This window comes from Kitasatospora sp. NPDC023120 (genome assembly GCF_055560835.1).
Window position 1 is genome coordinate 1 of sequence record NZ_JBVHHY010000026.1, and the last position, 56,496, is coordinate 56,496.

Here is a 56,496-nt window from a genome sequence, read left to right on the forward strand (position 1 = left end):
TCCGCAAAACAGACACCACGAAGCCGCCGCCGGAGAAGAAGACAAAGAAGTCCAGCACCCCTCGACCTCGCCGCACAGGTTAAAGATCAAGCTAGAAGACCGAGCAGCCGGAGAGGGTGGTCAGGGTGTCCAGGGCGGTGACCGCGGCGACGGAGTTGCCGGCCTGGTCGAGGCGCGGGCCCCAGGCGCAGACGGCGGCGCGGCCGGGGAGTATGGCGAGGATGCCGCCGCCGACGCCGCTCTTGCCGGGGAGGCCGACGCGGAAGGCGAACTCGCCGGCGGCGTCGTAGGTGCCGCAGGTGAGCAGGACGGCGTTGATGCGCTTGGCCTCGCTGCGGGACATCAGGTGGGTGCCGTCGGCCCGCACGCCGTAGCGGGCGAGGAAGGAACCGGCCAGGACGAGGTCGCGGCAGCTGGCGGTGAGGGCGCAGTGGGCGTAGTAGTGCTCCAGGACGGTCTCGACCGGGTTCTCCAGGTTGCCGTGGCTGGCGATGAAGTGGGCCAGCGCGGCGTTGCGGTGCCCGTGCGCGGCCTCGGAGGCGGCGACCACCGGGTCGCTGTCGAGCTCCGGGTTGCCGGACTCGCGGCGCAGGAACTCCCGTACCGCGCCGGAGGCGTCGCCGGTCATGGTCTGCAGGCGGTCGGTGACCACCAGGGCGCCCGCGTTGATGAAGGGGTTGCGCGGGATGCCGTGCTCGGTCTCCAGCTGCACCAGGGAGTTGAACGGGTTGCCGGACGGCTCGCGGCCGACGCCCCGCCAGAGCGAGTCACCGCCGTAGGCGACCGCGAGCGCCAGGGAGAACAGCTTGGACACGCTCTGGACGGAGAACGGCTGCTCCCAGTCCCCGACGCCGTACAGCTCGCCGTCGATGGTGGCGACGGCCATGCCGAAGGCCTCCGGGTCGGCACTGGCGAGGGCCGGGATGTAGTCGGCGACCCGGCCCTGGCCCCGGGTCGCCCGGGCGGCCGTCTCCGCGGCCGCCAGCAGCACGGGCCAGTCCAGGCTCTCCCCGCCGGGCACACCGTTCAACGTTCTTCCTCCACCGACAACACCGAGTACGGACACCGGACACCGGACGCGAGACGCGAGACGCGAGACGCGAGTCGCGACCGGGACCGGGCGCGAGCGGCGTCCCGGTCCGACCAGGATTATGCGTGTTTCGGGCGGGTGGTTCGGTACGGGGGTGGGCGCAGCCGGGTCAGGGGGCGTCGGCGGGAGTGCCGGTGGGGGCCGGGACGGGCGGGCCGGTGAGCAGGGTGCCGGTGTCGGAGTAGGGCCGGCCGTTGGGCACGCAGCCGTGCAGGCCCTTGATCTGCTGCATCATCACCGGCGCCGGGGCGCCCGGCGCGGGGCAGTCGACGTGGCCGTTGCCGAGGATGTGGCCGACCTCGTGGTTGACCGCCAGCGCGTGGTAGAGCTCGGGCTCGCCCCGGTAGAACTCGGACAGCTCGGTCCAGCGCTTGAGGTTGATCACCACCTGGTGGGTGACGCCGCAGTTGACCCAGCCGCCGGTGTCCAGCCCGTACTGGCCGCAGATCCGGTCGGTGGACTGCGGGGTGGCCAGGTAGACGGTGAAGTCCACCGGGTCGGCGGGCACGCGCTGGAAGGAGGCCGTGCCGCCGGCGGCCCAGCCGCCCCGGACGTCGCCGAGGACGGCGTCCACCTCGGCGGCGAACTGCTCCGGGCTCTCGGCGATGCCGTTCTCCACCCGCACCTTGTAGCGGTACAGGTGCTCGCCGGTGCCGAAGCGGGCGGAGCCGCCGGGGGCGGTGGTGAACGCGAGCGGGGCCGGGCCGTCGTCGCGCCACGGCTGCCACCACAGCAGGCCGGCCGTCAGGGCGGCGACCACGGCGAGGGCGAGCGCGCCGTGCCAGGGCTTGCGGGGGAGAAGGCTTCCGGCGCGGAGGTTTCCGGGGCGCAGACGGGTGAGCGCCCTCAACGGGCGGTCCCGGTGGGGAGGCCGGGGGCGGTGGTGTCCGGTCGGGCGGGTATCGGGGCCAGGGTGGGCATGGTGGCACGGCTCCAGGGCGGTATGGACGGGGACGTACCCGGAGGAACGGGCGGGGGCGGGGTCACAGTTCAGGGGGCCCGTCGGATGCGGGGCGCGTCCGGTTCCCGGAACCGCTCGAAGGTGTCACCCGTACGGCGTGTCCCTGGGGTCGGGCGCCGGATTCAGGTGGGGTGGTGCCGGTCGATCCGTTCCCCGCGCACCTTGTTGGAGGCACCGCCATGTCCACTACCGCCGTCTTCACCGTCGACGGGATGAGCTGCGGGCACTGCGAGAGGACGGTCAGCGCCGGCCTCTCCGCCCTGCCGGGCGTCACCGACGTCGTCGCCGACGCGCGGAGCGGGCGCGTCACCGTGGCCTCCGCGCAGCCGCTGGACGAGGACGCGGTGCGCGGTGTGGTCGACGGGGCCGGGTTCACGTTCGTCGGCCTGGTCTGAGGGCCTGACGGAGACGGGCGGCGGGGTCCGTCGCGCCCCGCCGCCCGTCGTCACACGGCTCAGCCCATGCTCTTCGCGCCGTCCAGGGACTCCCGGATGATGTCGGCGTGGCCCGCGTGCTGGGCGGTCTCCGCGACGACGTGCAGCAGCACCCGGCGGGCCGACCACTCGGCGTCCGCCTCGAACCACGGGGCCTTCGGCAGCGGCTGGGTGGCATCCAGGTCGGGCAGGGCGGCCACCAGCTCGTCCGTCCGGCGCGCCACCTCCTCGTACGCGGCCAGGACGCCGGCCAGCGTCTCCCCGGGCAGCATGCGGAACTCGTCCGCGCGGCGGGCGAAGTCCTCCTCGGTCCAGGTGGTGAAGTCGGGCATCGCCGACGGCCCGGCCACGATGAACTCCGCCCAGAGCCGCTCGACCGTGGTCACGTGCTTGATCAGGCCGCCCAGGCACAGCGTGCTCGCGGTGGTCCGCAGGCCGGCCTGCTCGTCGGTGAGGTCGCGGGTGGTGAAGCGCAGGAAGTGCCGCTGCTTCGCCAGCGCCACCAGGAGATCGGCGCGCTCGCCGGTGGGGACGGGGGTGGTGGCGGCGTCGGTCGTGGTGGTGGTCGTGGTCATGGCTCCGGCCTTCCGTTCGGTTCCTGCTCTCTCGGACAAGACCAACACTACGGACCATTGCGGTCACTTCCTGTCCTGAATTCCGAGGAGAATCGGAGGCATGGCGAACACCAGCACCCGGACGCTGCGACTGCTCTCCCTGCTCCAGACCCACCGGTACTGGCCCGGTGACGAACTGGCCGACCGGCTCGGCGTCTCCGTCCGCACCCTGCGCCGCGACATCGACCGGCTGCGCGAACTCGGCTACCCCGTCGAGGCGCAGCGCGGCGTCGACGGCGGGTACCAGCTGGCGGCGGGCGCGGCGCTGCCGCCGCTGGTCATCGACGACGAGGAGGCGGTGGCCCTCGCGGTCGGCCTGCAGGCAGCCGCGGAGAGCCCGGTGGAGGGCGTCGCCGAGGCCTCGGTACGGGTGCTGGCGAAGGTGGTCCAGGTGATGCCGGCCCGGCTGCGCCGCCGGGTGGAGGCGCTGCGGGCGGTGACCGTCCCGGTCGACTGGGGCAGCCGGGCGGGCGCAGGCGTCGACCCGGACATCCTCACCGTGGTGGCCCTCGGCTGCCGCGACGGCGAACGGCTGCGCTTCGCGTACACCGCCGCCGACGGGCGCGGTACGGAACGGCACGTCGAACCGCACCGGCTGGTCTGCCTCCACCGCCGCTGGTACCTCGTCGCCTACGACCTCGACCGCGCCGACTGGCGCAGCTTCCGCCTCGACCGGCTGACCGCCCCGCAGGGCAGCGGCGCCCGCTTCGCCCCGCGTACCCTCCCGGCCGCCGACGCGGCGGAGTTCGTCCGCGCGGGCCTCAACGGGATGCCGCGCCCGCACCGGGTGGAGGCACTGGTCGACGCGCCGGCCGACTTCGTCCACGCCCGGGTCGGCCGCTGGGGCACGGTCGAGCCCGTCGCCCCCGGCCGCTGCCGGCTCCTCATGACCGCCGACTCCCTCGACTGGCCCGCCATGGCCCTGGGGTCGCTGGGCGCCGAGTTCGAGGTGGTCGGCCCGCCCGGGCTGCGCACGCTGCTGGCGGACTGGAGCACCCGCTTCGGGCGGGCGGCCGCAGCGGGGGAGGGGGCGGGGGAGGGGGCGGGAGAGGCGGAGGCGGGGACGGAGTAGGAAGTCGGCCCGGTCGACTTCCTACTCCGGGGCTTCGGGGCTTCGGGGCTGCGGGACGCTGTGGGCTGCCGGCTCCGGGCTACGGGGCGATGGCGTCGAGGGTGGCCCGCAGGCGGGTGAGGGCGGGCCGGAGGTCGGCGAGCGGGGGTGTGGCGAGGGCGAGGCGGATGGCGTTGGGGTGGTGGGGGGTGGTGGCGAAGGCGTCGGCGGTGGAGATCAGGATGCCCTCGGCGGCGAGCGCGTCCGCCACGTAGTCGGGGCGCTGGTGGGGTTCGAGGGCGAGCCAGAGGATGTACGAGGTGGGGTGGGCGGTGGTGGCCAGCCCGGCGAGCGCGGTGCGGGCGATGGACTGGCGGGCGGCGGCGTCCGCGCGGCGCTCCCCCTCCAGGCGGGCGACCGTGCCGTCCGCCAGCCAGCCGGTGGCGAGGGCGGTGATCAGACCGGGCGCGCCCCAGGCCGCCGTGCGCAGGTGGGTGGTCGCGGCCCGCAGCAGGCGGCCGGGCAGGACGGCGAAGCCGAACCGCAGCCCGGGCGCCACATTCTTGGACAGCCCGGCGACGTAGCAGGTGTGCTCGGGCGCGAGGGCGTGCAGCGGCGGGGGCGGCGCGCTCTCCAGGAAGGCGTACGTGCCGTCCTCGATCAGCGTGCAGCCGTGCTCCGTGGCCAGCCCGGCCACGCGGCTCCGCTGCGCCCGGTCGAGCACCCAGCCCAGCGGGTTGTGGACGGTCGGCACGGTGTACACCGCGCGCACCGGACGCGTGCGGCAGAGCCGGTCCAGCGCGTCGAGGTCCGGTCCCGCCGGGGTGACCGAGACGGGCGCCAGGTCGAGCCCGTGCGCGGCGGCGAGCAGCTTGACGCCGGGGTAGCTGAGCGCGTCCACGGCGAGGACGTCCCCGGGCCGGGTGAGGGTGCGCAGGACGCAGTCCAGCGCCTGCTGCGCCCCGTTGGTCAGCAGCACGTTCTCGGGCGCGGTGTCGACGCCGCGGTCCAGGAGGTACGTGGCAACGGCGGCCCGGTCGTGCCGGTGGCCGCCCGGCGGGTGCTGGCGCAGCAGGGCCTCGGCGTCACCGGAGGAGGCGAGGGCGCGCAGGGCCTGCCGCAACAGGTCGCCCTGGTCGGGGGAGAGCGGCTGGTTGAAGGAGAGGTCTGCCACCCGGGGCACCGGGAGCGTGCGGGAGGGTTCGAGACCGTCGTAGCCGGTGCGCACCCGGACGAAGGTGCCCCGGCCCTGTTCGCCCACCACCAGCCCGGCGGCCGCCAGTTCGGCGTACACCCGGGTGGCGGTGGCGAGGGCGACCCGCCGCTCGCGGGCGAGGGCGCGGTGGGTCGGCAGCCGGGTGCCCGCCGGGAGCGCGCCGGAGCGGATCGCGGTCGCGTACTCGTCGACGATGGCCTTGTAGGAGGGCGGTCGCACGGGTCACCTGCCGTTCCTGGGTGTGGCGTGCGCAGGAGTGTATCCAGGACAATAACTGGATTGTCCTGGACGGGTGTTCCTAGTCTCGGAGTGTCCGGCGGCGAGGCCAGGAACGGAGCACACGCCCATGACCATCCGCAGCGAGCGGGACGAGCAGGTCGTCACCGTCACCATCGACCGGGAGAAGAAGCTCAACGCCCTCGACTACCCGACGATCGACGCACTGCTCGCCGAGCTGGACCGCATCGACGCTGACGACACCGTCCGTGCGGTGATCCTCACCGGCGCCGGGCAGCGGGCGTTCAGCGCGGGCGCCGACATCCCGTCCCTGGCCGCCAGTCTCGCCGGCGGCCCCGAGCAGGCGCTGCGCGAGTTCGTCCGGCGCGGCCACACCCTCACCCGGCGGATCGAGGAGTTCCCCAAGCCGATCATCGTCGCGGTCAACGGCCTTGCGTACGGCGGTGGTTGCGAGGTCACCGAGGCCGCGCCGCTGGCCGTCGCCGCCGAGCACGCGACGTTCGCGAAGCCGGAGATCTCGCTCGGCTTCCCGCCGCCCTTCGGTGGCTCGCAGCGGCTGCCGCGCCATGTGGGCCGCAAGCGCGGTCTGGAGATGATCCTGACCGGCGACCCGATCCCGGCCGCCCGCGCCGCCGAGCTCGGCCTGGTCAACTCGGTCGTCCCGGCGAGTGAACTGCTGGACGCCGCCCGGGACTTGGCCGACCGGATCACCCGCTACGCACCCACCGCCGTGGCCGCCTGCCTGCGGGCCGTGACCCGGGGCGTCAACCTCCCGATCGATGAGGGGCTCGCGGTGGAGGCGGCGGCCTTCGCGGCGACCGTACCGACCGTGGGCGTACGGGAGGGCGTGCAGCGCTTCCTGGACCGCACCTCCGCCTCCCGCTGAGGGAGCGACGGTCGGCGGGACCGGCGGTGTCACCCGAGCCGACCCCCGTGGTTCGGGCGCACCGCCGGTCCCGCAGCATCACCTGTGTGCGTCGGACCGCCCCTCGGGCTCGCGGGTGCGACCGGGGGACGGGGCCGGGAGAGTGGCCTCGGCGGCGCAGTGGGCGGCGACGGTGTCGGCGAAGGCGCGGGCGAGCGGGCAGAGGTTGTCCCAGTCGCGGATGGCCCAGCCGGCGGTCAGGGCGGGCAGGTCGGGGAGCGGGAGCAGCCGCAGGCAGGGGTGGCCGGGGCCCTGCCACTGGGGGAGGGCGGGGACGACGGCGTGGCCGAGGCCGAGTTCGGCGAGCAGGATCGCGGTGTCCCAGTCCGCGACGCTGGTGTCGAAGACCGGCCTGATGCCCGACTTGCCCAGCCAGGCGTCGAGTTGGGAGCGGGCGACGGAGTTCTGCGGCAGCCCGATGAGTCGGGCGTCCTGGAGGTCGGCGGGTTCGATGCGGGCCCTGGCGGCGAGCGGGTCGCCCGCCGCGACGGCCAGCACCCACGGCAGCTCGACCGCCGGCCGCTGGTCGATGCCGCGGACCGGGGTGCCCAGGGTGATCCAGGCGAGGTCGACCCGACCGGCGGTGAGCGCCTCGAGGCAGAGGCGGCTGGAGACCTCGGTCTGGAACTCCAGGCTGACCTGCGGGAAGCGCCGCCGGAAGGCCACCACGGCCGCGGACATGAAGTGCCGGATACTGGTGGCGCCGGTGGTGATCCGGACGGATCCGCCCTCGCCGCGGGCGAGTTCGGCGATCCGGTGCAGCGCGTGGTCGATGCTGCCGAGCCCACTGGCCACGCCGGCCTGCAGCAGCCGCCCCGCCTTGGTGGGCACGACCCCGCGCGGGTGCCGCTCGATCAGCGGCAGACCGAGCTCCCGCTCGAGCCGCTTCACGTGCTGGCTGACCGCGGACTGGGTGCAGTGCAGGTCACGGGCGACCGCGCTGAGCGAGCCGGCCCGGCAGACCGCGGCGAAGACGCGGAGATCGTCGATGGTCACGGACACCCAAGGTAGCGGACACCCAAGGTATCGCTTGGAGGTATCCCAGCAAACCGGTGGATTGACTTGGGGGTTCGCCGGGCTCGATCATCGATTCCGGGCCCAGGGCGGCAACCCGCCCGCTGTCTCGCGGCGTTCCGGACGTCGAGGCGGGGCACGGGCGGGTGTCGACCCGCATCGATTCGATTCGCACATGTGCGGCGCAGGAGCAGGGGGAACGGAAATGCGGTACGCCGACGGTCCGGGTACGGTCTGCGAGATCTTCGTCCAGGCACCGGTGGAGCGGGTGTGGGAGCTGGTGACGGACATCCAGCTGCCCACCCGGCTCAGCCCGGAACTCCAGCGCGTCGCCTGGCTGGACGGCGCGGCCGGTGCGGACGGACCGGCCCTGGGTGCCCGCTTCGAGGGCCACAACCACCGCGCCGACATGCCCGATTGGCGGACGGTCTCCGAGGTCGTGGAGCTGACCGGCCCCGGCGAGCCCGCCGACCCGGCAAGCTCCCGCACGTTCGCCTGGGCCGTCATGGACGCGGACGGCCGCTACGGCGATCCCGTGTCCGAGGTGGCCGGCTCGCTGGCGCGCTGGCGCTTCGACCTGACCCCCGAGGAGAACGGCACCCGGCTGCGCCAGTCGGTGGTGATCGGCCCGGGCCGCAGCGGCGTCAGCGCCTTCATCGACGCCAGGCCCGAGGCCGAGGAGAAGATCGTCGACTTCCGCCTGGGCGAGCTGCGCAAGGGCATGACGGCCACCCTCGAAGGCATCAAGTCGCTGGCCGAGCAGGGGGAGTAGGTCCGCAGCACCGCGAAGTCCGCGGCCTGTTCGGCGGTCGCCATCAGCAGGGTGTTGGCGATCGCCAGGCAGGCCGTCACGACCCGCTGCAGCGGCTGAGCCCCAAGGAGCGGGAGGTGCTGGCCCTGATCGCGGAGGGGGCGCTCCAACGCCGCCATCGCGCGGCGGCTGGTGGTCACCGAGGCCACGGTGTCCACGCGGATCGCCGGCATCTTCACCAAGCTCGACCTGCCCCAGGCGCCGGGCGCGCCGGACGACCACCGGCGGGTGCTGGCGGTGCTGACCTACCTGGGTCCTGACGGGGCTCATGTTCGGGGGAAGGCGGCAGGTCTCCTCAGGTGTCGGTCGGGGGGGCGTGGGGGAGGCCCTCCTCGGCGTCGCGGAGAGCCGCGGCGATGGCGTGGAAGCCGCGGCATTCGGCGTGGGCGCGGGCGGTGGTGCCGTCGGCGTCGGGGAGCAGCGGGTCGGCGCCGTGGGCGAGGAGGACGGCGCCGATCTCACGGTGAGCGGGGCCGCCGTCGCCGAGCGGGATGGCTTCCAGGAGCGCGGTCCAGCCGAGGTCGTTGACGTGGTCGACGTCGATCGCGGTCTATCAGCACCAGCGCACCCCGCTCACCGAGCGGGCCCACCGGCTGCTGGCCCACGCCGTGACGCGCGGCACCCGGGCGGTGCGTGCCCATGTGGACGTGGCGCCCGCGTACGGGCTGGCCGGGGTGACCGGGCTCGCCGAGGTGCGGGAGCGACGTGACGGGGTGCTGGACGTCCAGCTGGTGGCCTTCCCGCAGCACGGCGTCCGGCGGATGCCCGGCACGGACGCGCTGCTCGCGGAGGCGGCGGCGAGCGGACTGATCGACGCCATCGGCGGGATCGACCCGGCGGGCTTCGATGCCGGCGCCGACGGCGGGGTCACGGATGGGGGCGCGGACGTCGAGGGGCCCGCGCAGCTGGACGTCCTGTTCGGGCTGGCCCAGCAGCACGGGCTGCCGCTCGACATCCACCTGCACGACCGGGGTGAGCGCGGCCTCGGCTCGGACGGCGTGCGGGACTCCTGGAGCCCGTACGGCAACGCCGACATGCTGCACCGCGCCCATCTGCTCGGCTGGACCACCGACGCCCGCACCGACGAGCAGCTCGCCGACTGCTGCGCCCTGGCGGCTGACGGCGGAGCCGAACTGCTCGGCCTGCCGCCGGTCGCCCCTCCCCGGCTCGCCGGCCGACTTCATGCTGGTGGCGGGCGAGTGCCTGCCGCAGGCGGTGATCGACCTGCCGCAGCGCGAACTGGTGGTCCGAGCCGGCCGGGTGGTCGCCCGCGACGGCCGGCTCACGGGCTGACCGGGTCCGACGCGGTCCGACGCAGGCCGACAACCCGGCCCGCGTCAGCCCTCGTTGACGAGACGGTGTGGATCAGCCCCCGTGGAGGCCCCGCGGAGGCCGCGTGGATCAGCCGTCGTTGACGAGCACCGCCGGGAGGTAGCCGGAGGATATGCCCAGCTTCCAGCCGTGCGCCTGGACGGCGAGTGCGGCGAGCGCGATCGGGACGACCGGGAGCAGGGTGCGGGGCCAGGCCGTCGCGGGTGTGCTGTTGCGGTGTCGGGCGAGGCGGGCGGCGAGGGCCTCCTCGAAGGCGGCTTGGTCGTCCTCCAGAAGGACCCGCAGTAGCTGCTGGTCCGGGCTCAGCCCGTCCGGCCTCGCCTCGGCCGCGGTGTCCAGCGCCTCGGCGGTGGCCGCGCGCTCCTCGGCCGTCGGTTTGCGCAGCGGGACGGGCCCGGGGGCGATCCAGGGCGACCGCTCCGTCGGCACGACGTAGAGGTAGGCGCCGAGCGCCGCCATCTCGGCGAGGGCGGCCGGGTCGGAGACGGAGGTGAGGTCCGAGTGGGGCAGACCGTTGCGGACCGCGGGCGCGTAGTCATCGGCGAGCAGCGGGCCGAGCATCCGCTCGCGGTCCCCGATCAGGCCGCTGATCACGCACATCGCGAAGGCCTCCACCCAGGTCTCCGCGGTGGGCGCGAAGTCGATGGTGGCGCCGAAGCGGATGGACTCGCTGTCCAGCGTCTCGCCGATGTACGGCAAGGGGACGTCGAAGTCGCCCCGGGGGAAGCAGCCGAGCTGGAGCACGCCGACCGCGCATTCGGCGGCCGTCCGCAGGGCCGCGCGGGCGTCGGCGCCGCCGAGCGTGGGGTCCTCCAGGGTGAGGGCGCCGAGGTGGTCGAGCAGGTCCTCGCCCATCGCGCGGACGGACTTGATGGTCAGTTCGTCCTCGATGTCGTACCAGTGGCCGAGGACCCGGCCGCGTACGTCCCCCAACGCGTCCCGGATCCGCTGGTGGACCACGGTGTGGCACGTCACTTCCACCACTTGCCAATGCCTCCCCGTCGGTGGCGCGGGCACCCGTCCCGCGTTCCTGTGCTGACGGAGAGGGACGCTAGCAGCGACCACTGACACTGATAGTGCTAACCGGGTCCCCGGTGCTCAGGGCCACAGGTGGGGCTGTTCGGGCCCGTGGCCGTGGCGTGGACAGGAGGCAGCAGATGGCGGACAGCGAAGGGCGAATAACGGTTGTCGGACAGCGGTGCGATGTCGGGGCGTCAGACGCCTGACGTCGGAACCCGGACGGCCCCCGCCCCGTACGGGGGTACGGGGCGGGGGCCGTCCGGTGTCCAGGTGCCGCGCGGAGCGCCGTCGGTCAGAGCGATTCCGCCCGGTGGGTGGGCTGCCCGTCCAGCACGGTGAGCAGGACGGGGAGGTCCGCCAGCTCGGTGGCCGGGGTGGTGAGCGGGTCGGCGGCAAGTACGGTGAGGTCGGCGCGGTGGCCGATCGTGATCCGGGCGGCCAGCTGCTCCTCGCCGGCCGCGTGGGCGGCGTTGACGGTCATCGCCCGTAGCGCCTCCAGGGCGGTGAGTGCCTGGCCGGGATTGTGCGGGGGCTGCGCGAGGTCGCGGCGGGGGCGGCGGTGACGGGCGCCCGCCATGACGCCGAGCGGCGGGTAGGGGGCGATCGGCCAGTCCGAGCCGAGGACGACGGTGGCACCCGCGTCCCACAGGCTTCCTCGACACCGTCAGCAACGTCCTCCAGCTGACCGTCGTCCTGCTTGGCCCCAGCACCGCGATCTACGCCACCGACATCCTGCTGCGCCGCAACCGCTACGACGGCCGCACGCTGGGCGACGAGACCACCGGCAGCCCCTACTGGTACCGCGCGGGCTTCAACCCCGCCGGTGCCGTCGCCCTCGTCGGCGGGGTGGTGAGCGCGGCCCTCTGCGTCGACACCCTCTACACCGGCCCGGTGGCTGCCCTGGTCGGCGTCGACCTGGCCCTGCCGGTCGGCATGGCCGTGGCGGCGGCCGCGTACGCCCTGCTGACGCGCCGCCGCGTGTGACCCGAGCCGGGGGCCGGCCCGTCGCCGCCCGTCACTGCCCGTCGTGGCTCGCTCGGGCCGGTGCAGGCGGCGGGCGGCCGGTGGTTCCGGATTGCCGGGGGGCGATGGACGGCCGGTGGGGGCGGGGCCGGCCGGTGGGGACGGGGGCGGCCGGAAAAGGAAACGGCAAGGAGATCGGAACTCCCTGCCACTACCAAGCTATAGCGCACCCGGGGGCTTGCGGCAAGGCCCCGGTCGTGCCGCAGAATCGACGGCCTGAAGGCCTTGACCTGCGGAAACGGGAGTCGTGAAATGCGCGTGCTGTTGACGACATGGGGATCGCGCGGAGATGTGGAACCGCTGGCGGGACTGGCGGCGGCACTGCAGGGGCTCGGTGCGGAGGCGCGGGTGTGCGCGCCGCCGGACGAGGAGTTCGTGGAACTGTTGGCACGGGTCGGCGTGCCGCTGGTGCCGCTCGGCCCGACGGTGCACTCGGTGGTCGCCGGCCCGAAGCCGCCGACGGCGCAGGACGCGTTCCGGCTCGCCCCCGAGCTGGTCGCCGCGCGCTTCGACGCGCTCACCGCGGCGGCCGAGGGCTGCGACGTGCTGCTGGCGACCGGCCTGATGCCGGCCGGCGCGCGGGACGTGGCCGAGCACCTCGGCCTCAGCTACGTGTTCGCGTGCTTCCACATCTTCGGGTTGCCGTCGCGGCACTTCCGGCCCGGGTCGCGGCCGGGCACGCCGTCGCCGACGGACGAGACCGACCACCGGGTGCTGTGGCAGCAGGACGCCCAGCGGGTGAACGGGCTGTACGGCGAGGCGCTCAACCGCCACCGGGCGGCGATCGGACTGCCACCGGTGGAGAACGTCCGCGACCACGTTTTCGCCGGTCGGCCGTGGCTGGCGGCGGACCCGACGCTCTGCCCGTCGCAGGGCATGACGGAGCTCGACCCGGTGCAGACCGGGGCGTGGATCCTGCCCGACGACCGCCCGCTGCCCGCCGACCTTGAGGCGTTCCTGGACGCCGGCGAGCCGCCCGTGTACGTGGGCTTCGGCAGCATGGCCGCGCACGCCCCGGAGGGCATCGCCCGGATCGCGACCGAAGCGGGCCGTGCACTCGGCCGCCGGGTCATCCTCGCGCGCGGCTGGGCCGGCCTGGCCGCGGTGGACGACCGGGACGACTGCCTGGTCATCGGCGAGGTCAACCAGCAGGCGCTGTTCCGTCGGGTGTCCGCCGTCGTCCACCACGGCGGGGCGGGCACCACGACGACGGCGGCCCTGGCCGGAGCACCCCAGGTGGTCGTCCCCCGCATCGCGGACCAGCCTTACTGGGCCGCCCGCGTTGCCGAGTTGGGCATCGGCGCAGCCCACCTCGACCCCGCGCCGACCGTCGGCTCCCTGTCCGCCGCGCTCGCCACGGCCCTGGCGCCCGAGACCGGCACCCGCGCGCGGGCCGTGGCCGGCACCATCCGCACCGACGGAGCGACGGTGGCTGCGAAGCTGCTGCTCGACATCGCCATCGGTGGGGAAGGGCAGCGCGGGTCCGTCTGAGCCCGGGCGGCGCCGGTGTCGGAGGAACGCCCTTGCGGGTTGGGTGAGTTCCGCTTCCGGATCACTCTCCGTTCGGTGGGAGGAGGGGTGTGTCAGCCTGCGCCGGGTCGTGGTCCGGCAGCGTTCCGGTGACTGGGCTCCGGGTGTCGGCGGTGTCGGTTAGGGTGCCCACCGGCGCGCCCGGTCACCGCAGACCGGCGCGGGGGGAGGGCGGCATGACCGACGGTGCGCGCGAGGGAGCCGCACGGGACGGCGACGGCATCCAGTGGCTCGCGGAGGTCGGCCGACCGGGCACCGGCCTTCCGGGAAAGGGCCGCTCCGACGCGGACGGTGAGGTCGGCGGCGTGGTCTTCGCCCGGGGGATCCCGCCCGAGGAACTCGCCCGCCGGATGGGCGCCGACCCGACCGCCGGGACGGAACCGATCAGCGGCACCGAGATCCGGGACCTGGACATCGAGGTCTACCGCCCGGGCGACGACGGTGACGGCGTGATCCGGGTCGGCGAGTGCGGCGGCTGGTCGTACGCGATCGAGTACGGCGACTCCACCGGCGGCGAGCTGCTCACCGAGATAGCGCGCGACGGTGTCGAGGTGGTCCACTTCCGCCCGATGCCCGAGCAGCCGCCGGCCCTGCTCGACTACGCCTACGACGGCGCGGTGCTGTGCGGCTTCGGCCTCGGCGAGGAACGCTGGCGCTGGGGCCAGGAGCCCGACCTGCTGGTGCCGGACCTGGTCGCCGCCGACGTCCTGGAGGCGGACGGCATCACCCCCAGCACCACCGCGGCCGACGGCGAGGCCGCCCACCGCCGCACCCTCCGCGCCGTCGAGCGCCGCTTCGGGCTGAGCCTGCCCCGAGCCGCCGTCGACGGTCTGCGCCTGCGGGCGTACGCCGTCCGCGGCACACCGGGGATGGCACCGCGGTGAGGCACGGGCGGCCGCCACGGCGGCGGTGGTGACGACGGTGACGGCCGCGGAGACGGCAAGCGTCGCGAACACCGAGAACACGACGGACATCACGGCCATGACGGGGCTCCCTCCCGAGCCCCACCGGCAGGGCCCTGATGACCGTCATCCTTGCGGGACATCCGCCCCCGCACATGTGCCGATCGGCAGGTTCCCGGGCGGGAATCTCGCTGAGGCCCCTGCCGATCGGCGGGTCGGCATCCTGGCGATCGGCAGGGTGCCGACCGCCGCCGGTTCTGAGCTGCCTGGATCTTGACCACCTGGAGCGGCAGCAACGGCTGCCCGATGAGCGCCCGGTGGTCGGAGAGGTGCCGGTGGACGGCGTCGATCACGGCCCAGTCGTCAGCCCGCAAACCAGCGCCGGAGCTGTCACGGGGGCCGGCGCCGGGCTCGTCTCCGGCTCCGCTGGTGTCGCTGCTCGACTCGCCCTCCGTACCGCAGTCCCGGTGCCCGTCGTTCCTGTGCCGTGGGCCGGCGGCGATAAGGGTGTCACCGGGCGGGGTGGTTGAACCCTCACTCGGGTGGCCGGTGGGAGGGTGGGCGGCGCGCGCCCCCCGTCCGGGGGTTCCGGCAGGCAGTGCGGGGTGTCGGCGCCTAGGGTCTGTGGTGCGTCGACCGGGCTGCGCGCCGGGCGTACGCCGTCCCGCTGTGCGCCGGGGTGACCAGCCGACCCGAGAGGTGGATCCGCCCCATGCACACCGTCGTCCGCGGCGCCGGAGCGCTCGGCCTGACCGCGTTGCTGCTCACCGCCGCCACCGGCTGCCAGGGCGGCAGCCCGTCCGCCGCCGAGCCCGCGCCCACCTCACCGGCCACCGGCGCCTCCGCGGCCGTCACCGGGCTCGCCGCCCAGAAGCCGGACTGGCACGCCTGCGCCGCCCCGAGTACCGTCCAGGGCGGCGGCACCGCACCCGCCGCGGACTGGCAGTGCGCCACCCTCAAGGCGCCGCTGGACCACGGCAAGCCGGACGGTGCGACGATCGACCTCGCGCTGATCCGCAGCAGGGCCAAGGACGAGCAGCACCGGATCGGCTCGCTGATCTTCAACTTCGGCGGCCCCGGCGCTTCCGGCGTGGCCGCGCTGCCCGCCCTCGCACCGACCTACGCCTCCCTCAACACCCGCTACGACCTGGTGAGTTTCGACCCGCGCGGGGTCGGCGCCAGCGCCGGGGTGATCTGCCTGGACGACCAGGCGATGGACGCCTCCGCGGCCGTCGACAGCACCCCCGAGAACCCGGCCGCGGTGAAGGCCCTGGACGACAGTACCGCCGGGTTCGTCGCCGCCTGCGAGCACAACTCGGGTGCGGTGCTGCCGTACGTGGACACCGAGAGCGCTGCCCGGGACATGGACCTGATGCGCCAGGTGCTGGGCGACCAGAAGCTCTCCTACTTCGGCATCAGCTACGGCACCCAGCTCGGCGGCGTCTACGCGCACCTGTTCCCGCAGGGGGTCGGCCGGCTGGTGCTGGACTCGGTGGTGGACCCGACCAAGGACCCGCAGCAGTCCGCGCTCGGCCAGGCCCAGGGCTTCCAACTCGCCCTCGACGACTTCATGAAGGCCTGCGCCGCCCAGGCCGGCAGCTCCTGCCCGACCGGCGCCGGCGGCGCGGAGGGCACCGCGAAGGTCGCCGCGCTGGTGCAGAAGCTGGAGCAGTCGCCGCTGCCCACCAAGGACGGGCGGCAGCTCACCGAGACGCTGGGCGTCACCGGCATCGCCGGAGCCCTCTACAGCCAGGAGACCTGGCCCGCGCTGGCCACCGGGCTCACCGAGGCGATGGAGCTGGGCACGGGCACCACACTGCTGCAGCTCGCCGACGGGCTGAACGGGCGCGACGCGCAGGGGCACTACAGCAACCTGAACGCCGCGAACCGGGCGATCAGCTGCGTGGACGCGCGGCAGCGCTACTCCGACCAGGACGTCCAGCAGCAGCTGCCGCAGTTCCGCACCGCGTCCCCGGTGTTCGGCGCCTTCACCGCGTGGGGCCTGACCGGCTGCACCGGCTGGCCCGTCCCGGGCAAGGGCGACCACCCGGAGGTCGCCGCTCCCGGTGCCGCCCCGATCCTGGTGGTCGGCACCACCGGCGACCCGGCCACCCCGGTCGAGGGCGCCCACACGATGGCGCAGCAGCTCGGCGCGGGCGTCGGCGTCACCGTCACGCTGCAGGGCGAGGGGCACGGCGGCTACAACACCGGCAACCCCTGCCTGAAGCGGACCGTGGACGCCTACCTGCTGGACGGCACGGTGCCGGCGGACGGGACGACCTGCAGCTGAGGGGTGCACGCACCCGCAAGTGGCCCAGCAGAACTGGTGCGGATTGGCTCTGTGGAGCGGTCCACTTCGTCGCTAGGCTCTTCGACGTGACGAACACCGAGACGAACACCGCGTCGCACGCGGCGACGAGCACCGAGACCGCCGAGACGGCGAAGAGCACCAAGGTCGACTTCTACTTCGACCCCGTCTGCCCGTTCGCCTGGATCACCTCCCGGTGGATCCTGGAGGTCGACCGCCAGCGCGAGCTCGACCTCACCTTCCGGGTGATGAGCCTGTCCGTCCTCAACGAGGGCCGCACCGACCTGCCCGAGCGCTACCAACGCCTGATGACCACCGGCTGGGGCCCGGTCCGGGTCTGCATCGCGGCCGCCGAGAAGTACGGCCTGCACGTGCTGCGCGACCTGTACACCGAGCTCGGCACCCGCTTCCACGACCAGGACCGGCCCGCCGACGACGCCGTCATCCGGGAGGCCCTGGTCGCGGCAGGCCTGCCCGAGGAGCTGGCCGAGGCGGCGAACAGCACCACGTACGACATCGCATTGCGCAAGAGCCACCACGAGGGCATGGACCCGGTCGGCGAGGAGGTCGGCACGCCGACCATCCACGTGGACGGCGTCGCCTTCTTCGGCCCGGTGCTGACCGCGATACCGCGCGGGGAGGACGCCGTACGGGTCTTCGAGGGGGTCCGGCTGCTGTCCGGGTACCCGAAGTTCTTCGAGCTCAAGCGGACCCGGACCGGCTCGCTCGACTTCTCCTGACTCCGCCGGGGGCCACTTCTCCTGACCCCACCGGGGCCGCCGACTCCGCCTCGGGGTGACCACCGTCTCCCTTCGGGCTCCCGTCCGGGCGCCGAGCGTCCGACCATGGAGACGGAGCCTCGGTGGCCCCCGAGAGGCGGTGAGCGTGGATGATCGTACGAATCCGGCTGCGCGCTGCTCCTCACCCTGCGACCCCGTCGGGCTCCGGTAGAAGCCCCGCCGGTCAGGACCCCGGCAAGGGCCCCGGCAAAGGCTCGGGCTGGGGCCCCGGCCGGCCCTCCGGCCCCGGTCAGCGCCTCGGCGCCGGGCAAGGCCCCAACCGCCGCCCCGCCCCCGGGGGCCCGGGCGCCCAGCCCCCGCCGCCCACCTGGCGCCGCTGGCTGCTGCCCGTCGCCGTCCTGGTGACGCTGCTCCTGCTGGTGCTGTTCTCCAACCCCGGCAAGCCCGGTACTCGCTACGGCTACACCGACTTCCTGAACCGGGTCGACAGCGGCCAGGTGCAGATGGTGGACGTCAGCGACACCGGCGGGGTGAGCGGCACGCTGAAGGACGGCACCCACTTCACCAGCCAGATCCCCACCGCCCTGGACACCTCCCAGCTCAGCCGGGCGCTCAGCGACCAGCACGTGACCGTCAACGGCACCCGCTCCAGCGGCGGCAGCTCGCTGTGGTCCACGCTGCTGCTGTTCCTGCCGCTGCTGCTCTTCGGCGGGCTCTTCCTCTGGTCGGGCCGGATGGCCGCCCGCTCGCTGGGCGGTGGACTGAGCGCCATCGGCCGCTCCCGGGCGAAGATCATCGAGGCCGAGCGGCCCGCCACCAGGTTCGCCGACGTGGCCGGGTACGAGGGGGTGAAACAGGAGGTCAGCGAGGTGGTCGACTTCCTGCGCAGCCCGGAGCGCTACGCCGCCGCCGGGGCCAAGGGGCCGCGCGGGGTGATCATGGTGGGGCCGCCGGGCACCGGCAAGACCCTGCTGGCCAGGGCCGTCGCGGGGGAGGCCGAGGTGCCGTTCCTGTCCGTGACCGGCTCCGGCTTCGTCGAGATGTTCGTCGGCGTCGGCGCCTCCCGGGTCCGCGACCTCTTCGAGGAGGCTCGCAAGCGCGCGCCGTCGATCATCTTCATCGACGAGATCGACGCCGTCGGCGGCCGCCGGGCGGGCGGCACCCGGATCGGCGGCAACGACGAGCGCGAGCAGACCCTGAACCAGCTGCTCGCCGAGATGGACGGCTTCGACCAGAGCACCGGCATCGTCGTCATCGCCGCCACCAACCGGCCCGACGCCCTCGACCCGGCGCTGCTGCGCCCGGGCCGCTTCGACCGGCAGGTCACTGTGCCGCTGCCCAACCAGGCCGAACGGGCGGCCATCCTCGCCGTGCACACCCGGGGCAAGACCCTCGCCCCGGACGCCGACCTGGACCGGATCGCCCGCGGCACCCCCGGCTTCTCCGGCGCCGACCTCGCCAACCTGGTCAACGAGGCAGCGATCAACGCCGTCCGCGCCGATCGGGCCACCCTCACCGCCGACGACCTGGACGCCGCCCGGGACCGCGTGCTGCTCGGCCGCCGGGAGTCCTCTAACGCGCTGCTGCCCGATGAACGGCACGCCGTCGCCGTGCACGAGTCCGGGCACGCGCTGATGGCCGCGCTGTGCGAGCACGCCGACCCGGTCGCCAAGGTGACCATCCTCCCGGCGGGCGTCGCCCTCGGCGCCACCGAGCAACTGCCCGAGGCGGAGCGGCACCTGTACAGCGAGGGCTACCTCACCGATCTGATCACCGTCCAACTGGGCGGACGGGCAGCCGAGTTGGTGGTCTTCGGGGAGGGCTCCACGGGCGCCGCCAACGACCTCGCCAACGCCACCTCGGTCGCCACCCGGATGGTCCGCGAGTTCGGCCTCTCCCCGGAGCTCGGCCCGGTCGGCTACTCCAGCGGCAGCCCGCACTACCTCGGCGACAGCCCCGAGGACCTGCTGCGCCGCCCGTACTCCGAGCAGACCCAGCGCGCGGTGGACGAGGCGGTCGCGGGCCTGCTGCGACAGGCCGAGCGCCGGGCCGTCGGCCTGCTGACCGCACACCGGCACCACCTGGACGAGTTGGCGAGCCTGCTGGTCGCCCAGGAGACCGTGGACGGCCGAGTCGTGCTCGACATCCTGACCCACCCGGCATCGCCGGAGCCTCCGGAGCACTCGGAGCGCCAGGAACCGGCGGAGCACCCTGAGCGCCCGGAGCGCCAGGAACCGCCGCTGTCGCTGGACAAGCCCCGACCGCCGCTGGGCGAGCCCCGGCCGCCGAACACCTAAGGCGCGGGTGGCCGTTCGAAGAAGGTCTCCAGCACGACCGTCGCCTGCGTGCCGCTCACGCCCTCGATCGCGTAGAGCCGGCGCAGCACGTCCTGGAGCTGCTCGGTGGTCGCCGTCCGCACCTTGACCAGCACCGAGGCGCTGCCCGCGATGACGTGCGCCTCCTCGATCTCGGGGATCGCGGCGAAGGCCCGCGCCGAATCCCCCATCCAGGCCGAGGAGTCCACCATCACGAAGGAGAGCACCCCGAGCCCGAGGCTCTTCGGGTCGACCTCCACCGTGGTGCGGCGCACCACGCCGCGCTCGCGCAGCTTGCGCACCCGCTCGTGTGCCGCCGCCGTGGAGAGGCCCACGGCCTTGCCGAGGGCCGCGTACGGCTGCCCGGCGTCCTGCTGCAGCAGGACGAGCAGTGCGCGGTCGGTGTCGTCGAGGTTCTCGGAGGCCATGGTGGGACCATACCGCGTTCTGGCATACTCCAGGTCGTCGGAACAACATTCGGTCAATGACTACACGGGGTGGATGATGTCCGGTTCCATTGAGTTCGGACTGTACGAGATCCTGGACGACCGGTTCCGCCGGTGCGCCAACGGGGACGTCCGGCTGGAGAAGCTGTACGGGGACTGCCGCTGGGCCGAGGGCCCGCTCTACCTGCCCGCCTGGCGCCAGGTGGTCTGGAGCGACATCCCCAACGACCGCCTGCTGCGCTGGGACGAGGCCACCGGCGCCGTCGGGGTCTTCCGCTCCCCGGCCGGCCACCCCAACGGCAACACCCTCGACCGCGAGGGCCGGCTGATCAGCTGCGAGCAGGGCAACCGCCGGGTCACCCGCACCGAGCACGACGGCCGGATCACCGTCCTCGCCGACCGCTACCAGGGCAAGCGCCTCAACTCGCCCAACGACGCGGTCGTCCGCTCCGACGGCGCGATCTGGTTCTCCGACCCGGACTTCGGCATCACCAGCGACTACGAGGGCCACCTCGCCGAATCCGAGATCGGCGCCCGCAACGTCTACCGGATCGACCCGCACACCGGCGAGGTCCGACTGGCCGCCGACGGCTTCGACGGGCCGAACGGACTGGTCCTCTCGCTCGACGAGCGACAGCTCTACGTCAACGACAGCCGGGCCGGGCACATCCGGGTCTTCGACATCGGCGAGGACGGCGCCCTCACCGGCGACCGGATCTTCGTCAAGGGCGACGCCGGACCGTCGGGGCGGATCCGCTTCGACAACATCCGCTTCGACCGCGACGGCCGGCTCTGGGCGGCCGCGTTCGGGGACGGCGTCCACTGCTACGCGCCCGACGGCACGCTCATCGGCCGTATCCTCGTCCCCGAGCCCGTCTCCAACCTCACCTTCGGCGGCCCGAAGAACAACCGTCTGTTCATCACGGCCACCACCTCGCTGTACTCCCTGGTGACGTCGATGACGGGCACCCACCGCGTCGCCCGCCCCGGCGTCGCCAGGCCCGGCACCGCCGGCCACCGCGTCGCCCGCCCCGAGGAGTCGGAATGACCGAGCCCCTGACCGCCGACCTCCAGCGGGAGATCGCCCTCGCCCTCGGGGTCGCGCCCGTCCCCGACCCGCTGCGGGAGGCCGAGCGCCGGGTGGCCTTCCTGGCCGAGCAGCTGCGGGCCGCCGGGGCGCGCACCCTCGTCCTGGGCATCAGCGGCGGCGTCGACTCCACCACCACCGGGCGGCTCTGCCAACTCGCCGTCGAGCGGCTGCGCGCCGAGGGCCACCGGGCCTCCTTCTGCGCGATGCGGCTGCCGTACGGGGTGCAGGCGGACGAGGAGGACGCGCAGCGGGCGCTCGCCTTCATCGAGCCGGACGAGCTGCTGACCGTCGACGTCAAGCCCGCGACCGACGCGGCCCTGGACGCCCTGCTCGCCGCGGGGCTGACCTTCGCCGACCACGCCCACGAGGACTTCGTGCGCGGCAACGTCAAGGCCCGCCAGCGGATGGTGGTCCAGTACGCGGCGGCCGGCGCCAACGGCGGCCTGGTCGTCGGGACCGACCACGCGGCGGAGGCGGCCGTCGGCTTCTTCACCAAGTACGGCGACGGCGCCGCCGACGTGATGCCGCTCTCCGGACTGACGAAGCGTCAGGTGCGGTCGATCGCCGAGGCGTTGGGGGCGCCGGCCGAACTGGTCAAGAAGACCCCGACCGCCGACCTGGAGAACCTCACCCCCGGCCGCCCCGACGAGGAGGCGCTCGGCGTCAGCTACGACGCCCTGGACGACTTCCTCGAGGGCCGCCCGGTCGGCGAGGACGTCGCCACCACCGTCCTCGGCCACTACCGCCGCACCGAGCACAAGCGCGGCCTGCCGATCGTCCCGGGCCGGGAGTGAGGCCCCGGAACGACCGTGCGGCCGGAGCCGCCCTCGGCGCCGCGGTGGGCGACGCCCTCGGCGCCCCGTACGAGTTCGGCCCGGCGGGCGCCTTCTCCGCCAGGTCGCCGACGCCTTCCTGCAGGGCGCGCTGCCGCTGGCGCTGAGCCGTCCGCGCGCGGAGCGCCCGGCGCTGATCGGCGTCGGGGTCACCCCGTCGATGCTGCCGAGCGTGGACACCGCGCCCTTCGGGCCCGGGCTGCCGCCGCTGCCGGGGGAGGAGGGCCGGGCCCGCAACCGGGCGCTGCAGGAGGAGGCGGACCGGCGTGGCGAGCCGCTGCGCAGGTACGCCGAGAAGGTGTACGCGGAGCTGGGCGTCCGGCTGCCGGAGGGACCGCGCGGGCTGGCCATGGTGACGGTGCCGGATCACTTCCTGCAGCTGACCGTGCCGGGCTTCGAGTACCCGCGCAGTGACGCCCCGGCCGGCTACCGGCTGATCGGCGCGCTGCCCGGCCTGGTCGGCGGCGAGCAGTCGCTGCCGTCGTGGTGGGGGGAGCTGACCGGCGGGCGCCCGGTCGTCGTGGTGACCCAGGGGACGCCGGCCAACGCCGATCTCGGGGAGCTGGTCGCCCCGACCGTCGCCGCCCTGGCGGAGCGGGACGTGCTGGTGGTGGCCGCGACCGGCCGCCCGGACGGGTCGGCACACGATCGCCGAGCTGGTGGAGTCGCTCGGGCGCTGAGGCTCCCCGGCCTTGGGCGGAACGTTCCGTCAGCCCCTCACGCCATCAGCCCCTCACGCCATCAGCCCCTCACGCCGTCAGCCCCTCACGCCGTCAGTCCCCGTCGGCGTCGGCCTCGGCGGTCGGCGTGCCGGCGGGCTTGAGACCGAGCTTGACCTCGGCCGTCGTCCAGTCGGTGGCGATCGCCTGCTGGGCGGCGACGAGGGTGACCTGACCCTTGCAGATCGCGGTGTGCAGGTGGGTCTCCACCGAGTCCTTGGGGTTGTTCGGGCCCTTGCCCGCGACGTGGCCGGGGGAGGGCGGCTGGATCCAGAGGTTGCGCGGGTCGTTGGGGTCGCCGCCGAGCTGGAGGCTGATCAGGTGGTCGTACTCGGCGTCGCCCATCGGGCCGGTGTAGCCGTAGGACTTGGCGTTCTCTGCCTTCTCCTTGCCGGTGAGGCTCGCCGGCGGGCGGATGGTCGAGGTGTAGCCGCCCTGCCTGCAGATGGTGTCCTTGAGGTTGTCCTGGTTGACCGCCGGGCTGAGCGCGCCCGGGGTGCAGTTCGGGTCGGGCAGCGGCTGCTGGTCCGCGGTGTAGCGGTAGTGGCAGCTGCCCGGCGCGGGCTGCGGCTGGACCTCGTAGGAGCTCTTCGGGCCGGCGCCGGTCGCGATCGCCGCCGGGGCGGGCTGGGCGGCGTCTCCGCCGGCCGCCGGGGCGGAGCTGCGCCCGGTGGATCCCTTCGGCGTGTGGCCGCCGGACGAGCAGCCTGTGGCTGCGGCGAACAGGACGACTGCGGCCGCGGCCACGGCCAGGGCGCGGCGGGCGGGAGCCGGCACGGGTTCCTCCATCTGGGTGTGCGTGAGGCGCGGCCACCGGGGTGCCGGGGGCCGCGCCAGCGGACACTACCGTGTCGACAGGGCCAAAGGGGTGATGCCATGTCCGGGCGGGGGAAGCCTTTGCCCGGTGCGCGGAACCGTTTCCGCACGCACCCCGGCTCCGGGGGCCCGTGCGGTAGCGGCCACCGCGTCGGTCACTGCACCGGCTACCGCGTCGGTTACTGCACCGGCTACCGCGTCGGCTGCTGCTGCGCCGCGATCCAGTCCGAGACCAGCTCGTCCAGCACCCCCAGCGGCAGGCTGCCGTGCCCGATCAGCTGGTGGTGGAACTCCCGCACGTCGAACCGGGCGCCGAGTGCCGCCTGCGCCCGCTCGCGGTGCCGGACCAGCTCCCGACGGCCGATCAGGTAGGCGGTGGCCTGGCCCGGCCAGGCGAGGTAGCGGTCGATCTCGTTGCGGACGTTGGCCTCCGGAGTGGCGGTGTTGTCCCGCGCGAAGGCCATCGCGCGCTCCCGGGACCAGCCGTAGTGGTGCATCCCGGTGTCCACCACCAGGCGCACCGCCCGCAGCGCGTCCAGCGAGAGCATGCCGAAGCGGGAGAGGTCCGAGCTGTACAGTCCCATCTCGTCCGCGAGCCGCTCGGTGTACAGGCCCCAGCCCTCGACGTGGGCGGTCAGCTGGCCGCTCGGCTTCTGCCGGAACTGCGGCAGGTGGTGCAGGGTCTGGGCGACGGCGATCTGCAGGTGGTGGCCGGGCACGCTCTCGTGGAAGGCGATCGCCTCGTACTCGTAGCTGAACCGGGTCTCCGGGCGCTGGGTGTTGATCCAGTGGGTGCCGGGCAGCCCGCCCGGGCCCGGCGGCTGGTAGTAGGCCAGCGGCGCGGTCTCCGCCTCGATCGGGTCGATCTCCTTGGTCACGCAGTCGGCGATCGGGTACGGGCGGAACCAGTCCGCCGAGGCGGCGCGGGCCCGCTCCAGGGCGCCGTCCACCAGGGCGACGATCTCGGCCGCGCTGCCGAAGCGCAGCGAGCGGTCCTCGCGCAGCGCGGTCAGCACGCCCGCCGGGTCGGTGATGCCGAGCACCTTGCCGCCCAGCTCGGCGAACTCCTCGCGCAGCGCCGCGACCGCGTCCAGGCCGATCCGGTGGACCTCCTCCGGGGTCAGCCCGGGCCGGGTGAAGCGGGCGACGGCGTCGGCGTAACCCTCCGTGCCGCCCGGCACGTGGCAGACGCCGGCCCGGTCGTCGGGACGGGCACCCGGCGCCAACTGCTGGGCCAGCCCGGCCCGGTAGCGGGCGATCGCCGGGCGGACAGCGTCGCGCACGATCGTCCGGGCGCGCTCGTACTCGGGGCGGCCGCGCAGCGGGCGCAGCAGGACGTCCTCGTCCGGGGCGGTCGCGAGGTGGGTGTCCAACTGGGCGACGGCGGCGTCGACCCCGCTGCGCAGCGGGTGGCGGCCCTCGGCGGCGGCGTCCAGGGCGCGGCAGAGGGCGGCGTCGAAGAAGCCGGGCAGGCCGGCGAGCCGTTCCAGGTAGGCGTCGGCGCCCTCGTGGTCGACGGGGGCCATCGTGAGCGAGGTGATGGCCTCGTTGTGCGGGGCGACGATGGTGGCCGAGATGCTGAACTCGGCCAGCCCGTGGGTGACCCGGCCGATGCCGTTGTCGATCAGCCGGGCGAGGAGCCGGTGGGTGGTGCGGTCCTCGGCGTTCAGCCCGCCCGGTCCGTTCGGCCCGCCCGGCCCGCCCGGTCCGTTCGGCCCGCCCGGTCCGCCCGGTCCGTCCGGCGCGTCCAGGGGGATGGCGGCCAGCCGGGTGCGGAGGCTCTGCAGGACCTCGCGGTGGTGCAGGTCGGCGGCGCGCGAGGGGTCGGGCAGCAGGTGGGCGTAGCCCTCGACGCCGCTGAGGGTCGCGTCGAACGGGTTGTGGGTGTTCTCGGCGTCGAAGTACTCGTCCGCGAGTGCGGCGAGTCCGGTGTGCGGTGGCTGCTCGATCACTGGTCCCCCTGATCCGGTGCGGTCGCTGTGGCACGGGGTGCCCAGGGGCGCCCCGATCCCGCCGATTATTCGAAGTGATCGGCGGCGTGGTCAATAGACGGCGGAGGGAGGGGAGTTCCGGCCGTCGCGGGTGTCGACCACACCGCCGAAGCGGGGCCGGTGGCTCAGCGGTAGGCCTCCGGGCAGGCCGGCTTGCCCGCGTCCTGCACCTCGACCAGGTAGCGCCAGCAGTCCGGGCGGCTGCCGTCCCGGTCGGTGAAGCCGTACTCCCGGGCGAGGTCGCCGCTGGACGTCGAGCGGCCGTTCCAGCGGGCGACGTCAGGGTCGGCGGCCAGCGCGGCGACCGCCCGGCCGACGAAGTACGGGGACTCGGAGATGCCGAAGTGCGGCTCGGCGGGCATGGCTTCGCGCCAGTTGTCCTCGGTGACGCCGAAGTGCTCCAGCATGATCTCGGAGCGCATCCAGCCCGGGGTGAGCGCGAGGGCGGTGGCGCCGCGCGGGCCCAGTTCGTGGCCGAGGGCGAAGGCCATCCGCAGCACCGAGGACTTGGCCAGGTCGTAGAAGAAGGAGTTGCGGTAGGTGTCGCGGTTGTACTCGGCGGTGCCGTCCGTCATCTCCACGACCAGGCCGCCCGGGTGCTTCAGCAGCAGCGGGAGGAGGTGGTGGCTGGTGACGGCGTGCGTCTCCACCGCCAGGCGCAGCAGCCGAAGGCCGTCGTCCAGGTCGTGCTCCCAGACCGGGACGCCCCAGCCGAACAGCTTCTCGGCGCCCCAGATGTCGTTGACCAGGACGTCCAGCCGGCCCTGTTCGGCGTCGATCCGCCGCGCCAGGGCGGCCACCTCGGACGGGACCAGGTGGTCGGTCGGCACCGCGATTCCGTGCCCGCCCGCGGCGGTGACCAGGTCGGCGGTGTCCTCGATCGTCTCGGGACGGTCGTACTCCGAGCGGCGCTCCCGGGTGCTGCGGCCGGTGACGTACACCGTCGCGCCGGCCGCGCCGAGCTCGACCGCGATGCCCCGGCCCGCGCCCCGCGTCGCCCCCGCGACCAGTGCGACGCGCCCGTCCAGTGCCCCTGCCATCCGCCTGCCTCCCGGTTCGCCGATCCCTGCGCACGACCGTCACGTCCGTCATGACGGTCACGGGTGACACGACCGTCACGACTGACACGAATGTGCCGACGCCCGTGGGGACGGGCGTCGGCACCATCGTTGCGCAGGGGTCTGACAATCGGCGCCGGAGCGCCGCGGGACGCCGGCGGGCGCGGGGTCAGCGGGCCTGGTCGGCCTGCGCCTCCTTGGCGGCCTTGGCGGCGGCCTCCTTCTCGTGCTTCTCCTTGATCCGCGCGGTCTCCTTGCGGACGTCCACCTGGTTGGCGCGCTCGTGCTGCAGCCAGAGCGGGTTCTCGGCCTTGATCGCCTCGATCTGCTCGGTGGTGAGCGCGTCGGTCACGCCGCCGCGGGCGAGGCCGGAGATGGAGATGCCGAGCTTGGCGGCGATCACCGGGCGCGGGTGCGGGCCGTTCTTGCGCAGCTCCTGGAGCCACTGCGGCGGCTCGGCCTGCAGCGCGTTGAGCTCCTCGCGGGAGACCACGCCCTCCTGGAAGTCGGTCGGCGCCGCGAAGAGGTAGATCCCCAGCTTCTTGGCCGCCGTGGCCGGCTTCATGGTCTGGCTGGTCTTCTGCTTGAGCGATGTCATGGTGACAAGGGTAAGGGAGCGCGCGGGCTCTCCCGGTCACGGTCGGTAGCCTTGCCCTGTGACAGACATGCAGGTGAATCCCTCCTTCCGGCTCGTGTACGTCCCGGGCGTGACCCCCGGCAAGTGGGCCAGGGTCTGGGACGAGCGGCTCCCGGACGTACCGCTGGACCTCCTCGCCGTCCCGGTCGGCGACGGCGAGCGCACCCTGCGCGAGGGCGGCGCGGACGCCGGGCTGGTCCGGCTGCCGGTCGACAAGGACGTGCTCAGCGCGATCCCGCTGTACACCGAGACCACCGTCGTGGTGTTCCCCAAGGACCACTGGCTCGCCGCCGCCGAGGAGGTCACGCTCGAAGACCTCGCCGAGGAGGTGGTCTTCCACCCCCTGGACGACACCCTCGGCTTCACCGCCGACACCCTGCCCGGCCGCCCCGCCATCGGCCGCCCGGACACCACGGCGGACGCGATCGAGCTGGTCGCGGCGAACGTCGGCGTGCTCCTGGTGCCGCAGTCCCTCGCCCGGCTGCACCACCGCCGGGACCTCACCTACCGGCCGATGACGGAGGCGCCGCAGTCGCAGGTGGCGCTGTCCTGGCCGCAGGAGCGGACGACGGACCTGGTGGAGGAGTTCATCGGGATCGTCCGGGGCCGTACGGTCAACAGCTCGCGCGGGCGCGGGGCCGGGCAGGCCGCGGCCGAGGCCCAGCCGAAGAAGGCGGCTGAGGGTCGGCGCAAGCCGCCGCAGCAGCAGAAGGCGGGCGGGCAGAAGACCGCCGGAGCGAAGGCGGGCGGGGCGAAGCAGCCGCAGCGGGCCGGCGGGCAGAAGCCGAAGCCGGCGGCCGGTGGACGGGGCGCGGCGGCGGCCCGGCGCGGCAAGCCGAAGCGGCGCGGGTAGCAGCCGGTGGCGTAGCGTCGGCCCCGTTCCGTCGAGTCGCGGTGGGAGGAACGGGGCCATGTGGCATGACCTGGTGGTCGTCCAGATTCCGATCGTCGAGAAGATCCTTCGCACGGTCGCGGTCTACGCGCTGGTCCTGGTGCTGTTCCGGATCGCCGGGAAGCGCGGGCTGGCGCAGCTGAACACCTTCGACATGGTGGTCGTCTTCCTGCTCTCCAACGTGGTGCAGAACGCCATCATCGGCAACGACAACAGCCTGTTCGGCGGCGCGATCGGGGCGGCCACCCTGATCGCGGTGAACTCCGTGGTCACCCGGTGGCTCGCCCGGGACCCGCGGGCCGCCCGGATCCTGGAGGGCACGCCGACCACCGTCGTCCAGGACGGCAGGCTGGTGCCCGGCGCGCTGCACAGCCTGGCGCTGCGCCCGTCCGAGCTGGAGCACGCGATCCGGGTCCAGAACGGTGACACCGTGTCCGACGTCGCCCGGGCCCGGCTGGAGCCGGACGGGCAGCTGCTGGTCACCCTCAAGGCGAGCGAGCAGGGCGCCACCCGGGGCGACGTCGAGGACCTGCGGCGGCGGTTGGAGACGATCGAGCGGCTGCTCGCCGACCTCGCGGACGGACGGCGACCGCCGCGCTGGCGGTGGGGCGTACGGCCGCTCGGACGCGGGCGGTCACGGGTGGGCGTCCGCCGTGGCGAGGGCTTCGGCGCGGCGGCGGCGCGAGGCCGTGAGGGCGGCGGCGCCGGCGAGGGCGAAGCCGAGGGCGGCGGAGACGAGGTGGCCGACGGTGGTGAAGTCCGGTAGCGGGCCGGACCATTCGCCGTCGCCGGAGACCGGCCAGGCGACCACGAAGGCGGCCCAGGGGAGGCGGGCCCAGCGGGGCAGGGCGAGGGTGGCGAACGCGAGGGAGGCCTGGGCGCCGTAGCTGATGCCGTAGTCCGAGTCCTGCCGGACGCTCTCCGGGTACCAGCCGTGCCGCAGGGCGACCAGGATGACGACGGCGGTGATCAGGGTGGCGCCGATGTGCCCGCCGAGGAAGACGGCGGCGGCGCGGCGCGTGCCGAAGCGGCGTTCCGCCCAGGCGAGGCAGCAGCAGACGCCGAGGCCGAGGGTGATCAGAGTGCCGCCGAAGCCGGTGGAGGTGATGTCGGTGAGCGTGCCGTCGTAGAGCAGCGCGCTGCCGAACAGTGCGGTGACCGGGTGGTCGTGCAGGTTGTCGAGGTTGGTGCTGATGTAGGCGCGCAGGGCGTCGGCGCGGTCGGCGGCGAGGAAGTCCTCGACCCAGACGTGTCCGAGGAGGAGCAGGCCGACGTAGCAGAGCGTCAGCGGCGAGCGACGCGGATACGTCCGGACGGCGCGGAGCAGCCGGGCCGGGAGCCCCCGTGGTGATCGAGCGTTCATGGTTCCTGATGCTGCCCCAGTCGAGCCGATGGTCCGACCGGCGCAACCCCGCCGGCCCCGCCGTGACCCTACCGGCCCCGCCGAGCGCGCGCTTACCGCCGCCGCGCCCTCCCCGGCGGGCCCCTCACTGCCGCGTTCTCACGGGCGGGCTCCCACCACCGCGCTCTCACCGGCGGGCCAGGGTCGCGGTGAAGGGCCGCGGGGACAGCGAGGAGCTGCGGGCGGGGCGGACGGGGCGGCCGGGGGTGGGGGTGATGGTCCAGCGGGCGGCGATGGTGGCGATGGCGAGGACGGCTTCGGTGGTGCCGAAGGTCTCTCCGATGCAGCGGCGGGCGCCGAGTCCGAAGGGGGTGTAGGTGCCGGGGGCGGGACGGGCGGTGGTGAGCCAGCGGTCGGGGTCGAAGCGGTCGGGGCAGGGGAAGACGTCGGCCCGGCGGTGCAGCAGGTAGGGGCTGTAGAGGATGGTGGCGCCCGCCGGGATTCGGTGGCCGCCGAGCCGGGTGTCGGCGGTGACGGTGCGGCTGAGGATCCAGACCGGCGGGTAGAGCCGCAGGGTCTCGCTGACGATCCGGGCGGTGAGCGGGAGGGCGGGCAGGTCCTCGTGGCGGGCGGGGCGGCCGTCGAGGACGGTGTCGAGTTCGTCGTGCAGGCGCCTGCGGACGGCGGGGTTGGCGGCGAGCAGTGTCCAGGCCCAGGAGAGGGTGGCGGCGGTGGTCTCCATGCCGGCCAGCAGGAAGGTGACCACCTGGTCGTGGATCTCGGCGTCGGCGAGGCCCTGCCCGTCCTCGTCCTCGGCGCTGAGCAGCACGGAGAGCAGGTCCCGGTGGTCGGTTCCGGCGGCACGGTAGTCGGCGATCAGCCGCCGGGTGATCTCCTCGAGGTCCTGCCGGGCGCGCCGGAAGCGGCGGTTGCCGGGGGTGGGGATCCGGTCGGCGCCGGGCAGCGGCATCATGACGCGGCGGCCGACGCCGCGGGTGATGACGTCCATGCTCTCGTGCACCGGCAGCGAGCCGGCCCGTTCGTGCGCGGCGAACAGGCAGCGGGCGGTGACGGCGGTGGTGAGGCGGTACATCGCGGCGGGGACGTCGACGGTGTCGCCGTCGCGCCAGGGGGCGGTGGTGCCGGCGATCTCCTCGGCCATCATCGCGGCGTAGCCGGGCAGCCGGTCGCGGTGGAACGCGGGCTGCAGCATGCGGCGTTGGCGCCGGTGGGCGGCGGCGGGGCAGGTGGCGAGGCCGTCGCCGAAGACCTCGCGGGCCTTGTCGAGGACGAGCCCGCCCTTGTCGTACGTGCGGTCCTCGGTGAGCAGCCGGCGGACGAGCTCGGGGTGACAGGCGACGTACGCGTCGAGCGGGCCGAGCCGCAGCCGCACGAGGTCTCCGTGGGCGGGCAGTCCGGCCACGAAGTCGAGCGGGCGCCGGATGAAGGCCGGGGCGTGGCCGAGCAGCGGCAGGCCGCCGGGGGCGGTGGCCGCGGTGAACCGGGTGGTCGGGAGGAATTGGATCGGCACGGGCGTCACCTTGGGTCGGGTGGGAAGGACCGGAACGGTTCGTGCTCGAGGATCTTTCCCGGCCTGGGTCCGTGAAACGATCGTGGACGGGCGGGTGGGGTGAACGCGGGGGCGCATGCCGAACGTCCGTGCGCCCTTGACGTTTGACGGATCGTTTACCCCGCCGGAGGCGCCGGGTGGGCCCGACGGCGGCTCCGGGCGCCTAGACTCGCAGTCCTTGCGCGACTACCGGTCAGTAGAACTGGGCAGCACTACCGACCGGCGAGGAGCCGCCGGGTCCGGTGCGGATCCGGTGCGATGACCGGACGGCGGAAGTCCGGCAGGGAATGGGGAGTTCGGATGACCGACGAGCGGGTGCACGCCTTCACCGACGACGCCCTCGGCCGGCACGACGCGGTGGCGCTGGCCGTCCTGGTGCGGTCCGGCGCGGTCAACCCCCGGGAGCTGGTCGGCGCGGCCGTCGCCCGCGCCGCGCGGGTGGACGGCGGCCTGCTGCCGGTCGCGCACGCCTCGTACGACCAGCCGCGGATCAGCCGGGAGGGCATCGGCGGGCCGCTGTGGGGCGTTCCGACGTACCTCAAGGACAACGTCGACCTCCGCGGCCTGCCGACCGGGATGGGCAGCGAGGCCTTCCGCGCCCGGCCGGCCCGCCGCAACGCGCGCTTCACCGACCAGTTCCTCTCCACCGGCCTGGCCGTCCTCGGCAAGACCCGGCTGCCCGAGTTCGGCCTCAACGCCTCCACCGAGTTCGCCGCCGCCCAGCCGGTGCGCAACCCGTGGAAACCCTCGCACTCGGCCGGCGCCTCCTCCGGCGGCGCGGCGGCCCTGGTGGCCTCCGGCGTGGTGCCGATCGCCCACGCCAACGACGGCGGCGGCTCGATCCGCATCCCGGCGGCCTGCTGCGGCCTGGTCGGACTCAAGCCCACCCGGGGTCGGCTGGTCGCCAACGCGCAGGGCGCCAGGCTGCCGATCGACCTGGTCACCGACGGCGTGCTGACCCGCTCGGTCCGCGACACCGCCGCCTTCTTCGCCGCCGCCGAGCGGCACCGCCGCAACCCCGAGCTGCCCCCGCTCGGCCTGGTCGAGGGCCCGGGCGGGCAGCGGCTGCGGATCGGCCTGGTGGTGGACTCGCCGATCGCCAAGACCGACGAGCCGACCCGCCGGGTGGTCGAGGAGACCGCCGCCCGGCTGGAGGCGATGGGCCACCGGGTCGAGCCGGCCACCCTGCCGTTCGGCGAGGAGTTCTCCCGCGACTTCGTCGCCTACTGGGGCTACATCGCCTGGGCGATCGCCCTCACCGGAAGGCTGCTGATCGACCCGAGCTTCCGCGCCGGGAGGCTGGACGGGCTCACCACCGGGCTGCGCCGCCGGTTCCAGGCGCAGTTCCGGCAGACGCCGGGCGTGCTGCGGCGGCTGCGCCGGGCCGAGGGGGTGTACCGGGGGATCTTCCACGACCACGACGTGATCCTCTCCCCGGTGCTCGCCCACACCGCCCCGCCGATCGGGCACCTCAGCCCCAACGTGGACTTCGACGAGCTGATGGACCGGCTGATGCGCTACGTGGCCTTCACCCCGGTCAACAACGTGACCGGCGGCCCGGGCATCGCGCTGCCGGCGGGCTCGGCGCCCGACGGCCTGCCGGTGGGGGTGCACCTGTCGGCGGCGCACGGGCAGGAGCGGGTGCTGCTGGAACTGGCCTTCGCGCTGGAGTCGGAACAGCCCTGGCGGCGGATCGAGGACTGACCCGGAGGCGTCGCGGCGCGGGCGGCGGCGTCACCACCGGCGTTCACGGCACCTGCGCTCTAGCTGCCGACGGTCACGCGCGGGCGCTCACGGCGTCGGCGCTCACGGCGTCGGCGCTCACGCCGCCGGCGCTCACGGCGTCGGCGCTCACGGCGTCGGCGCTCACGCCGCCGACGCTCACGGCGCCGGCGCGGCCACCGACCGGGCCGCCTGCACCTCGTGGTGCAGCCGGGCCAGCGCGCAGTCCGGGGCGAGCGCGTCCGGTTCCACCTCCGGCAGCGGCCGTCCGGTGCGCAGCGCCTCGGCGAGGTCGGCCAGCTCCCTGGTCACGGCGCCGACCTCGGCCGCGGTCGGGACGGGCGCGCCGTGCTCGATCCGCACCCGGGTGGCGGTGGTGGTGTCCACGATCCGTTCGACCGCGATCACCATCGGCCACCAGGCCTCCGCCCGGGCGCCGACCGGCGGCGGTTCGGTGAGCGCCCGCTGGAACTCGCTGCGCACCGCCGACAGGTCCCGGTAGAGCCGGCGCCGGTACCGGGCCCGGGCCGGCTCGTCCCGCCCCGGCGCGGTGGTGAACGCCAGCGAGACGTACGAGGCGGTGTCCTGGACGGCCTCGGCGAGTCGGTCGCCGATCCGGGTGTGCCAGGACTCCGGCCACAGCAGGTAGCCGGCCAGCAGGGAGATGCCGCAGCCGATCAGCGAGTCGTACAGCCGGGGCGGCACCAGGTGGAAGCCCTGGTGGTTGAGCAGGTCGGAGAGCAGCAGGATCACCGGGGTGATCGCCGCGGTCTGGAAGGCGAAACCCTTGGCCGTCATCGCCGGGATCAGCATCGCCAGCACCGCCATCACGGGTACGTCCCACCAGCCGCGCGGCACGGCCGCGAGCACCGGGATGGCGATCAGCAGCCCGACGGCCGTGCCGAGGGCGCGTAGCACCGCCCGGGAGAACACCGAGCCGAAGTCCGGCTTCATCACGAAGACGACGGTCAGCGTCACCCAGTACGAGCGCGGCACGGTCAGCACCGAGACCAGCACCTGCGCCAGCCCGATGCACAGCGCCAGCCGCAGCCCGTACCGCCAGGACGCGCCGGACAGCAGCAGCGCCCGCGCCGCCCGCCGGGCCCGGACCTCGAGCCCCGCGGGCCGGCCGAGCCGGTCGTCGGCGGCGTACGGGTCGGGGTCGGCCTCGTGCACCACGGCGGCGGCGTGCCCGATCGCCTCCCCGAGCGCGCGGGTGGACGGGCCGAGCGGTGCGGGCAGGGCGAGCTGCGGCACGGGCCCGGTGCGGCCCCGTTCGACGGCGGTGGCGAGTTCGCGGACGGCGGCCGGGTAGGCGGGGGACAGCGGGCCGAGTTCGGGCGGGAGCAGCTGCGCCGCCGACACCCCCTCGACCACCGGGATCACCGCGTTGAGCTGGGCCAGCAGCCGTACCAGGGCGGGGGAGCGGCCGTGGCGGCGGGCGCGGCGGGCGAGCAGCAGGTCGTAGGACTGGTTGAGCGACTGGGTGAGTTCGTGGCGCCGCTCGTCGTACCCGGGAGTGCGGGTGGCCTCCAGCAGGTCCGCGACGGCGCGGTAGGTGCCGGCGACCACCGTGCGTTCGGGGACGCCCTGCCGCAGCGGCCAGGCGAGCAGGGTCAGGCCGAGCACCACCAGGCCGCCGAGCAGCAGCAGCCCGGGCGGCAGCCACCAGGGGGAGGGCAGCGGCAGGCCGGCCCCGACCACCGCGTTGAGCAGCAGGAGCAGCCCGGAGACGGAGACGACCGCGCCGATCGAGGAGATCATGCCGGAGACCAGCGCGATGACGGTCAGCACCACGACGGCCGTCCAGCCCGAGCCGTACACGAGGGTGCCGACCAGCACCCCGAGGGCGCCGAACAGCTGCGGCACGGCGATGTTGAACACCCGCATGCGGTAGGCGTCGGCGGTGTCCCCGATCACCCCGGACAGCGCGCCCATCGACACCAGCGCGCCGTAACCGGGTTCGCCGACCGCGGTGCCGACGGCGAGCGGAGCGGAGAGGGCGACCGAGGCGCGGGCGACCGCCGCCCAGGGGACCGGTGTGGACCGGGGCCGCAGGCTCTCGGTCAACCAGGTGGGCGGGGCGAGCCGTCCGGCTCCGCTGGGTCGTGCCATGGGCCCAACCTACGCCGGAGCCCGCGCGCGGCCCGGTGCAACACATACGGGAAACGGATCCCGGGGCGGTGCGGTTCAACGCCGGGCGGTTCAATGCCGGCGGTTATGTCAATTCCCGAAACATACCCCGTCTTATGTCCGCCTCCGAAACATAAAGCGAACCGTGACAGGCGTCGTGAGCTGCTCCGATTTTCCCAATCGGCAACCCACGGGAAAGGGTTGACACCATTACTTGGTCTAGTCCAATGTGTGAGGGGCGTGGTCCGGCAAATCCTGAGGCGAGGTGAGAGGCCTTGCCCGGCGGGAGAGTTGGGCCCCTGGCGTGGCGCCGAGGCGTGGCCGGGGCCCGAGCCGACAAGGAACGTGTGCGGACCGCCGATGGCCCGCGGGAGGAATTCCCGACCCGGCCGGGAGCCGGTCGAGCCGCCCGCCGTGCACGCACCGCCCGCTGGACCAAGTGCTGCGTCGACTACGAACCATGGAGTGAATGCCCATGCCGAGCCCAGACGGACGGGCCGAGGAGTATCTCTACCGAGCCGCCTCGGAGCGCCCCTACTTCAGCGCTGACACCGAGAGCTACCTCGCCCGCACCGCACTGCGTGAGATCCGCAAGAAGCACCCGCTGCGCGTGCTCTCCGAGGAGGACCACGCGTTCTGGCAGACCTACGGCTACGTCGTGGTGAAGCAGGCGATCCCGGCCGAGGCCGCGCGGCGCCTGCTCGACTTCACCTGGGACTTCCAGGGCCTGTCGCCCGATCGCCCCGAGGACTGGTACCGCGAGCGCGAGTACCGCGACGAACTCGACCAGCACCTGCACATCTACGGCTTCGTCGAGGCCTACCACCACCAACTCGTCTGGGACAGCCGCCAGTCGCAGCGCGTCTACGACGCCTTCGTGGACGTCTGGGACTGCGAGGAGCTCTGGGTCACCCTCGACCGGCTCAACCTCAACCCGCCCAACGTCCGCAACCGCGACCGCGCGCTGATCGAGCCCACCGACCGGGGCTTCGACATCGAGCTGCACTGGGACGTTGACACCACCCGGGACATGCTGCCGCAGCGCGTCCAGGGCATCATCGCGCTCAACGACACCGCCCCCGACCACGGCGGCTTCCAGTGCAACCCCGAGCTGTTCCGCCGCTTCGACGCCTGGAAGACCGCTCAGCCCGCCGACCGCGACCCAATCCGCCCCGCCGTCGACCGGGACGAGTTCCCCGTCGTCCGCCCCGAGTTGAACGCCGGCGACCTGCTGATCTGGAACGGCCTGCTCGCCCACGGCGTCGCGCGCAACACCTCCGAACGCGGCGTGCGCGCGGTGCAGTACCTGTCGATGATGCCCGCACTGGAGGAAGCCGAGCAGCTGCGCCGCTCCCGGGTGGAGTCCTGGCGCACGCTCGCCACCCCGGACTGGAACCGCACCCTGGTCGGCGACGCCGACCGGCCCGAGTCGCAGCGCTACGGAACCGCCGAACTCACCGAGCTGGGGGAGAAGTTGCTCGGCCTGCGGTCCTGGGCCGGCAAGCCGTTCGAGGACCAGGGCGCCACGGGGGAGCGGGAATGCGCGACATCTGCCTGACCCTGCCCACCAACCGCGAGTGCGCCGACACCATCACCGCGATCGGCGCCGAAGCCGCCTACGCCGTACGGCGGTTCGGCGTCCGGGTGCACCTGCTGGTGCTGGACTCCGCCGACCCCGCGACCCGCGCCCGGCACGCCGCGGCCGTCGCCGTCCTGCCCGAGGGCGACGGCGTGGTCGTCCACCACCTGGACGAGGACGCCCAACGCGCCTTCCTGTGCGAGGCGATCGACCGCTCCGGCGCCCCCCGCCCCGACAGGCTGCTCGACCTGATGCTGCCCGACGCCGTCTCCTACGGCGCCTGCACCAACCGGGCCTTCCTGCTCGCCGCGGCCCTCGGCTGCGCCTCGGTGCACCGACGCGACTCCGACAGCCGCTACCAGTGGCTCGACGGCGAACCGGTGTTCCCCATCGAGCACGAACTGGCCACCCTCGGACTCAAGGCCGCCGACGCGGCCGCCGCCGTCACCGAGAACCGCCTCGACCCGGAGCACGCGGACAAGCCCGTCGCCCTGGTCGGCGCCTCCTTCGTCGGCGAACTCTCCGTCGACATCGGCGAGATCCTCGAAATCGACCCCGAGGTCTACCACGACGTGGTCGCACTCTGGGCACCCACCGGAGCGACCGAGCGGGACAAGCGCGAACTCGTCGCCGAATCCTTCGTCGGCGGCGGCACCGAGCCGTTCACCGCCGACCGCGCCGTGCTCGACCGGCCCGACATCTGGCACATCGACATGTGCAACATCGGCCTCCACCACGAACTGTACGAACGCGTACCGCTGCCGCCCGCCACCGACACCATCGGCAGCGACTACTTCCTGCACCACCTCGTGTACGACGCCACCCTCCCCGGCGTCACCCACAACCGGCACATCGTCAACTACTACACCCCGGAACGGCGCACCGGAGCGGGCTTCACCGCCTACCAGCTGCGCTACGCCAAGTTCCTGCTCTCCATGCTCTACCTCTACCCCGTTTACGCCGAGATGGAGGCGGCCGGCCCGGCCCTGCTGGACGAGCAGCACCACGTGCGCCCCGAGCCGATCGCCGACGCCGCCCGCCGCAGCGCCGCGACCGACCGCGCGGAGAACCACCGCAGGCTCGCCGAACTCGACCGCTGCTACCGGCGACTGGGCGGCAAGTACGCCGAATTCGCCGACCACCTGGCGCCCCGCAGGGCGCAGCTGCTCGACCGGGCGCAGTCGGACATCGAGGACTTCGCCCTGCTGATCGACGCGTGGGGCCCGCTGGTGCGGGCGAGCAAGGCCACCCCCGCCGACCGGCTGCCGGGATAGGAACGGGAACCTCACGTGACACGCCAGACCGCACACCGGATACCGATCCCGACACCCCGCCACCGCGTCCCCACCGGGAGCGCTGTGCACCCCGGCACGCCGCGTCCCGACGGGCGCGACCGCTCCGCGATCCGCGCCGCACTCGCCGCCGCCACCGACGACCGGATCATCTATGACCTCGACGGAATCGGCCGCCAGTACGCCACCCTGTGCGCCGAACTGCCCGGCGTCGCCGTCCGGTTCGCCATGAAGGCCTGCCCGGTGGACGAAGTGCTCGACCACCTCGCGGCGCTCGGCTCCGGCTTCGACGCGGCCGGCCCCCAGGAAGTCGCCCAGGCGCTGCGCACCGGCGTCGCGCCCGAGCTGATCCACTACGGCAACACCGTCAAGTCCGACCGCAACATCGCCGAGGCCTACCGGCTGGGCGTGCGCGACTTCGCCACCGACAGCCTCGAGGACGTCGCCGCGATCGCCGAACACGCCCCCGGATCACGGGTGTTCTGCCGGATCGCGACCACCGGCGACGGCGCCCTCTGGGGCCTGAGCCACAAGTTCGGTTGCTCGCCCGAGGACGCCCTGCGGGTGCTCGGCGAGGCCCGCACCCGCGGGCTCGTGCCCTCCGGCCTCTCGGTGCACGTCGGCTCCCAGCAGATGACCGCCGAGGCCTGGACCGCCGCCGTGGACTCGCTGGCCGCCGTGCTGGAGGCGCTCAACCGGCGCGGCATCACCCCCGAGCGGGTCAACCTCGGCGGCGGACTGCCCGCCCTCGGCGTGCTCGACCGACGCGGCCGCCCCCTCGAACCGCCGCTGGACAAGATGTTCGCGGTGATCCGCGACGGCATGGACCGGCTGCGCGCCGTCAACGCCGGACCGCTGGAGTTCCTGGTCGAACCCGGACGCCACCTGGTCGCCGACCACGGCGCGATCCGCGCTCACGTCGCCCGGCTCACGTCCCGGCACCGCCTCGACGGCACCCGCGAGGACTGGCTCTACCTCAGCTGCGGCAAGTTCAACGGCCTCTACGAGATGGACCAGCTGCAGTACCGGCTGGAATTCCCCACCCACCCCGGCGGCCAGTTCGTCAACGCCGTCGTGGCCGGCCCCACCTGCGACAGCGACGACGCGTACGCCCAGGAGGACGGCCTGGTGCGCGTCCCGCGCGCCGTCGGCTCCGGGGACCCGGTCTGGATCCACTCCTGCGGCGCGTACGCCACCGCCTACGCGACCCGCGGCTTCAACGGCTTCGCGCCGCTGCCGTACACCTGCATCGGCGGCCGCCGTAGCGGAGGGAACGCATGAGCGAGTACCGCATCCGACTGCTCCGGGAGGACGACTGGGACGGCGTCGTCGCACTGGAGGAGCGCGCCTACGCCGCCAGCGGACTGTCCGAGGGTCGCGAGGCCCTGCAGTCCCGCCACCGCGCCTCCCCGGACACCTGCTTCGTCCTGGACCACGGGGGCCACCTCGGCGGCTACCTGCTCGCCTTGCCGTACCCGCTGTTCCGCTGCCCGGACCTCAGCCGCAGCGAGGACACCGACGGGGGTGGGGAGGGCGCCGACGGGGGCGGCGAGGGCGCGGGCCTCGGCAACATGCACGCCCACGACCTGGTCATCTCCGAGGACCTGCGCGGCGGGGGCCTGTCCCACCGGATGCTGCGCCACCTCGAGGAGACGGCCCGCGCGGCCGGATACCGGACCATCTCCCTGGTCGCCGTCCGCGGTTCGCACGTGCTGTGGACCCCGCTGGGCTACCGCGCCCGGCCCGAGATCGGGCTGCCCGCGAGCTACGGCTCCCGCGCGGTCTACATGTCGATGCCGCTGGACCCCGTCCCGGCCCGGCCGCACTCCACCGACCCGGTCCCCGGGCCCCGACCCAGAGCCGAAGTGGGCTGATGCACATGTCCCCCGTTCGCGACGACTTCCGCCGCTTCCAACTCGCCATCGGAGCACTGTTCTTCGTCCTCGGATTCCAGTACGCGACCTGGGTCTCCCGGGTGCCGGCGCTCAAGGCCCGGCTCGACCTGGGCGAGGCCCAGATCGGCCTGCTGCTGATGACCTGCGGGATCGGTGCGGCGGTCTCCTTCCCGCTGGTGGCGGTGCTGATGCGGCGGCTCGGCTCCCGCCTGCTCTCCGTACTGTCGGCGCTCGCCCTCGGCGTGATCCTGCTCGCGCTGTCGGTGGTGCCGAACTACCCCGTCACGCTGCTGGTGCTGTTCTGCGACGGCGTCGCCGTCGGCTGCCTCAACGTCGCGATGAACGCGCAGGGCGCCGCGCTGGAAGCCCGCTTCGAGCGCACCACGATGTCCCGGCTGCACGCCACCTTCAGCGCGGGCTCGCTGCTCGCCGCGCTGCTGGCCTCCGGCGTCAACGCCTTCACCGGAACCCTCGCCGTGCACTTCGGACTCGCCGCCGTCCTGCTCGCGGCGCTGGTCGCCGCCGCCCGCCCCGGACTCCTCGCCGACGGGCCGCAGCAGCCCGCCGCCGAGGAGAGCGCAGCGGAGGAGAAGCGGGAGCGGCGCGGCTTCGTCGTGCCGACCGTCGCGACGCTCTGGATGGGCCTCGCGATGGTGTTCGGCACCGTCACCGAGGGCGCCATGAACGACTGGTCGGCGCTCTACCTCAAGGACGTCGCGCACGCGGGCGCCGGACTCGCCCCGATGGGCATCGCCGTCGTCTCGGTGATGATGGTGTGCGCCCGGATCTTCGCCGACGGCTGGCGCACCCGATTCGGCGACGGCCGCATCGTCCGCACCGGCAGCCTGCTGGCCGGCGGCGGCCTCGCCCTCGCCCTGCTGGCAGGCGGCGTGGTGCCCACCCTGCTCGGCTTCGCCTGCGTCGGCCTCGGCGTCGCGGCCGTCACCCCCTGCGTCTACGTCGCCGCCGCCCGGCAGGGTGCCGACGCGCTCTCCCTGGTCGCCGCGATGGGCACCACCGGCCTGCTCGCCGGCCCCGCCGCCATCGGCTTCGTCGCCGGCGCCACCAGCCTCGTCTGGGGCATGGCCGCCGTCGCCGCCTCCGCCGCCGTCGTCTCCCTCTGCGCCACCCGCATCACCTGGCCCGCACCCCAGGAGGCCCCCGCCACCACCTGACCCTCGCCCGGTACCTCGCGTCACCCCCGTCGCGAGGTGCCGGGCGAGCTGCGTCGCCCGTCACGGGCCGCGTCCACGGCCGCGGTGAGCTGCTCGCCGCCGACCGTCAGCCGGACGACGCGGGTGGTGGTGGGCAGCGGTATGGCAGCACTCCTCGGGAGAAGGGGAAGCCCGTGGTGGGGCGCAAGGACGCTAGCCCTTGACGCATGCGTCAGAGGCAAACGCGGCAGCCGGCACGGTGTCTGACGATGTGTGGGGGACGCGAGTCTTCTAGAGTCACCAGCGGTACGTCCGTATGACCGTACGACCGTGAGCCGCACCGAGAGGAACAGCATGACCGAGCAGGCCCCCGAGCCCTACGAGCACGTCGACGAGGACTGGCAGACCGCGCTGGCGATCGTCGCGCACCCCGACGACATGGAGTACGGCGGCGCCGCGGCCGTCGCCCGCTGGACCTCGCAGGGCAAGAAGGTCGTCTATGTGATGGTCACCAGCGGCGAGGCGGGCATCGACTCGCTGCACCCGGCCGAGTGCGGGCCGCTGCGCGAGGCGGAGCAGGTCGCCTCCGCGCGCGTCGTGGGCGTGGACACCGTCGAGTTCCTCGGCTACCCGGACGGGGTGGTCGAGTACGGGCTGCCGCTGCGCCGGGACATCGCCCGGGCAGTGCGCCGGCACCGGCCGGACATCGTGATCACCAGCAACTTCCGGGAGACCTACGGCGGGGTGTTCCTCAACCAGGCCGACCACATCGCGGTGGGCCGGGCGACCCTGGACGGCGTCCGGGACGCCGGGAACCGCTGGGTGTTCCGCGAGCTGGTGGAGGAGGGCCACGAGCCGTGGAACGGGGTGCGGCAGATCTGGGCGGCGTCCTCGCCGGAGTCGAAGCACGCGGTGGACACCACCGACCACTTCGACGTGGGCGTCGCCTCGCTGGAGGAGCACAAGGCGTACCTGGCCGGGCTCGGCGGGGCGATGGCGGACGCCCGGGAGTTCCTGGAGGGCTTCGGCCGGGGCGCGGGCAGCCGGCTGGGGACGCGCTTCGCGGTGCCGTTCGAGGTGTTCCCGCTGCGCTGATCACCCGTCCCCGGAATCCGGACCGGCGTCGGCGTCCTCGCGGCGCCGGCGCCGGTACCGCAGCACCTGCCGCAGCAGGAAGGCCGCGACCAGCACTCCGAGGCCGATGGCGAACCAGAGCTGGTAGCGGACCGCGGTGCGGTACACGGCGCCGATGTTGGCGCCGGCGAGGTAGCCGAAGGTGCCCCAGACGCCCGTCCACAGCACCGCGCCGAGCAGGTTGAACGGCAGGAACCGGCGCCAGGGCATCCCGGTCGTCCCGGCGATGATGCCGTTGGTCTGGCGCAGCCCGTCGACGAAGCGGGCGACCGCGACGACCTTGCCGCCGTGCCGCGCGAAGAAGCCGTCCGCGCGCTCCATCCGGGCCGGGGTGAGCAGCACGTAGCGGCCCCAGCGGTGGACGAAGGCGCGTCCGCCGGTGCGGCCGATCAGGTAGCCGAGGCTGTTGCCGAGCGCGGCTGCGCCGGTCGCGATCAGCAGCACGGCGGCGAAGTCGAGGTGCCCGGTGCCGGCGTACACCGAGGCGAGGACCAGGATGGTCTGCCCGGGCACCGGGATGCCGCAGTTGTCCAGCAGGACGAGCAGCGCCACCGCGAGGTACCCGTAGTGGTCCAGCAGTGGCGCGAGCCCGGCGAGTGCCCCGGGCAGCGGGGTCGCGGGGCCGGACACCGCGCCTCACCACCTCGCACGGGTCGCGCACGGGGTGGCGGGGGCGTCGGTCAGCGTTCTGCCAGACGCGGTTCGATGTTGCAGTCGGGGCCGGGGTAGATCAGGCCTTCGTGGCCGTCGTCGAAGCGGACCATGTACGGCGGCTGGCCGTCGGCGCCGCGCACCTCGATGATCTCGCCCTTCTGGTCCACCATGCCCACTGACCTGCTGTGGATGTGGAGCTGGTCACCTACCGCTGCGTGCATGGCCTTCTCCTCGGGTCGTGGTCGCCGCCTCCGCGGCCGTTCCGCTATCCACTGTGCTGCGGGGGCGGCGGGCTCGCAACGCCTCGGGCGGACGGGACGCGGGGAACCGCGGGGGAACAGCGGGAGGGCCGGGCCGGGTGTCAGCCGGTGGGCAGCTGTTGCGCGAGGTAGCCGCGGACCAGCCGCTTGCACTCGGCGATCAGCGTCGGATCGCCGTTCGGGTCGCCGCGGAAGGCCAGTTTGAGCACCGCGTCGGCGGCCTCCAGGGCGACCCGCAGGGTGAGCGTGACGGCCGCCGGGTCGCCCGCCCGGAACACCTCGCCGCCGAGCGCCTGCAGGCGCAGCGCGACGGCGGTGTTGTTGTCCACGCCCGCGTCCAGCAGGTGCCGGTCGTCCCGGACCCCGGCGGGGACGACCGGGCCGGCCAGCCCGAAGTCGACCTGGCCGAAGCCGGGCACGGCGCGCTTCATCGCCACGAACTCCTCCACCGCGAGGTCGGTGAAGGCGGCCGGTCCGACCGGCGCGGCCGCGGCGAGGCGGGCGTCGAGGCGCTGGAGGTACTGGTCGAGGTTGCGGCCGGCGAGCGCGGCCAGCAGGTCCTCCTTGCCGGCGAAGAACTGGTAGAGGGTGCCGATCGGCACCTGGGCGCGCTGGGCGACCTCCTTGGTGGTGAGCGCGGTCGCCCCGACCTCGTCCAGCAGTCCGGCGCAGGCGTCCAGGATGCGGCCGTACCGCTCCTGGCTGCGCTGCTGGACCGGGCGCCGCCGGACCGCCGGGGCCGTCCGGCTCGCTGTCTCGTGACTCCGGAACTCCGTGCTCATGGCCTCACTCTGCCGCATCCGCTGTTCCGGCGGCGAATCACCGGGGCGGGAGGGGGCCGGAGTTCTCCGTGGGGGAGGAAGCGACTGGTGGCCGGAGCTGAACGGAACGGTGGCGGGAAGGTGTCCACGGGTTGGCGTTGGCCTTGTCGTGGACGCGAGGACCGGTTCATACTCCTGGGGCGTACTACTTTGCGTGATCGACGCATGCCTCTTCGTGGTGACCGCGATTCAGCCGTGGCGGCCCTGATGACCGTGACGACGGTGACGGGCATTCCGTCGACGGGCGTGCCGTCGGGGCGTTCCGTCGCCACCGGACGTCTGGATGATCCTGTGTGTCCCGTGTTCCTCCCTGCTCGTGCCACGTCCCGTTGTTCGTCCCGTCGAACGGAAGGAGGGGGTCGGTTCGGTGACGCTGTCCTACGGAGGGCGTGAGGCCCTCGACACCGAGTACCGCCGGCAGTTCCTGGAGTCCGGGTACCTGGTCCTGCCCGGCCTGCTGTCGGAGGTGCTGCGCGAACGGCTCGTCCCCGAGGTGGACCGGTGGGTGGACGAGGGCCTGCGGGCCCGGTCGATCGCGGCCTGCGCCGACCCCGTCCGCAACGGCCCGCCGCCGCTGCTGGAACTGGAGTTACCGGCCCACGGCGAACTCCTCGCCCACCCGCCGCTGTTGCGGATGCTGACCCGCCTGCTCGGACCGTCCTTCGTCTTCCACCACCTGCACAGCGACCGCCAGTCCCCGGGGATCCCGGGCAAGCCGTGGCACCACGACTGCGAGCCCAACGACCGTTCCGACCCGTCGCTGCTGATGGTCCACGCGCTGCACTACCTCGGCGGGCTGGACGACCGGGTCGGCTGCCTGGCGGTGCTGCCCGGCTCGCACCGGAGCACCTTCGGCAAGTCCGCGTTCGCCCACCGCGGCACCGCGGAACTGCCGGGCGAGGTGGTCATCGACCGGCTGCCGCCCGGTTCGACGGTGCTGCTCAACTCGGCGCTGTTCCACACCCGCAGGCCGGCGCCGGACGGACCGGGGCGGCCCCGGTACTTCATCGACGCCTCCTACTGCCAGGTGGGCGCACGCTGGCGCCCGGTGAAGCCGTACTGGCGGCAGATGCTCGCCCGCGCCCGCGAACTGGACCTGGCCGACGGGCAGTGGCCCGAACTGTTCGCGGAACGGCACTTCACCGAGTACACCGGAACCGTCTGAGGAGCACTGCCGTGGAGATCGTCACCGCCGTCGCCTACTCCGAGGTGCACGACGCCTACCTGCGGGACCACCCGGTGGAGCGGGCCCACGAGGCGAACAGCAACATGTACGGCGAGGAGAACCTCGAACGCGCCGACCGCAACTCCGGCGGCTGGTGGCGGGTCCGGCTCTCGCGGGCGGACGTCCTGGGCGTGGTGCTGCCCTGGCACCTCAGCGAGGGCGGGGAGCTCGAGCTGGTACCGCGCTCCGGGCTCACGGTGGCCGAGGCCGCCGAGCGGGTCCGTTCCGGCGGGGCCGCCTGGACTGCCGCCAATCCGGTCTGCGCGGCGAAGCTGCGGCTGCTGCGGTGGGCCCCGTTCACGCCGGTCTTCCTCAGCACCGCCCCGGTCGACCACCCCGACTACGGGGATCTGTCCGTGCGGGCCGGGCTGATCCACCTCGACGGCCTACACCGCATGCTGGCCTGGGAGTTGGCCGGGCGGCTGCCCGCCCGGGCGGTGCTGGACGGGTACCTGGTGGGCGACCCCGGGGCACCGGCCGGGCGGGTGCCCGACCGGGCGGGTCGGGTGGGCCGGGCGGGGGACGAGTCGGCGTGACAGCCACGACGCAGCACGTCCGGTCCGCGCCGTCCGCCCGGTCGGCGCGCTCGCTGCCCGAGCTTCTCTCCCGCCTCGCCCGGGCGCACCCGGACCGGACCGCGCTGAGCGACGGTACCCGCACCGTCGACTACCGCACGCTGGACGCCGCGTCCGGCCGGATCGCCGCCCGGCTGGCCGCGGCCGGCACCGGGCGGGGGGAGCGGGTCGCCCTGGTCGGGCCCCGGGACGCCCGGATGCTGGTGCTGCTGCACGGGGTGCTGCGCTCGGGCGCGGCCGCAGTGCTCGCGGACCCGGACTGGTCGGCGGCCGACCTCGCCCGGCGGCTGGCAGCCGTCCGGGTCGGGCGGGTGCTCGCGACGCAGGGCGGGCTCGGCGGGGAGGTGGTGGACGTCGAGGCGCTGCCGGAGCTGCCCGTACCCCCGATCGAGGTGCCGGGCGAGGACCTCGCCTACCTCTCCTTCACCTCCGGGTCGAGCGGCGAGCCCAAGGCGGTCGCCGTCACCCACGCCAACGCCGTGCACTACGCGCAGGCGCTGGCCGGGCGACTGGCCTTCACCGAGGCGGACGCGCCGCGCACCGCGCACGTCACCACGCTGGCCGCCGACCTCGGCCACACCTCCTGGCTGCTCGCCCTCGCCACCGGCGGCTCGGTGCACGTCGTCCCGGACGGCGTGGTGCGCGACCCGCAGGCGTTCTGGGCCTCGCTGCGGCAGGCCGGGGTGAACGTGCTGAAGACCACCCCCTCGCACCTGACCGCCCTGCTGGAGGGCCGTCCGGCCGGCTCCCCGCCGCTGCACACCGTGCTGCTCGGCGGCGAACCGCTGCCGCGCCCGCTCGCCGTCGCCCTGCTCGACGGGGGCACCACCGCCCGGCTGGTCAACCACTACGGCCCGACCGAGACCACCGTCGGCGCCACCTGCCTGCCGGTCACCGACGCCCGCCGACTGCCCGACGAGGAGCCGACCGTACCGATCGGCACCGCGATCGGGGAGGTGCTGCTCACCGTGGTGGACGGCGCCGGGCGGGCGGTGCCGGACGGCGAGGTGGGGGAGCTGCTCATCGGCGGCCGCGGCGTCACCGCCGGGTACTTCGGGCGGCCGGTGGAGACCGCCCGCGGCTTCCTCTGGCGCGACGGCCAACTGATGTACCGCACGGGCGACTTGTGCCGCCGCCGGGCGGACGGGGACCTGGTCTTCCTGGGCCGGGTGGACCGCCAGGTGAAGGTGCGCGGCCACCGGGTGGACCTCGCCGAGGTCGAGCGGGCCATGGACGGGCACCCGGGCGTCCTCCGCTCGGCGGTGCTGCTGCGGGAGACCGCCGTCGGCAGCCAACTGCTGGGCGCGGTACGGCTGTCGGGAGGACCGGAGGTCGTGGAGAGCCTCGGCGGATACCTGCGGGACCGGCTGCCGGGCTACTCGGTGCCGCAGCCGATCCTGGTGCTCCCGGACTTCCCGGTCGGGCCGAACGGCAAGCTCGACCGGCAGCGGCTGGGCGAGCTGGTCGCCGAACTGGTCGAGGCGCGAGCGGAGTCGTCGGGCACGGCGGCGACCGGACTGGCCGGGGAGATCGCCCGGTTCTGGGCGGGCGCACTCGGGCTGCCCGCCGTCGGTCCGCGGGCCGACGTGCTGGGCCTCGGCGGGGACTCCATCCTCGCCATGCGCACCATCGCCTTCCTGCGGCGCTCGGGCCTGCGCGTCGCCTACGAGGACTTCTACCGGCACCCGACCGCGGAGGGCCTGGCAGCCGCCGCCGTCCCGGCCGCCCCCGCCGTCCCGGTCCCGCGCACCGGGGAGGGCGGTGCCGGTCGACTCGCCCCGGCCCAGCGCTGGTTGTACCGGCAGCGGTCCGTACGGGACGTGCGGCACTGGAACCAGTCCGTCCTGCTGCGCTGCCGTACGGCGGTGGACCCGGCGGCGCTCTCGGCGGCGGTCGCGGCCGTCCTGGAACGCCACCCGGCGCTGCGTCGCCCGGTCTCCCCGGACGGCTGCGGCGAGCCCCGTCCGGTGGCGGGCCTCGACCCGGTCTCCTACTCTCGGATCCCGCGCACGGCCGGCCCGCTCGCCGACACGACGGCCGACACGATCGCCGGGGTCTGTACCGAACTCCACCGCAGCCTCGATCCGTCGGCCGGTCGGCTGCTGCGCGTCCACCTGTTCTCGGGCACGCCCGGGACCGACGACCGGCTCGCGCTGATCGGGCACCACCTGGTGGTCGACGGGCTGTCCTGGCGGATCCTGCTGGACGACCTGGCGCACGCCTACCGGGCGGTGCTCGACCGGAAGCCGACCGACCTGCCGCCGACGGCGGACTTCTACGCGTGGGCGGCCGCCGCGCCGCCGGCGCCCGATGCCGGAACCTCCGCTGTGGAGCCGACCGCGGAGCCCGCCGCGGAGCCCGCCGCGCTCAGCTGGGCGCTCGACGCGGAGGCCACCGCGCGGCTGGTCGCGCGGCATGGCGGCGGCGCCGGTCTGGAGGCCGCGCTGCTGGCCGCCTTCGCCGCAGCCGTCACCGGCTGGAACGGCAGCCCCCGCTTCGCCGTCGAGGTCGAGACCCACGGCCGGGACGCCACGGGCGATCCGGGCGAATTCCTGGACACCGTCGGCTGGTTCACCGCCGTCAAGCACGTCGAGCTGGCGGCCGGGGCGGACCCCGAGACGGTGGCGCGGCGGCTGCGCGAGGCGCCCGTCCGCCCGATGGACGCGCCCGGGGAGCGGCCCGCCGCCGGGTTCAACTTCCTCGGCACCTTCCGGCTGCCCGAGGAGCCCGCGCTGGACTGGACGGTCGCCGAGGAGCAGGCCGGGGTCGCCCGTTGCGCCGGGGGTGACCCGCTGTACCGACTGCGGCTCACCGCGAGGATCGTGGAGCAGCGGCTGGTCGCCGACCTGGTGTACGGGTGGCCGGTACTGCCGCACGCCACCGCCGAGCGGATCGCCGGCGCGTTCGCCGCAGCCGTCGCCGCCGGGGCAGGGACCCCGGACGCGCGGGTACGGCCCGTCCGCACCCCGCTGTCCACCTCCGGCCAGCTGCTGCACCCCGGGGCCCCGCCGACCGCCCGGGCGACAGTCCGCGAGCCCGCCCGGGTGCTGCTCACCGGCGCCACCGGCTACCTCGGGCAGCACCTGCTGGACGCCTTCCTGCGGCGCGGCGCCGAGGTCACCTGCCTGGTGCGGGCCGTGGACGACGCCGGAGCCCTGGAACGGCTGGGGGCCCGCGCCGCCCACGCCGTCGCCGGGGACGTGGACCGGGACGGCCTCGGCCTCTCCCCGGCCGGGCTGGACCGGGCCCGGGGCGCGCGGATCGTCGTGCACGCGGCGGCGGACGTCCGGCTGGTCGCCTCGCCCGACGAGCTGGAGCGCACCAACCACACGGCGGTGCGCCGACTGCTCGGCTGGGTCGGGGAGCACGCCCCGGAGGCCCGCGTCCACCACGTCTCCACGCTCGCCGTCTCCGGCGGAGTGGACGGCCCGCCGCGCCGCTTCAGCGAGGCGGACCTGGAGATCGGCCAGCACTTCCGCACCCCGTACGAGCGGTCCAAGTACCGTGCGGAGCAAGCCGTTCGGGCCTGGGCCGCCACCGGGCACGCCGCCTACCTGCACCGCAGCGGGCACATCGCGGCGCACAGCCGGACCGGCGCGTTCCAGACCAACACCGGTGACAACCGGATCTACCAGCTGATCCGCGGCTACCTGCTGGCCGGCGCCGCCCCGAGCCGCCCGGACACCTCCTTCGCGTTCTCGCACGTGGACACGGTGGCCGCCGGGATCGCCGCGATCGCCCTCGACCCGTACGCCGCACCCGGCGCGTACCACGTCGAGTCGCCGTACGAGGTGCCGCACGACGAGCTGGTCGGCTGGCTCGCCGGGCTCGGCCACCGGGTGCGGCTCACCGACGACGAGGACTTCGCGGCAGCGATCGCCGCGGTCGAGCGGCGGCACCCGACGGCGGCCCGGCTGGCCGCCGCCTGGGCGCAGCAGGAGGAGCGCAACGTCCGGGTGGACAGCGCGTACACCACCGCGGTGCTCGACCGGCTGGGCGTCCGCTTCGCCGCCCCGACCCCGCAGTGGTGGTCGGCGGCGCTCGCCTGGGCCGCCGAGGCCGGCTACCTGCCGCCCGCCGGTCGGTCCTTTCCCGACAGCTCTCCCGGCAGCTCTCCCGAAGGCTTCCCCGCAGGCTTCCCCGACGGCAGGACTCACCCGTGAAGGCAGGTTCCGTGTCCCAGCTCTCCCCGGTGCTCAAGCAGGCCACCCCGGTCGTCGCCGTGCGCGGCGAAGGCCTCCACCTCTACGACGCCGAGGGCCGCCGGTACCTCGACTTCACCTCCGGCGTGGGGGTGACCAGCGCCGGCCACTGCCATCCGCGGATCGTCGAGGCCGTCCGCGAGCAGGCCGGGCGCCTGATCCACGGGCAGTACACCACCGTGCTGCACGACCGGCTGCTCACCCTCACCGAGCGGCTCGGCGAGGTGCTGCCGCCCGGCCTGGACTCGCTGTTCTACGCCACCGCCGGCACCGAGGCGGTGGAGGCGGCACTGCGGCTCGCCCGGCACGCCACCGGGCGGCAGAACGTGATCGTCTTCGAGGGCTCCTTCCACGGCCGCACCATGGGCGCGGCCTCGCTCACCACCGCGGGCACCAGGTTCCGGGCGGGCATCGGTCCGCTGATGCCCGGGGTCGCGGTCGCGCCGTTCCCGGCCGCGTTCCGGCTCGGTCTGTCCGAGGAGGAGGCGGTCGAGCACGCGTTGCGAGGACTGGACGAGGTCCTCGCCACCGCCTCCGCGCCCGCCGAGACCGCGGCGATGTTCGTCGAGCCGGTGCTCGGCGAGGGCGGCTACGTCCCCGCCCCGCCCGGCTTCCTGGCCGGGCTGCGCGAGCGCGCCGACCGTCACGGCATCCTGCTGGTGGTGGACGAGGTGCAGACCGGCTTCGGGCGCACCGGCCGGTTCTGGGCCCACGAGTACGAGCAGGGGGTGCGGCCGGACGTCCTGATCACCGCCAAGGGCCTGGCCGGTGGCTTCCCGCTGTCCGCGATCGCCGCGCCCGCGGAGCTGATGGGCCGCGCCTGGCCCGGCTCGCAGGGCGGAACGTACGGCGGGAACCCGGTGGCCTGTGCCGCCGCCCTGGCCACCCTGGACGTGCTGCGCGAGGAGCGGCTGGTGGAGAACGCGGCCGAGCAGGGCGTGCGGCTGCTGGCCGGGCTGCGGGCGGTCGCCGCCGAGGTGCCCGGGATCGCGGACGTCCGGGGCCTCGGGCTGATGGCCGCGAGTGAGTTCTGCCGCCCGGACGGCTCCCCGGACCCGGAGGCCGCCCGGCGCGCCCAGCAGGGCGCCGCCGAACACGGCCTGCTGCTGTTGCTCTGTGGGATCCACCTCAACGTGGTCCGGATGGTCCCCGCGCTGGTGGTCACGGCCGGGCAGGTCGACGAGGCGCTGGAGCTCTGGACCAAGGCCGTCACGACCGCAGGCCGCTAGGAAGCGGGAAGTCGCAAGGAAGCGGGAAGGCGTAAGGAAACCGGAAGGCGCTGGCACGTCGGAAGCCGCCAGGAAGGAGCAACCCATGGAAGCGATGACGGAAATCGGCTGGAGCAGCCTGGAGTTGGAGGCCCGGCGGGAGCTCTGGTCGCTCCCACTGGGGGAGGAGGAGCGGCGGCTGCTGTGGGCCGACGCGCGGGCCGGGCGGTGGGGCGCGGCCGAGCCCGTGCGCGCCCGGCTGCGGGAGTTCGTCGGGGACGCCGTCGCCTCGGTCGGCATCACGCACGTCAGCGGACTGGTGGACCCGGCGCACCCGGAGGAGGAGATCACCGAGGCGCTCTCCTTCCTGCTGCGGGACTACGGCCGGATCGTCCCGCAGAACGGGCGCGGCGACCTCACCTCGGTGCTGCGCGACCAGGACGGCGACGGCAACACCGAACTCGGCTTCCACTGCGACACCTGCGACCTGCTCGTCCTGCTCTGCCTGCGGCCGGCCTTCGACGGCGGCGGGTTGACCAAGCTGGCGAGTGCGCGCCACGTCCACGACCTGATCGAGCGGGAGCGGCCGGACGCGCTGGCGACGCTGTGCGAGGACTGGACCTTCGACCGGACCGGACGGGCGGGCCCGCAAGTGGTGGTCACCCCGATCCTCTACCACCGGAAGGAGGGGACGGTCGGCTGCTACTACCAGACCCGTACCGTGCGCTCCTCCCCGGACCGGGGCGGACCGGAACTGACGGACCGTCAGTGGGAGGCGCTGGGTGTCCTGGACGAGGTGCTGTACCGGCCGGAGATCGCCTTCGGCCTGCCGATGGCCGCCGGTGACCTGCTGATCATCCGCAACAGCCGGGTGTTGCACGGGCGTTCGCCGTTCATCGACGAACCCGGCCGGTACTCCCGGCGGATGCTGCGGGTCTGGGTGAACGAGGGGGAGGAGTGGGCGCGTTGACCGCACCGCACGGACGGGTCGCGATCGTCACCGGCGGCGGCAGCGGCCTCGGTCGAGCCTCGGCGCTGGCCCTGCTGGAGGCCGGCTGGACGGTCGCCGTCGCCGGGCGCCGCAAGGACGCGCTGGAGGAGACCGCCGCCCTGGCCGGCCCGGAGGCCTCCCGGGTGCTCGCCGTCCCGACCGACATCCGCAGCCCGCAGGAGGTCGCCGGGCTCTTCGACACCGTCCGGGACCGGTACGGCCGACTGGACCTGCTGTTCAACAACGCGGGCGCCGCGGCCCCGCGCCGCCCGATCACCGACACCCCGTTCGAGGACTGGAACCGGGTGCTCGACACCATCGTCACCGGCGGCTTCCTCTGCGCCCGCGAGGCCTTCCGGGTGATGAGCACCCAGACCCCGCAGGGCGGGCGGATCATCAACAACGGCGCGCCCTCGGCGCACGTGCCGCGTCCCAACTCCATCGCGTACACGGCCGCCAAGCACGCCGTCCTCGGGATGACCAGGGTGCTCGCCCTGGACGGCCGCCCGTACGGCATCTCCTGCGGGCAGATCGACGTCGGCAACGTCACCCCCGTCGACGGCGGACCGCAGCCGGCCGCGATGCAGGCCGACGGGACGATGGCGGTCGAGGCGACCATCCCGGTGGAGCGCTTCACCGAGGCACTGGTGCTGATGGCCTCCCAGCCGCCGGACACCACCATCCAGTCCCTGGTCGTGCTGCCGACCACCATGCCGTTCGTCGGAAGGGGGTGAGCCGTGCTGGTCAGCGCACGCTCCTTCGAGGAGTACCGGGCGATGTTCGCGCTCACCGACCGCGACCTGGAGCAGCGCGTCCTGGACTGCCCGGGCGGTGCGGCGAGCTTCGTCGCCGGGGCCGGGCGGCGGGGCGTCGACGCGGTCGCCGTGGACCGCCAGTACGCCCACCACCGGGAGGAGTTGGGCCTGCTGGTCGAGCGGGAGACCGCGTTCAAGCGGGAGATGCTGGTGAAGGAGACGGCCGGCCACGCCTGGACCTGGTACGCCGACGTGGACGACCTGGTCCGCCAGTGGACCGCCAGCGCCCGCGACTTCCGGGCCGACATCGCCGCCCGCCCGGACCGCTACGTGGCCGGCTCGCTGCCCGAACTCCCCTTCGGAGACGACTCCTTCGACCTGGTGCTCAGCTCGCACCTGGTCTTCTCGTACGGCAACCGGCTGGACGAGGAGTTCCACCGGGCGGCCCTGCTGGAACTCGCGCGGGTGGCGCGCCGGGAGGTCCGGCTGTTCCCGCTGACGGTGTACGACACGGGAGTCCGCTACCCGGGGCTGGAGCGGCTGCGCCGGGAGCTGGCGGGGCTCGGCGTCCCCAGCCGGGTGGAGCGGACGGCGTACGAGTTCCAGCCCGGGGCCGACGAGATGCTGGTCCTCTCCTGCGCGGGCTACCGGGCTCCGGCGCGAACAGCCCGGCCGGTCCGGTCGGTGCGGCCGGTCCGGCCGGCCGGCGCCGAGGACCGGGTGCGCTGGCGGCACCGGGAGGCGCCGAGCTGAAGCGGGCCGCCGTTCACGGGGCGCGGCGGCCTCGCGCAGCCGCGCCCCGGGTGAACCGCCCCGGGCGGTCGGTCAGTTGACGTACACCGCCGGGCCGCCCGGCTGCGAGGTGTCGGTGACCGGGCCGTACGTCGCGGAGAAGTACCCGTCGGCGGGGCAGAGCGCCGAGCCGCCGCTCTTGGCGAAGTGCTCGGTGCGGAAGGCGAGGCTGTGCGCGGAGTTGTCGGCGCTGCCGGTGAACGCGCCGCTGAGCTGGTAGCTGCAGGTGATGGTGCCGAACCAGCTGTTGAGCACGGCGGTGGCCTGGATCGCCCCGGTCGACCCGCCGTTGAGGGTGACCGGCAGCCCCGGGCCGTCGGAGACGGTCATGCCGTACGGGAGGTTGCCGACGGTCAGGCTGCGCACCGAGGTGACGCCGGTGACGTTGCTGGTGCAGGAGCCGAAGGTCAGCCCGGTCAGCGACTCGGTGGCCGAGCCCGGGGCCGCCGGGTTGGTCAGCGCCTTCGCGGTGAGCTGCGAGACGGCGCAGGTGACGCCGGTGGTGCTGGTCGCGGTCGAGTAGAAGGTCGCGACGGTGCCCGCGGCGAGCGGCGCGGCGAGCGCGTCGCCCGGAGCGACGGCGGCACCGCCCGCACCGCCGGTGGTGAGCACCGGGCCGGCGGCGAGCCGGGCGACGGCGGGCGCGGCGTGCTCGGGCACCGCTGACGCGGGCGCCGCGACCGCGGCGAGCACCGCGGTGGCGGAGAGGGCCGCGACGGCGGCGGCGGGGACGGCAAGGCGGCGGCTCAGGCGCATGGGAAAGCCTCTTCCTCGGTGAGGGGCGAGAAGACGACCCTTTCGAGTCGCTCCCGGGCGGTGGGGGGACCGGTCGAGGATCTGACTACGTTCTAGAGCTGTGACCGTGCCCCGTCAAGAAGATGGACGGGACTTGCTGACTTTTCGTCAACAAGAAAGGGGGTGCCGGACCGAGCCCCTTCGGTCGGGCCGTAGAGTACGGGCCCGTGACCTCCGCCACCGGCCCCTCCGATGCCGAACTCGCCCGCCTGCTCGCCGAAGTGCGCGCCTGCGCCGGTCACCTCGCCGCCGGCCTCGGCGGGCTGACCGACCGGCAGGCCCGCGAGCCGTCCGCGCTTCCCGGCTGGAGCCGCGCCCACGTCATCACGCACGTCGCGCGCGGCGCCGACGCGTACCGGTGGCTGCTGGCACTGGCCCGTACGGGCGGCGAGCCCGGGCCGCGGGCCGACGCGGCGGCGCTGGACCGGGCACTGCGCGAGGGTGCCGAGCGCACAGCGGCCGAGCTCGTCGACGACCTGCGGCGCAGTCTGGACGGGCTGTTCGACGAGGCGGCGGCCCTGCCCGCCGAGCGCTGGAGCACGCTCGTCCCGGCGCTCGCGGGGTGGCGGCACCCCGCCTGGTTCACCCTCCACCGCGCCTGGCGCGAGGTCGAGACCCACCACGTCGACCTCGACCTCGGCCACCGCCCGGCCGACTGGTCCACCGGCTACGTCTCCTGGGCGCTCGACGCGACCACCGCCACACTGGCCGCCCGGGACTTCCCCGTCGCCCGGCTGGAGGCCACCGACCTCGGGCGCGCCTGGAACCTCGCCGCCTCCGGCCCGGCGGTCAGCGGCCCCGGGCACGTGCTGCTCGCCTGGCTCACCGGACGCGGTCCGGCCCCGCGGGCCGCCCACGGCGGTCCGCTGCCGACCCCGCTGCCGGTCCCGCCGGCGTGGCCGCTGCCGCCGGTGCCGGGCTGGGGCTGATCCGGCCCGCCGGACCGGTCGTGCAGCGGCAACACGGTTTCGTACACCGGTGGCTCCGCCGCGTCCACCTCGACGTCGGGCGGCCCCCAGCGGGGACGAGGTCGACCGGGACCGATCCATCCGCGGCCGGCCGTCCGCCACCCCCGAGGAGCTGGCGGGCGGCGGGCCCGGAGCCGACCGGGGCGCGGCTACCCTCGGCGGTATGGACGCCTCGGAAGCCACCCGACCGGAGGGCCCCGTCGGCTCGGCGGGCCTCGCGGAGCTCGTACGGCTGCTGGACCGGCGCGGCGCGGTGGTGCTCAGCGGCGCCGGCCTGTCCACCGAGTCCGGCATCCCCGACTACCGCGGCGCCACCGGCCGCCGCCGCAGCGGCACCCCGATGACCTACCAGGAGTTCACCGGCAGCGAGGCCGCCCGGCGCCGCTACTGGGCCCGCAGCCACACCGGCTGGCCCGCCTTCGCCCGGGCCCGGCCGAACGCCGGGCACCGTGCGGTGGAGCGGCTGCGCACCTCGGGGCACGTCACGGCGGTCATCACCCAGAACGTCGACGGGCTCCACCGCGCGGCCGGCACCCGGGAGGCCGTGGAACTGCACGGCGGGCTCCACCGGGTGGTCTGCCTCGACTGCCGACGCACCAGCTCGCGCGCCGAACTCGACCAGCGCCTCGACGAGCTGAACCGGGGCTTCCGCCGCCCCGGGGCCGAGCTGCGCCCGGACGGCGACGCGCAGCTCTCGCAGGAGCTGGTGGAGGGGTTCCGGGTCGCGCCCTGCGCGGACTGCGGCGGAGTGCTCAAGCCGGACGTGGTCTTCTTCGGCGAGAACGTGCCCGCCTCCCGGGTCGAGCGGTGCTACGAGCTGGTGGACGCCGCACGGTCGCTGGTGGTCCTCGGCTCCTCGCTCACGGTCCTGTCGGGCCTGCGCTTCGTCCGCCGCGCCGCCCGGGCGCAGCTGCCCGTCGCCATCGTCAACCAGGGCCCCACCCGCGGGGACGACCTCGCCGCGCTCCGCCTCGACCTCCCGCTCGGGACGGCCATGACCGAGGCGGCCCGGCTGCTGGGCGCCGCCTGACCCGAGCCGGCCGCGACCGTCAGCCCGCCGGCTGCCAGAGCCGTCCCGGCACCCACAGCGGCGCGGGCCCACCGCGCGGCATGACGCGGGCCGCGTTCTGCTCCAACCACCGGCACACCCGCTCCGGATCGTTCTCGCACAGCTCGACCAGGGCGGCGGCGGCGATGCGGGTGCAGCCGAGCACGAGCGCGAGGGTGTCCTGGCGGCGGTGCCGCTCCCGGACGTACGCCTCGACCCGCTCCTCGAAGCGCTCCTCGACCCGTCGGACGTAGGACGGGTCGTCCCCGGCGGGCAGCGCCTGGACGCCGTGCCACACCAGGGTCAGCGCGCAGGGCTCGGCCGGGTGCGACACCTCGTCCCGGCGGGCCTGCTCGCGGGCCTCCGCCGAACGCTG

48 protein-coding genes and 6 pseudogenes (1 of these 54 only partly in view) are annotated in these 56,496 nt (G+C 74.3%); 33 read left to right on the forward strand and 21 right to left on the reverse strand.

The genetic code is table 11. The features are described 5' to 3' along the window. Window positions 1-91 precede the first annotated feature (91 nt). On the reverse strand, window positions 92-1,003 hold the full coding sequence (locus ACZ3TI_RS31345) for a glutaminase (RefSeq protein ID WP_465732366.1): 912 nt from the start codon (window positions 1,001-1,003) through the stop codon (window positions 92-94). Between the two features lie 196 nt (window positions 1,004-1,199). Continuing rightward, a complete protein-coding gene (locus tag ACZ3TI_RS31350; protein ID WP_465732170.1) occupies window positions 1,200-1,940 on the reverse strand; it encodes a DUF3152 domain-containing protein in 741 nt (246 codons plus the stop codon). A gap of 290 nt (window positions 1,941-2,230) precedes the next feature. On the opposite strand from ACZ3TI_RS31350, the gene ACZ3TI_RS31355 reads away from it, so the two are divergent. Continuing rightward, a complete protein-coding gene (locus ACZ3TI_RS31355) occupies window positions 2,231-2,446 on the forward strand; it encodes a heavy-metal-associated domain-containing protein (protein ID WP_465732172.1) in 216 nt (71 codons plus the stop codon). A 59-nt stretch (window positions 2,447-2,505) separates the two neighbouring features. On the opposite strand, the gene ACZ3TI_RS31360 is transcribed toward ACZ3TI_RS31355, so the two are convergent. Beyond that, on the reverse strand, window positions 2,506-3,060 hold the full coding sequence (locus tag ACZ3TI_RS31360; protein WP_465732174.1) for a DinB family protein: 555 nt from the start codon (window positions 3,058-3,060) through the stop codon (window positions 2,506-2,508). A 100-nt stretch (window positions 3,061-3,160) separates the two neighbouring features. Between ACZ3TI_RS31360 and ACZ3TI_RS31365 the strand changes: the two genes are divergently transcribed. Further along, window positions 3,161-4,171 (forward strand): helix-turn-helix transcriptional regulator, encoded by a 1,011-nt coding sequence (locus ACZ3TI_RS31365; protein ID WP_465732176.1) that lies wholly within the window; start codon window positions 3,161-3,163, stop codon window positions 4,169-4,171. A gap of 79 nt (window positions 4,172-4,250) precedes the next feature. Here ACZ3TI_RS31365 and ACZ3TI_RS31370 read toward each other — a convergent pair whose 3' ends face one another. Next, window positions 4,251-5,585, reverse strand: coding sequence for an aminotransferase-like domain-containing protein (locus ACZ3TI_RS31370; RefSeq protein WP_465732178.1), 1,335 nt, complete (start codon window positions 5,583-5,585; stop codon window positions 4,251-4,253). A 127-nt stretch (window positions 5,586-5,712) separates the two neighbouring features. On the opposite strand from ACZ3TI_RS31370, the gene ACZ3TI_RS31375 reads away from it, so the two are divergent. Further along, window positions 5,713-6,489, forward strand: a complete 777-nt coding sequence (locus ACZ3TI_RS31375; protein ID WP_465732180.1) for a crotonase/enoyl-CoA hydratase family protein — start codon at window positions 5,713-5,715, stop codon at window positions 6,487-6,489. Between the two features lie 78 nt (window positions 6,490-6,567). On the opposite strand, the gene ACZ3TI_RS31380 is transcribed toward ACZ3TI_RS31375, so the two are convergent. Beyond that, a complete protein-coding gene (locus ACZ3TI_RS31380) occupies window positions 6,568-7,524 on the reverse strand; it encodes a LysR family transcriptional regulator (protein ID WP_465732182.1) in 957 nt (318 codons plus the stop codon). Window positions 7,525-7,747: 223 nt separating this feature from the next. On the opposite strand from ACZ3TI_RS31380, the gene ACZ3TI_RS31385 reads away from it, so the two are divergent. Both ACZ3TI_RS31385 and ACZ3TI_RS31390 read left to right on the forward strand, forming a co-directional pair. Continuing rightward, the gene (locus ACZ3TI_RS31385; RefSeq protein ID WP_465732184.1) at window positions 7,748-8,314 is read left to right on the forward strand and encodes an SRPBCC family protein; all 567 of its coding nucleotides are present in this window, start codon (window positions 7,748-7,750) and stop codon (window positions 8,312-8,314) included. Window positions 8,315-8,388: 74 nt separating this feature from the next. Continuing rightward, window positions 8,389-8,605: pseudogene (locus ACZ3TI_RS31390) on the forward strand (helix-turn-helix domain-containing protein); the annotation flags it as partial. Window positions 8,606-8,648: 43 nt separating this feature from the next. Here the strand turns inward: ACZ3TI_RS31390 and ACZ3TI_RS31395 are convergent. Then, window positions 8,649-8,903: pseudogene (locus ACZ3TI_RS31395) on the reverse strand (ankyrin repeat domain-containing protein); the annotation flags it as partial. On the opposite strand from ACZ3TI_RS31395, the pseudogene ACZ3TI_RS31400 reads away from it, so the two are divergent. Next, window positions 8,896-9,646 (forward strand): annotated as a pseudogene (locus ACZ3TI_RS31400) (amidohydrolase family protein); the annotation flags it as partial. The pseudogenes ACZ3TI_RS31395 and ACZ3TI_RS31400 overlap by 8 nt on opposite strands. Window positions 9,647-9,754: 108 nt before the next feature. Here ACZ3TI_RS31400 and ACZ3TI_RS31405 read toward each other — a convergent pair. After that, entirely contained in the window at window positions 9,755-10,669 is a 915-nt protein-coding gene (locus ACZ3TI_RS31405) for an immunity 49 family protein (protein WP_465732186.1), read from the reverse strand. 328 nt (window positions 10,670-10,997) lie between these two features. Next, window positions 10,998-11,369, reverse strand: a pseudogene (locus ACZ3TI_RS31410) (amidohydrolase family protein); the annotation flags it as partial. Between ACZ3TI_RS31410 and ACZ3TI_RS31415 the strand changes: the two are divergent. The 6 genes and pseudogenes from ACZ3TI_RS31415 to ftsH form a co-directional block, all read left to right on the forward strand. Then, window positions 11,357-11,689, forward strand: a pseudogene (locus ACZ3TI_RS31415) (nitrate reductase); the annotation flags it as partial. The pseudogenes ACZ3TI_RS31410 and ACZ3TI_RS31415 overlap by 13 nt on opposite strands. A 291-nt stretch (window positions 11,690-11,980) precedes the next feature. Then, window positions 11,981-13,219: a glycosyltransferase gene (locus ACZ3TI_RS31420; RefSeq protein WP_465732188.1), complete on the forward strand. Its 1,239-nt coding sequence runs from the start codon at window positions 11,981-11,983 to the stop codon at window positions 13,217-13,219. A 215-nt stretch (window positions 13,220-13,434) separates the two neighbouring features. After that, a complete protein-coding gene (locus ACZ3TI_RS31425) occupies window positions 13,435-14,142 on the forward strand; it encodes a DUF6461 domain-containing protein (RefSeq protein ID WP_465732190.1) in 708 nt (235 codons plus the stop codon). Window positions 14,143-14,872: 730 nt separating this feature from the next. After that, window positions 14,873-16,450, forward strand: coding sequence for an alpha/beta hydrolase (locus tag ACZ3TI_RS31430; RefSeq protein ID WP_465732192.1), 1,578 nt, complete (start codon window positions 14,873-14,875; stop codon window positions 16,448-16,450). Between the two features lie 86 nt (window positions 16,451-16,536). Next, window positions 16,537-17,208, forward strand: coding sequence for a mycothiol-dependent nitroreductase Rv2466c family protein (locus ACZ3TI_RS31435; protein WP_465732194.1), 672 nt, complete (start codon window positions 16,537-16,539; stop codon window positions 17,206-17,208). A 149-nt stretch (window positions 17,209-17,357) separates the two neighbouring features. Further along, complete coding sequence (gene ftsH / locus ACZ3TI_RS31440) at window positions 17,358-19,505, forward strand: ATP-dependent zinc metalloprotease FtsH (RefSeq protein ID WP_465732196.1); 2,148 nt, start codon at window positions 17,358-17,360, stop codon at window positions 19,503-19,505. Here the strand turns inward: ftsH and ACZ3TI_RS31445 are convergent. Next, a complete protein-coding gene (locus ACZ3TI_RS31445) occupies window positions 19,502-19,951 on the reverse strand; it encodes an Lrp/AsnC family transcriptional regulator (protein WP_465732198.1) in 450 nt (149 codons plus the stop codon). The two genes, ftsH and ACZ3TI_RS31445, sit on opposite strands and share 4 nt — an antisense overlap. 76 nt (window positions 19,952-20,027) lie before the next feature. On the opposite strand from ACZ3TI_RS31445, the gene ACZ3TI_RS31450 reads away from it, so the two are divergent. The 3 genes from ACZ3TI_RS31450 (at window position 20,028) to ACZ3TI_RS31460 (ending at window position 22,715) form a co-directional block, all read left to right on the forward strand. Next, entirely contained in the window at window positions 20,028-21,017 is a 990-nt protein-coding gene (locus ACZ3TI_RS31450; protein ID WP_465732200.1) for an SMP-30/gluconolactonase/LRE family protein, read from the forward strand. Further along, window positions 21,014-21,853 (forward strand): ammonia-dependent NAD(+) synthetase, encoded by an 840-nt coding sequence (gene nadE / locus ACZ3TI_RS31455; RefSeq protein ID WP_465732202.1) that lies wholly within the window; start codon window positions 21,014-21,016, stop codon window positions 21,851-21,853. Before ACZ3TI_RS31450 ends, nadE begins: the two co-directional genes overlap by 4 nt. 211 nt (window positions 21,854-22,064) lie before the next feature. Continuing rightward, window positions 22,065-22,715, forward strand: coding sequence for a glycosyltransferase (locus ACZ3TI_RS31460; protein ID WP_465732204.1), 651 nt, complete (start codon window positions 22,065-22,067; stop codon window positions 22,713-22,715). Here ACZ3TI_RS31460 and ACZ3TI_RS31465 read toward each other — a convergent pair. From ACZ3TI_RS31465 to ACZ3TI_RS31480, 4 genes are all read right to left on the reverse strand, one after another. Next, window positions 22,666-23,400: a hypothetical protein gene (locus ACZ3TI_RS31465; RefSeq protein WP_465732206.1), complete on the reverse strand. Its 735-nt coding sequence runs from the start codon at window positions 23,398-23,400 to the stop codon at window positions 22,666-22,668. The two genes, ACZ3TI_RS31460 and ACZ3TI_RS31465, sit on opposite strands and share 50 nt — an antisense overlap. Before the next feature lie 218 nt (window positions 23,401-23,618). After that, window positions 23,619-25,379, reverse strand: a complete 1,761-nt coding sequence (locus ACZ3TI_RS31470) for a DUF885 domain-containing protein (protein WP_465732208.1) — start codon at window positions 25,377-25,379, stop codon at window positions 23,619-23,621. A 164-nt stretch (window positions 25,380-25,543) separates the two neighbouring features. Continuing rightward, window positions 25,544-26,458 (reverse strand): SDR family oxidoreductase, encoded by a 915-nt coding sequence (locus ACZ3TI_RS31475; protein WP_465732210.1) that lies wholly within the window; start codon window positions 26,456-26,458, stop codon window positions 25,544-25,546. Between the two features lie 187 nt (window positions 26,459-26,645). Next, window positions 26,646-27,074, reverse strand: coding sequence for a DUF5997 family protein (locus ACZ3TI_RS31480; protein WP_465732212.1), 429 nt, complete (start codon window positions 27,072-27,074; stop codon window positions 26,646-26,648). 58 nt (window positions 27,075-27,132) lie between these two features. Here ACZ3TI_RS31480 and ACZ3TI_RS31485 point away from each other — a divergent pair, with 58 nt between their 5' ends. Both ACZ3TI_RS31485 and ACZ3TI_RS31490 read left to right on the forward strand, forming a co-directional pair. Further along, the gene (locus ACZ3TI_RS31485; RefSeq protein ID WP_465732214.1) at window positions 27,133-27,966 is read left to right on the forward strand and encodes a LysR family substrate-binding domain-containing protein; all 834 of its coding nucleotides are present in this window, start codon (window positions 27,133-27,135) and stop codon (window positions 27,964-27,966) included. Between the two features lie 193 nt (window positions 27,967-28,159). Then, window positions 28,160-28,492, forward strand: a pseudogene (locus tag ACZ3TI_RS31490) (DUF421 domain-containing protein); the annotation flags it as partial. A 147-nt stretch (window positions 28,493-28,639) separates the two neighbouring features. Here the strand turns inward: ACZ3TI_RS31490 and ACZ3TI_RS31495 are convergent. Both ACZ3TI_RS31495 and ACZ3TI_RS31500 read right to left on the reverse strand, forming a co-directional pair. Beyond that, complete coding sequence (locus ACZ3TI_RS31495; protein ID WP_465732216.1) at window positions 28,640-29,368, reverse strand: rhomboid-like protein; 729 nt, start codon at window positions 29,366-29,368, stop codon at window positions 28,640-28,642. Window positions 29,369-29,534: 166 nt separating this feature from the next. Then, complete coding sequence (locus ACZ3TI_RS31500; RefSeq protein WP_465732218.1) at window positions 29,535-30,878, reverse strand: cytochrome P450; 1,344 nt, start codon at window positions 30,876-30,878, stop codon at window positions 29,535-29,537. Between the two features lie 339 nt (window positions 30,879-31,217). On the opposite strand from ACZ3TI_RS31500, the gene ACZ3TI_RS31505 reads away from it, so the two are divergent. Next, the gene (locus ACZ3TI_RS31505; protein WP_465732221.1) at window positions 31,218-32,621 is read left to right on the forward strand and encodes an amidase; all 1,404 of its coding nucleotides are present in this window, start codon (window positions 31,218-31,220) and stop codon (window positions 32,619-32,621) included. Between the two features lie 177 nt (window positions 32,622-32,798). Here the strand turns inward: ACZ3TI_RS31505 and ACZ3TI_RS31510 are convergent, their stop codons facing one another. Beyond that, entirely contained in the window at window positions 32,799-34,754 is a 1,956-nt protein-coding gene (locus ACZ3TI_RS31510) for an FUSC family protein (RefSeq protein WP_465732222.1), read from the reverse strand. 493 nt (window positions 34,755-35,247) lie between these two features. Between ACZ3TI_RS31510 and ACZ3TI_RS31515 the strand changes: the two genes are divergently transcribed. The 6 genes from ACZ3TI_RS31515 (at window position 35,248) to ACZ3TI_RS31540 (ending at window position 41,787) form a co-directional block, all read left to right on the forward strand. Next, window positions 35,248-36,330, forward strand: a complete 1,083-nt coding sequence (locus tag ACZ3TI_RS31515) for a phytanoyl-CoA dioxygenase family protein (RefSeq protein ID WP_465732224.1) — start codon at window positions 35,248-35,250, stop codon at window positions 36,328-36,330. Beyond that, window positions 36,312-37,625 carry a DUF6271 family protein gene (locus ACZ3TI_RS31520; RefSeq protein ID WP_465732226.1) on the forward strand — a complete coding sequence of 438 codons (1,314 nt, stop codon included), beginning with the start codon at window positions 36,312-36,314 and terminating at the stop codon, window positions 37,623-37,625. Before ACZ3TI_RS31515 ends, ACZ3TI_RS31520 begins: the two co-directional genes overlap by 19 nt. Window positions 37,626-37,709: 84 nt before the next feature. Next, window positions 37,710-38,924 carry a type III PLP-dependent enzyme gene (locus ACZ3TI_RS31525; protein WP_465732228.1) on the forward strand — a complete coding sequence of 405 codons (1,215 nt, stop codon included), beginning with the start codon at window positions 37,710-37,712 and terminating at the stop codon, window positions 38,922-38,924. Further along, window positions 38,921-39,517: a GNAT family N-acetyltransferase gene (locus tag ACZ3TI_RS31530; RefSeq protein ID WP_465732230.1), complete on the forward strand. Its 597-nt coding sequence runs from the start codon at window positions 38,921-38,923 to the stop codon at window positions 39,515-39,517. The genes ACZ3TI_RS31525 and ACZ3TI_RS31530 overlap by 4 nt, the downstream gene beginning before the upstream one ends. A 5-nt stretch (window positions 39,518-39,522) precedes the next feature. After that, entirely contained in the window at window positions 39,523-40,713 is a 1,191-nt protein-coding gene (locus tag ACZ3TI_RS31535) for an MFS transporter (RefSeq protein WP_465732233.1), read from the forward strand. A 333-nt stretch (window positions 40,714-41,046) separates the two neighbouring features. Further along, entirely contained in the window at window positions 41,047-41,787 is a 741-nt protein-coding gene (locus tag ACZ3TI_RS31540; RefSeq protein ID WP_465732368.1) for a PIG-L deacetylase family protein, read from the forward strand. Here ACZ3TI_RS31540 and ACZ3TI_RS31545 read toward each other — a convergent pair whose 3' ends face one another. The 3 genes from ACZ3TI_RS31545 to ACZ3TI_RS31555 all read right to left on the reverse strand — a co-directional run bounded on the left by ACZ3TI_RS31545 (window position 41,788) and on the right by ACZ3TI_RS31555 (window position 43,522). Further along, window positions 41,788-42,456, reverse strand: a complete 669-nt coding sequence (locus tag ACZ3TI_RS31545; RefSeq protein ID WP_465732235.1) for a DedA family protein — start codon at window positions 42,454-42,456, stop codon at window positions 41,788-41,790. A 50-nt stretch (window positions 42,457-42,506) separates the two neighbouring features. Further along, window positions 42,507-42,701, reverse strand: a complete 195-nt coding sequence (locus tag ACZ3TI_RS31550; RefSeq protein WP_465732237.1) for a DUF1918 domain-containing protein — start codon at window positions 42,699-42,701, stop codon at window positions 42,507-42,509. Window positions 42,702-42,841: 140 nt separating this feature from the next. Further along, the gene (locus ACZ3TI_RS31555; protein WP_465732239.1) at window positions 42,842-43,522 is read right to left on the reverse strand and encodes a TetR/AcrR family transcriptional regulator; all 681 of its coding nucleotides are present in this window, start codon (window positions 43,520-43,522) and stop codon (window positions 42,842-42,844) included. A 406-nt stretch (window positions 43,523-43,928) separates the two neighbouring features. Here ACZ3TI_RS31555 and ACZ3TI_RS31560 point away from each other — a divergent pair, with 406 nt between their 5' ends. The 7 genes from ACZ3TI_RS31560 (at window position 43,929) to ACZ3TI_RS31590 (ending at window position 53,270) form a co-directional block, all read left to right on the forward strand. Then, window positions 43,929-44,726 carry a phytanoyl-CoA dioxygenase family protein gene (locus tag ACZ3TI_RS31560; protein WP_465732241.1) on the forward strand — a complete coding sequence of 266 codons (798 nt, stop codon included), beginning with the start codon at window positions 43,929-43,931 and terminating at the stop codon, window positions 44,724-44,726. A gap of 11 nt (window positions 44,727-44,737) precedes the next feature. After that, window positions 44,738-45,322, forward strand: coding sequence for a DUF6309 family protein (locus tag ACZ3TI_RS31565; protein WP_465732243.1), 585 nt, complete (start codon window positions 44,738-44,740; stop codon window positions 45,320-45,322). Next, a complete protein-coding gene (locus ACZ3TI_RS31570; protein ID WP_465732245.1) occupies window positions 45,319-49,524 on the forward strand; it encodes an AMP-binding protein in 4,206 nt (1,401 codons plus the stop codon). The genes ACZ3TI_RS31565 and ACZ3TI_RS31570 overlap by 4 nt, the downstream gene beginning before the upstream one ends. Window positions 49,525-49,535: 11 nt before the next feature. After that, window positions 49,536-50,792 (forward strand): aspartate aminotransferase family protein, encoded by a 1,257-nt coding sequence (locus ACZ3TI_RS31575; RefSeq protein ID WP_465732370.1) that lies wholly within the window; start codon window positions 49,536-49,538, stop codon window positions 50,790-50,792. Between the two features lie 85 nt (window positions 50,793-50,877). Beyond that, window positions 50,878-51,741, forward strand: a complete 864-nt coding sequence (locus tag ACZ3TI_RS31580) for a TauD/TfdA family dioxygenase (RefSeq protein ID WP_465732248.1) — start codon at window positions 50,878-50,880, stop codon at window positions 51,739-51,741. After that, on the forward strand, window positions 51,738-52,496 hold the full coding sequence (locus ACZ3TI_RS31585) for an SDR family oxidoreductase (protein ID WP_465732250.1): 759 nt from the start codon (window positions 51,738-51,740) through the stop codon (window positions 52,494-52,496). Before ACZ3TI_RS31580 ends, ACZ3TI_RS31585 begins: the two co-directional genes overlap by 4 nt. A gap of 3 nt (window positions 52,497-52,499) precedes the next feature. Continuing rightward, on the forward strand, window positions 52,500-53,270 hold the full coding sequence (locus ACZ3TI_RS31590) for a methyltransferase domain-containing protein (RefSeq protein ID WP_465732252.1): 771 nt from the start codon (window positions 52,500-52,502) through the stop codon (window positions 53,268-53,270). Between the two features lie 72 nt (window positions 53,271-53,342). Here the strand turns inward: ACZ3TI_RS31590 and ACZ3TI_RS31595 are convergent, their stop codons facing one another. Then, a complete protein-coding gene (locus ACZ3TI_RS31595) occupies window positions 53,343-54,065 on the reverse strand; it encodes a Tat pathway signal sequence domain protein (RefSeq protein ID WP_465732254.1) in 723 nt (240 codons plus the stop codon). Window positions 54,066-54,271: 206 nt separating this feature from the next. Between ACZ3TI_RS31595 and ACZ3TI_RS31600 the strand changes: the two genes are divergently transcribed. Both ACZ3TI_RS31600 and ACZ3TI_RS31605 read left to right on the forward strand, forming a co-directional pair. Then, window positions 54,272-55,033: a maleylpyruvate isomerase family mycothiol-dependent enzyme gene (locus ACZ3TI_RS31600; protein WP_465732256.1), complete on the forward strand. Its 762-nt coding sequence runs from the start codon at window positions 54,272-54,274 to the stop codon at window positions 55,031-55,033. Window positions 55,034-55,235: 202 nt separating this feature from the next. Further along, window positions 55,236-56,102: an NAD-dependent protein deacetylase gene (locus ACZ3TI_RS31605; protein WP_465732258.1), complete on the forward strand. Its 867-nt coding sequence runs from the start codon at window positions 55,236-55,238 to the stop codon at window positions 56,100-56,102. Between the two features lie 19 nt (window positions 56,103-56,121). On the opposite strand, the gene ACZ3TI_RS31610 is transcribed toward ACZ3TI_RS31605, so the two are convergent. Next, window positions 56,122-56,496, reverse strand: partial view of a hypothetical protein gene (locus tag ACZ3TI_RS31610; protein ID WP_465732260.1) — the 3' portion only. The gene runs 294 nt beyond the window's last position; only the last 375 of its 669 coding nucleotides appear in the window; the start codon falls outside the window, past its right edge; the stop codon is at window positions 56,122-56,124.

Coding starts and splice junctions, on each gene's coding strand:
- ACZ3TI_RS31425 (WP_465732190.1), top strand. CDS start 13,435: ATGACCGACGGTGCGCGCGAGGGAGCCGCACGGGACGGCGACGGCATC.
- ACZ3TI_RS31420 (WP_465732188.1), top strand. CDS start 11,981: ATGCGCGTGCTGTTGACGACATGGGGATCGCGCGGAGATGTGGAACCG.
- ACZ3TI_RS31540 (WP_465732368.1), top strand. CDS start 41,047: ATGACCGAGCAGGCCCCCGAGCCCTACGAGCACGTCGACGAGGACTGG.
- ACZ3TI_RS31385 (WP_465732184.1), top strand. CDS start 7,748: ATGCGGTACGCCGACGGTCCGGGTACGGTCTGCGAGATCTTCGTCCAG.
- ACZ3TI_RS31355 (WP_465732172.1), top strand. CDS start 2,231: ATGTCCACTACCGCCGTCTTCACCGTCGACGGGATGAGCTGCGGGCAC.
- ACZ3TI_RS31510 (WP_465732222.1), bottom strand. CDS start 34,754: ATGGCACGACCCAGCGGAGCCGGACGGCTCGCCCCGCCCACCTGGTTG.
- ACZ3TI_RS31375 (WP_465732180.1), top strand. CDS start 5,713: ATGACCATCCGCAGCGAGCGGGACGAGCAGGTCGTCACCGTCACCATC.
- ACZ3TI_RS31465 (WP_465732206.1), bottom strand. CDS start 23,400: ATGGAGGAACCCGTGCCGGCTCCCGCCCGCCGCGCCCTGGCCGTGGCC.
- ACZ3TI_RS31430 (WP_465732192.1), top strand. CDS start 14,873: ATGCACACCGTCGTCCGCGGCGCCGGAGCGCTCGGCCTGACCGCGTTG.
- ACZ3TI_RS31515 (WP_465732224.1), top strand. CDS start 35,248: ATGCCGAGCCCAGACGGACGGGCCGAGGAGTATCTCTACCGAGCCGCC.
- ACZ3TI_RS31480 (WP_465732212.1), bottom strand. CDS start 27,074: ATGACATCGCTCAAGCAGAAGACCAGCCAGACCATGAAGCCGGCCACG.
- ACZ3TI_RS31445 (WP_465732198.1), bottom strand. CDS start 19,951: ATGGCCTCCGAGAACCTCGACGACACCGACCGCGCACTGCTCGTCCTG.
- ACZ3TI_RS31530 (WP_465732230.1), top strand. CDS start 38,921: ATGAGCGAGTACCGCATCCGACTGCTCCGGGAGGACGACTGGGACGGC.
- nadE (WP_465732202.1), top strand. CDS start 21,014: ATGACCGAGCCCCTGACCGCCGACCTCCAGCGGGAGATCGCCCTCGCC.
- ACZ3TI_RS31505 (WP_465732221.1), top strand. CDS start 31,218: ATGACCGACGAGCGGGTGCACGCCTTCACCGACGACGCCCTCGGCCGG.
- ACZ3TI_RS31535 (WP_465732233.1), top strand. CDS start 39,523: ATGTCCCCCGTTCGCGACGACTTCCGCCGCTTCCAACTCGCCATCGGA.
- ACZ3TI_RS31550 (WP_465732237.1), bottom strand. CDS start 42,701: ATGCACGCAGCGGTAGGTGACCAGCTCCACATCCACAGCAGGTCAGTG.
- ACZ3TI_RS31555 (WP_465732239.1), bottom strand. CDS start 43,522: ATGAGCACGGAGTTCCGGAGTCACGAGACAGCGAGCCGGACGGCCCCG.
- ACZ3TI_RS31365 (WP_465732176.1), top strand. CDS start 3,161: ATGGCGAACACCAGCACCCGGACGCTGCGACTGCTCTCCCTGCTCCAG.
- ACZ3TI_RS31450 (WP_465732200.1), top strand. CDS start 20,028: ATGTCCGGTTCCATTGAGTTCGGACTGTACGAGATCCTGGACGACCGG.
- ACZ3TI_RS31475 (WP_465732210.1), bottom strand. CDS start 26,458: ATGGCAGGGGCACTGGACGGGCGCGTCGCACTGGTCGCGGGGGCGACG.
- ACZ3TI_RS31495 (WP_465732216.1), bottom strand. CDS start 29,368: ATGAACGCTCGATCACCACGGGGGCTCCCGGCCCGGCTGCTCCGCGCC.
- ACZ3TI_RS31580 (WP_465732248.1), top strand. CDS start 50,878: ATGGAAGCGATGACGGAAATCGGCTGGAGCAGCCTGGAGTTGGAGGCC.
- ACZ3TI_RS31595 (WP_465732254.1), bottom strand. CDS start 54,065: ATGCGCCTGAGCCGCCGCCTTGCCGTCCCCGCCGCCGCCGTCGCGGCC.
- ftsH (WP_465732196.1), top strand. CDS start 17,358: ATGATCGTACGAATCCGGCTGCGCGCTGCTCCTCACCCTGCGACCCCG.
- ACZ3TI_RS31520 (WP_465732226.1), top strand. CDS start 36,312: ATGCGCGACATCTGCCTGACCCTGCCCACCAACCGCGAGTGCGCCGAC.
- ACZ3TI_RS31605 (WP_465732258.1), top strand. CDS start 55,236: ATGGACGCCTCGGAAGCCACCCGACCGGAGGGCCCCGTCGGCTCGGCG.
- ACZ3TI_RS31360 (WP_465732174.1), bottom strand. CDS start 3,060: ATGACCACGACCACCACCACGACCGACGCCGCCACCACCCCCGTCCCC.